We start from the raw sequence: 54,726 nt of genomic DNA on the forward strand, positions 1-54,726 counted from the left end.
CCGATTGGGTGATCGACATGGGTCCCGAGGGCGGCGACGGCGGCGGGCGGCTGGTGGCGCAGGGCACCCCCGAGGAGATCGCCCGCGCGAAGGCCAGCCATACCGGCCGGTTCCTGCACGAAGTACTGGAGCGGCGCCCCGCGGCGCCAGTCGCCGCCCGCGCGCCCCGCCGAAGCGCCGCCGAGTAGACGGCGCTGCGGTGCGGGCGCCGGTCCACGCCCGCCGGACGCGGCAGTTTTTGCCGGGTGCCGGCCCAGATCGGTCCCCGCGGATGGTGATTCGAGCCGTCACCCGGCGTTTCGCGCCCGGCGCGGGCCCGTCCGGACGCCGATCGGGGCCGGATCCGGACCGAAGCGCCCGAGCCCGCCCCCTGCGCGATCATCCGCCGGGGCTTGCCGGATTCTCCCGCGATCCGCGGCGACAACAGCTTGACCGTTCAACGATATTTTGCCGGAGACGGCCTCCCGAACCCGCCTTGTGGATAGTGTTGCGCCGCCGCAAATATGCGGCTTTTGGGCAACGGTTGGGCCGGTTTTGGCATTCGAGCGAGCATTCCACTGTCTTTCCGAGGGTCTCTGTAGAATAGTCGCAGACGTTGAGACGGGCAGGCTCCGTGGGGGCGCTCGGTAGGTCCGAAGCCGGCAGCCGCAATGAGCGAGCAGACCGGCAGGGAAGTGCCGAAAGCGGGACGGATGCCTTGGGACCTTGGGAAGGAATGAGACAATGATGAAGAACTGGCTCGCGGCCGGCACGGTCGCGCTCACGGTCGGCATGACCTCGACGATCGCGCAGGCGCAGACCACGACGGTTCCCGGTGAGCAGGTCGGCCTCGCTGTCGGCGCGCCGCTGCCGGAAGGCCTCTACGCCATCAACACGTTCACCTACCGCCGCACCGACGGCCGGAACGACGCCGACACGGCCGTCAACGTCCCGGTCCTGGTCTGGTCGACCCCGCTGGTTCCGCTCGGCGGCCGCGTCGAGCTGCTCGTCGCTCCCCCGACCGTGTTCGTCTTCACCCGCAACCCGGCGGGCCAGCGCAACAAGGACATCTCGATCAACGTCGGCACCTTCGTCGGCGGCATCTGGGCGTTCGACCTCGGCAGCAACTTCGGCGTCAGCTTGCTCGGCGGCGTGTACCTGAACGACCTCAACGGCGACCGCGGCTCGATCAACGGCGGTGTCGTCAATGGTCAGGTCGTCGGCACCCCGGTGCTGCCGCAGCTCTCCTCCAACACCTACCGCTTCGGCGTTGCCGGCAGCTACACCGGTGACGGCTGGAACATCACCGGCAACCTGACCGCCAACATCTACGATTCGCCCGGCCGCTTCCCGGGTCAGGTCGGCGCCGCCATCGGCCCGATCAACCTCTCGGACTCGCTGAACTTCGACATCACCGCGACGAAGAAGTTCGGCAACTTCGAGATCGGCCCGATCGCCTACGGCACGTATAACTTCGACATCAGCCAGTACAGCGCGGCGGCCGGCAACCGCGGCCGGTTCGCCGTCGGCGGCCTCATCGGCTACGACTTCAAGATCTTCACCGTCCAGGCCTACGTCGCCCGCGACGTCGTGACCGGCGCGACCCTCACCAACGCGTTCGGCCGCACCCGCAGCGACTACTCCACGGACGGCTGGATCCGCTTCATCGTCCCGCTGTACTCGCCGGTCGCCGCCGCCACGCCGGTCCCGGCGCCGCTGGTCCGCAAGTACTGAGACGCGCCAACCCGGGTCCCGCCGCGCGGCGGGACCCGGACGCTTTCGAAGGACCGCCCGGCCCCGGCCGGGCGGTCCTCTTCGTTTTCAGCCCTGCGGCAATGGTGTGCGGGGCGCCCGACATGGGTGTCGCGGGGCGCGCGGACATCCTATCTTGTCGTCTTTCGCGCACCCGGTTCCGGCCAGGGTGCGGATCTGCGAAGGACGCGCGAAGGACTCTCATGGCGACGCAGGGCGAGTGGAAGATCCCCGCGCAGGCCCAGCCGCGGCCTGCGGATTATGGTTACGACCTCGACCGGGCGCTCTCGGCGGTGCTGGCCCTGTCGACGCGGGTGCCGGAGGGCGCGTTCACGGCCGAGACGCTGGGGACCGAGCGGGCCGGCAACGGCGTGATGATCCGCGAGGACGGCCTCGTGCTGACCATCGGCTACCTCGTGACCGAGGCCGAGAGCGTCTGGCTCACCACCCGGGACGGCCGCTCGGTGCAAGGCCATGTCCTCGGCTTCGATGCCGCCACCGGCTTCGGCCTGGTTCAGGCCCTGGGCGACCTCGGCGTGCCGGCCCTGCCGCTCGGCCGCTCGGCCGGGCTGAAGACCGGGGACCGGGCGGTGCTGGCCGGGGCGGGCGGGCGCCAGCGCTGCGTCGCCGTCGAGGTGGTCGCCCGGCAGGAATTCGCCGGCTACTGGGAATACGTCCTGGACGAGGCCCTGTTCACATCCCCCGCCCACCCGCATTGGGGCGGCACGGCGCTGATCGGCCCCCAGGGCGAGCTGCTCGGCATCGGCTCGCTGCAATTGCAGCAGGGCGGCTCGGGAAGCGCGCGCCCGATCAACATGGTGGTGCCCATCGACCTGCTGCCGCCGATCCTCGACGACCTCGCGACGAGCGGGCGGGCGAACCGGCCACCGCGCCCCTGGCTGGGCCTCTACGCCACCGAGAGCGAGGAGGGCATCGTGGTGATGGGCCTCGCCGATGGCGGCCCGGCCGAGACCGGCGGCCTCCAGGCCGGCGACGTGATCGAGGCGGTGGCGGGCGAGCCGGTGGCGGATCTCGCCGCCCTGTTCCGCAGCGTCTGGGCACTCGGCGAGGCGGGCGTTCGGGTGCCGCTCACCATCCGCCGCGAGGGGCGGGGCGTGAAGCTCGCCCTCGTCTCCGCCGACCGGGAGCGGTTTTTGCGCACGCCCTCGCTGCACTGACCGCGCGAAAACCTCGGCCGTGAAACCGCGGCGGCCTGTACGGCGTTGCCCCGATGCCGCCGCGAGCCTGTCCCCGCTACAACCTCTGGCTCAGCGTCGGTTCAGGCGGCGGAGCCGAATCTCCCTCGACCGGCTGCCGATCCGCCGGAGGTAGTGAGGAGATCCCGTCATGACGTTTCTGAGCGCACCGCGCGCGAAGGCGCTCGTTGTGGCCGCCGTGATCGCCGGCGGCCTCGGGCTTGCTGGCTCGGCCCAGGCCGCCGGGGGCTGCGGCCCCGGCTTCCATCCCAATCCCTGGGGCATCTGCCGCCCGAACTGGGGGCCCCGCCCCGACGGCTACTGGCGCCGGCCGGTCTATTACGGCGGCTACGGCTATGGCCGGCCCCGGCCCTATGGCCGCCCCTATGGCTACTACGGCGCGCGCCCGTTCTACTGAGGCGGCCCCGCGCGATAGAGCGCTCTCCGCCAAAGTGGACACCGGTTCGGCACCGGAGAGTGCGTCACACTAGGGGTTGAGAGTCGTGCGCGATCGGGCGCACGGCTCTAGCCGCTCGATCCAACGCGAAGGGCGGTCCATTGGCCGATAGGGCGCCCTTCGTGCGTTCGGCGGACTCCGCATGCGCCTAAAGAATGACCATTCGGAAAGGTTGCCGAGATCTTAAGCGGGGCATGCGATAACCGCAGGGCTGATGCTTGACCTTTCGACTCCTGCTGCGCCGCAGCGGGCTTATATGTGCATTGCACCAACAAGAGGCACCGATGCGCATCGAAGCGCCATCGGATGCCCGAACAGAGGTCAAAGCATATCATGTCCGCCGCCCGTAGCGTCCTGAGCCGCGTCCGCGCCTATCTCCGGTACCGCGACACGGTCACCCAGCTCTCCCGCCTTTCGGATCGCGATCTGGCCGATCTCGGCATCAATCGCAGCGAGATCCGCGGCGTCGCCCGCGTCTGATCCCCGAGACTGCGTGGGCCTACGAAGGACCGCCGCCCGTTGATCCGGGCGGCGGTCCTTCGCTATTCTCGGGTATGACACAGACCATTCACATCGTCGGCGGCGGTCTCGCCGGTTCCGAGGCTGCCTGGCAGGTGGCCGAGGCCGGCCATCGCGCCGTCATTCACGAGATGCGCCCGGAGCGCCGCACCGAGGCCCATCAGACGGACGGGCTGGCCGAGCTCGTCTGCTCGAACTCCTTCCGGTCGGACGATCCCGAGAGCAACGCCGTCGGGCTGCTGCACCAGGAGATGCGTGCCTTGGGCTCGCTGATCATGCGGGCGGCGGACGCCAATCAAGTGCCGGCCGGCGGGGCGCTGGCGGTGGACCGCGAAGGCTTCTCCGTCGCGGTCACCCGGGCGCTGGAGCAGCACCCCAACGTCGCCATCGTCCGCGGGGAAGTCGCGGGCCTGCCGCCGGAGGATTGGGGCTCCTGCATCGTCGCCACCGGCCCGCTGACCGCCCCGGCGCTGGCCGAGGGCATCCGCGGGCTCACCGGGGCCGAGTCCCTCGCCTTCTTCGACGCGATCGCGCCGATCGTCCACCGCGACTCGATCGACATGGACGTGGCGTGGTTCCAGTCGCGCTACGACAAGCCGGGCCCCGGCGGCACGGGGGCCGACTACCTCAACTGCCCGATGGACCGCGCGCAGTACGAGGCCTTCGTGGCCGCCCTCGTGGCGGGCGACAAGATCGGGTTCAAGCAGTGGGAGGGCACGCCCTATTTCGACGGCTGCCTGCCCATCGAGGTGATGGCCGAGCGCGGGCCCGAGACCCTACGGCACGGCCCGATGAAGCCCGTGGGCCTGACCAACCCGCGCGACCCCCTGGTCAAGCCCTGCGCGATCGTCCAGCTGCGCCAGGACAACGCGCTCGGCACACTCTACAACTTGGTGGGCTTCCAGACGAAGCTGACCTACGCCGAGCAGGTGCGGATCTTCCGCACGATCCCCGGCCTGGAGCGGGCCGAGTTCGCCCGCCTCGGGGGTTTGCACCGGAACACCTATCTCGACAGCCCGCGCCTGCTCGACGCCACGCTCCGGCTGAAGGCCCGTCCGGCCTTGCGCTTCGCTGGCCAGATCACCGGCTGCGAGGGCTACGTGGAGAGCGCCGCGGTGGGACTGATGGCGGGCCGCTTCGCGGTGGCCGAGGTCGCAGGGCAACCCCTCGCTCCCCTGCCCCAGACCACGGCGCTGGGTGCATTGATCGCCCACATCACGGGCGGCCACGTGGAAGCGGATGGCGAGGCCAACGCGCCGCGCTCGTTCCAGCCGATGAACGTCAATTTCGGTCTGTTCCCACCCCTGGCGCAGGCGCCCCGCAACGAGACCGGCCGGCGCCTGCGCGGACCCGAGAAGGCGGCCCTCAAGAAGCGCGCGCTGACCGACCGCGCCCGGGCCGACCTCGCCACCTGGAGGGCGGAGCCGGCGGGCCGGACGCCCGTAGCAGCCGAGTAGCGCCAAGTCCCGGATTCAAAAGGGCGAGCCCTTTTGCGGGTGCAGGGTGGAACCCTGCTGGGGTTGGGCGAAGCCCAAATCGGGGCTCTGCCCCGACACCCCGCCAAAGGGCTGCAAGCCCTTTGGAAACCCAGGATGTGCGCATGGGCCTTGCACGGTCGGTACGTCCAGCCCCCGGGGATTGCATGACCGAGATCGCTACCCAAGCCTTCCTGGCCGACCTGTACGAACTGCGTGAGATCGGGCGGTTCCGCACCGGCGTCCACCGCCCGACCTTCTCGGCGGCCGACATGGAATCCCGCCGCTGGCTGATGGCCAAGCTGGAGGCCTGCGGGCTGGAGGCGTCCATTGACGGGATCGGCAACGTGCTCGGGCGCCATCGCGGCGCCGGCCCGCATCTGCTGGTCGGCAGCCACATCGAGACCCAGAACGAGGCCGGCTGGCTCGACGGGGCGCTCGGGGTCGTGGCCGGTGTGGCGCTGGCCCGGGCCGGGCTGCCGGTCGACGTCGTGGCTTTCGCGGACGAGGAGGGACATTTCTCCGGCGGCTTCCTGGGCAGCCGCTCGGCGATCGGCGACCTGACCGAGGCCGAGATCGACGAAGCCCGCAACCGCACCGACGGCACCCCCCTGCGCGCTGCGCTCGCGACCGCCGGCCTCGCCGGCCTGCCCCGGATGCGGCTCGACCCGAGCCGCTACCGCGGCTTCCTGGAGATGCATATCGAGCAGGGCACGCAACTCGAATCCGCCGGCCTGCATCTCGGCGTGGTGAGCGGCATCGTGGCGATCTGGCAGTTCCGGATCGTGTTCGAAGGCAACCAGGATCATGCGGGCGGCACCACCATGGCGGAGCGCCGGGACGCGGGCCTCGCGGCGGTGCGGCTACTCGCGGCGATCGACCGGGAGTTCCCGACGGTCTGCGGCCCGCGCAGCACCTGGACCACGGGGCGGATCACCCTGGACCCCGGCGGCTACAGCATCATCCCGGGCCGGGCCGAGGTGTTCTTCCAGTTCCGCGACGTGTCGATTCCGGTGCTGGAGCGGATGGAGGCCTGCCTGGAGGCGCTGGTGCGTGAATCGAACCGGCGCGAGCGTTGCCCCGCCACGCTGACGGCCCTCTCCAAGGCGATCCCCGCCCCCTGCGACCCGGATCTGATGCGCGCCCTCTCGGGGGCCGCCGAGCAGGTCTGCCCGGGCGGCTGGCAGGTGATGCCCTCCGGCGCCGGCCACGACGCCCAGAACGTCGCCCGGATCCTGCCGGCCGCGATGCTGTTCGTCCCCTCGATCGGCGGCATCAGCCACCATTGGGCGGAGGATACAAGCGATGCGGATCTGGCGCTGGGGGTGCGGGCGCTCGGTGAGGCGGCGGCGCGGGCGCTGTCGGTGTAAGCGGGATGCGCGCCCGAGGATGCGTCTTGCTCCCTGAAAAAGGGTATTCCACGCGTTGATCGAGGCGGCCGCTGCGTCGGCCCGCACCCCGCAATGGACCGGGGCGCCTTCGGTGCGGGGCCCTCCACCGAAATGCTCTTGGCTGAAGTGAAGGCGATCGTCTTGGATTCATCGGACAGGATACCGGCGGCGTTCGCCAGGGCCTATCGCCCACGGTGACGCCCCGCGCCGAGCCGCGTCCGAAATCCTTCCGGATCGAGGCTTGCAGGGGGCCGCGGCACGACGAGGGCTATAACATAGCCGAGCATCCTGGCGGTTCAGCGCGCTGTTCCCAGGAGCTGAATCCTCAACGGCGCGACTCGGAATATCCGCGTTTCATGCTCACGGAGATGGATCATGTAATCTACGGCAGGGTCTGTATTAATGAGACCATGTCTTCTCGACAGAAGAATTTTTTGATAAAATTGTTCGATGGTTTTGTGCCGTTACAATATCGTATAATAATGATATTCAGAAATAAATTGACAAAAAACGCGTCTCACAATAATTCGCACTGGTTCCGAGCCGAGATTTGTGGCTCACGCGTCGTATTTCTCTAAAGTTGGCACAAGATGCACAAAATTTCAGTCTAAGCTGTCTGATAAAGCCGGCCGCGTATGTGGATCAATGTTAAATTTCCTGTAGACACTGCACAGCTTGGCATTCGCATCGGCGTGCCTCAACGACTTTGCTGCGGCCTGGATTTGGCCGAATGAATGAACAGGATTGGGGTCGCGGATAATGGCGCGGATATTCTCGGTCGGGGTGATCGTGCCGTCCCGTCTACAACGAATCACCAATGGTGGCCGGACCGGCACGTACTTTGTCGAGCGGGCGATCGACAGCGCCCTGGCACAGACGGCGGTTGCGGAAGGGCGGGCCCATCTCACCTTCATCATCGGAATTGATGCGCATGCGGCGATTCCCTCCCACCTGGCGGAGCGGACCGAAATCATCTGGGCGCATAGCGATACCTGCTCGCAAGCTGGCGCATTGAATGCTGGGATCGACGCAGCGAATGGCCGCTTCGACTATGTCGCATTCTTGGAAGACGATGATTGCTGGGATTGTAATTATTTGACTTGGGGTTTGAATATTTTAAAGGAGAGCGATTTTGTCTCAACAACGCAGCTTGAAATCGATGAAGAAGGGAAAATTCTACGCATCAACGACTTCCCGACGCCGTCGGGCTGGATCATGCCTTCGGCGATCCTCCGGCGGGTGGGGCGCTTCGATCCGGCGATGCGTTGGCATCTCGATAACGAGTGGCTCGGTCGATTGAGTGAGGCCGGAGTCAAACGCTGCCATCTCCTCGATGCAATGGCGCCGGCAACCTTTGCCATGGCGGAACAGGTGCGGCCCTGGATCGCCAATGTCGTGCGCTTTGGCGGAAACAATTTGGAGTTGCAGCGCCATACGATGCTGGCTCCGCTGGTCATTCGGCTCGTGCATTCCCGGTCCGGTATGGCCCGTCTGGCCGCCGACCCCGTCCTCGCCGAGCAGAGCCGGGCAGAATACGCGCAGCTCATCGAGCGCTACGGGCGCATCCCCTGGTGAGACAAGCCCCGCACAAGGCTCTCGGCCAATGACACCTTGGCGGGAGTATAGGGGAACATTGGGTTATGTCGGATCAGCTTCATGTGGCAATCGATGCGCGTCTGTCCCTCGGGGCGGCCGGTGGCGTCGCGGAAGTCACACGCGGTCTGGTAACCCATCTCCACCACCTGCCGGCTGACAAATTCCGCTTTTCTATTCTCGTCGATTCGGAGGGGCGCGACGACCTGCGCGCCATCATGCCAGACCATTGCCGCTTGCTGCTGCTGAACACCGATGCGCTGCCGGTCCGCGGACGTGAATCCAAGATGGTCGGTACGCAGGTTGCCAAGCGGATCTTCAAATTCCAGGGCGATAGCGCCACCCTCCAGATCAATCTCCGGGATGCGACGGGACCCTTGCGGGCTGCGGGCGTCGATGTGGTTCACGCCCCATCGCAATTCGCGCCCGATTCCGATTTGCCGCTCCTCTATCATCCTCACGATCTGCAGCATCTTCATCTGCCGCAGTTCTTCTCCGACGAGGAACTCGAACAGCGTGAGGTTATATACCAGTACTTCTGCAATGCGGCGACCATCGTGCCGGTCGCCGCGCGCTGGATCGCCGAAGATGTCCAACGGCAATACCGTGTGGCGCCCCAGAAGCTGCCTGTCATCCCGTTCGCACCACCGGCGACCGACCGCACGCCTCCGACACCGGAAGAAGTGCGGGCCATCTGCGATCGTCTGCAGATCCAGCCGGATAATTTCCTGATCTACCCGGCGGCCGGCTGGGAGCACAAGAATCACATCGGCCTCCTAGAGGCTGCCGCAATCCTGCGCGCCCAAGGTCTTACACCGCCCCTCCTGGTCTTCACAGGGGCGATCACGCCCTTCTCCTTGCGCGTGCTGGAACGGGCGGCTGCCCTGAACGTGACCGATCGCATTCGGTGGGCCGGCTACATCGCTCAGCGTGACTTGGTGCTGCTCTACCACTTGGCGCGCGGCGTCATCGTGCCCACGAAGTTCGAAGCTGGTAGCTGCCCGATCTGGGAGGCTTTCACCCTCGGATGCCCCGTGGCCTCCTCCAATGTGACCTCTCTGCCGTCGCTGACCGGCGGCGGTGCGCTCCTGTTCGATCCCGACAACTATGGCGAGATCGCCGCTGCCATGTTCAGGCTGTGGTCGGAGGCACCCTTGCGCAACCAGCTCGTTGCGCGTGGGCGGGAGGTCGTCGCCCCGCATACATGGGAATCCGTGGTCCGGCGTTTCGGCGTGCTCTACTGGAAGGCCGCGGGCCGATCCTTGAGCAAGGCGGACGAGGCGCTGCTCGCCGCTGGGCCGGTCGTATGACCTGATTCGGCTTCGTCGTTCTGCCCGCAGTCGGACCTGCGCGACCAAGATGCAGGTAGGATCGCCCGAAGACAGGGTGGTACTGTCCGTCGTCCCGTGGACGACGAAGCCGGCGGAAAGAAAAACCGGGCTTGTTCTTCTCGCAACGCGCAGACGAGCGCCGATCCTCACCCCCCCGGCACCAGCGACCGGAGCGGGATCAGCTCCGGCCGGTATTCCTGCATCCCGCCGGCGATCCGCTTCTCCACGGCGTCGAGGAATTTTTCCGGGTCGGTGATCGAGCACTGGCGCAGGTCCCAGAAGGCGTAGCGCCACCATTGCACCTTCAGGTAGCGCTCGATCAGCGCGTCGGGGAAACGCATCTTCACGACCCGGGCGGGGCTGCCGGCTACGATCGCGTAGGGCGGCACGTCCTTGGTCACCACCGCCATGGCGCCGACCACCGCACCATCGCCGATCGTGATGTCGGGCATCAGGAAGGCGCCGTGGCCGATATAGACGTCGTTGCCGATGCGCACGCGCTTGGGCCACAGATAGGGCCCGCAGATCTCGTAATCCTCCGCCCGCGGATCGGCACGGTCGAACACCGCCGAATGGTGCGTGTAGAACAGCGGTGAGGTCGAGCCGCACTGGACCGGGTGGCTGCCGCGCCCGACCTGCACGCTCTCGCCGATCGAGCAGTAGCGGGCGATGTCGGCGCCGAAATAGTAGCCGCTGACCGCGTACGAGAACGCCCCCATGGTGAGGCAGTAATCGACGCCCATCCACTTGATGCTGCACGGCGGCTCGAAGGTGCAATCCTCCGGCAGGCCGAACGGCGCCGGGTGCAACACCGAGATGCCCCGCCGCAGCATCTCCTGCTTCATGTCCTCGTTGACGGAGATCATGCGGCGTCCTCGTCGATCGGGCGTTGGGCCCCGGACCTCCGCACGGACGCGTTCACCGCGTGCCGTCCCGGGGCGCTGTTGCCGTGCAGATCGCGGATCGGGTCACGGGCAATTGTCGGGCGGCGTCGGGGGTGAAGGGCAAGGCGCAGGCCGGTGGCATCGGTGAGCCGCCGCACTAACCGAACCGGCGGGGCCCGTAAACCGCAGGTGGCCCCCATGGCGCAGAAGCCTGCCTTGCGGTCGATAGGGTTTCGATATATCTTTTATTGCGACATATCGAAAGTGAGTCGATCTGCCATGCATCCCGATATCATGGACTCCTTCTACGGCGATCCCTTCGACGCCCACCGCGTCCGCGCCCATCGTGGCCCGATGGGGGGTGATCACAGGGGGCGGCACGGGCATCCCGGCCGCGGACCCGGCGACCGCCGGATGTTCGGCCGCGGCGGTCGCGGCGATCTCGCCCGATTCTTCGCCCATGGCGACCTCAGGCTCGTGATCCTCCACCTGATCGCCGAGAAGCCCCGGCACGGCTACGAGATCATCAAGGCCATCGAGGAGCGGGTCGGCGGTGCCTACAGCCCGAGCCCGGGCACGGTCTACCCGACGCTGACGCTGCTCGAGGAGCTCGGCCACGTCACGGTGACCCCCGGGGAGGGCACCAAGAGGCTGCACACGATCACACCGGAGGGCCAGGCCGTCCTCGACGGCAATCGCCCGACCCTGGAGGCCATCCTCGCCCGGATGGCCGAGGCCGAGGCCGCCCGGGGGGACGGGCCGCCACCCTCCCTGGTGCGCGCCAAGGAGGGTCTGAAGCTTGCCCTGCAGATGCGCCTCGCCCGCGGGCCGCTCAGCGCCGAGCAGACCGCCGCCATCACGGCGGCCCTGGAGGCGGCGACCGTCGCGGTGGAGCGGGCGTGACGCGCCGCGACCTGCGTCGGGGTCCGTCCGGTGCCTGATCCGCGTTCGGGCCTTCCCGCCCTCGGCATCACCCTGTTCCGGCCGAGCCCGGATCAGGTGGAGCGCGTCCTCGCCCAGGCTGCGGCCGGGGGCGCCACGGTGATTGCCTTCGACAATGGCGGTCTCGCCGCCGGTGACGCGGGACGCCTCGTCCACGCCGGCGTGATCCTGCTGTCGGAGGGGCACAATGTCGGCATCGCGGCGGCGCTCAACCGGATCGCCGCGTCCGCCCGGGACGCGGGGGCGGAGACCCTCCTGCTCCTCGATCAGGATGCCGAGCCGCCCGGGGATCTCGCCGCTGGGTTGCTCGCCGCTCTCGGAGAGCTGCGGCGTGCCGGGATCCGGGCCGCGGTGGTGGGTCCCGTCCCGGCGCCGGCGCCCGGCCACAAGGCGCCGGCCTATCCGCGCCGACCCGGCATTCCGGATCAGGGCGCCCCCGCCCCGGTGCAGTTCCTGGCGACCTCGGGCTCGCTGATCGACCTCGCCGCGTTCGACCGGATCGGCCCGTTCCGGGCGGACTTCTTCATCGACGGCGTCGAACTCGAATGGTGCTTCCGCGCCTGGAGCCTCGGCTACGGCTGCTATTGCGCCCGCGACGTCGGGATCCCCCACCGGGTCGGCGGCGGGGTGATCCGGGCCTTCGGGATCGCGATGCCGCGCCAGCCCCTGTTCCGCATGGCGACCTACCTGCGCAACGCGGTGTATGCGTGGCGGCTGCCGCACGTGCCGCTCCGCTGGAAGCTCGCCCAGGCCGCCTACCTGCCCCTCCAGGCCGGCCTGTACTGGGCGGATTCAGGCTGGCGGCCCTCCGTGCTGCTTCGGCTTCTCGCCGCGGCCCGCGACGGCGCCCTCGGCCGCCTCGGCGCACCCCGGGATCTGCCCAAGGATCTGCCGTGACCGAGCGCCCTGCCCTTCCCCCGGTCCTCGACGTGGTGATCGTCAACTGGAACGGCGGCGCGCTTCTCCGCGCGTGTCTCGCGAGCCTCGCGGCCGCGCGGGACGCCGCGTCCGTGCAGGTGATCGTGGTCGACAATGCCTCGACCGACGGCTCCGCCGAGGATCTGCCCCCCCTGCCCCACCCGCTCCGGCTGATCCGCAATGCGGACAATCTCGGCTTCGGCCGCGCCTGCGATCAGGGCGCTGCCGCGGGCGAAGCCCCCGCGATCCTGTTCCTCAACCCCGACACGCAGGTCGAACCCGACGCCCTGGACGTGGCCCGGGCCGCCCTGCTGGCCGATCCGCGGACCGGGATCGTCGGCGCCCGGCTGGTCGACCCCGACGGGCGGACTGCGCGCTCCTGCGCCCGGACGCCTTCGGCGCTCGGCCTCCTCGGACGCGCCCTGGCGCTGGACCGGCTGGGCCTCGTGCGCCCGCACTTCCTCCGCGAATGGGACCATGCGGAGGACCGCGCCGTCGATCAGGTGATGGGCGCCTTCCTGATGATCCGTCGCGACCTGTTCCAGTCGCTCGGCGGCTTCGATCCGCGCTTCTTCGTCTACTGGGAGGATGCCGATCTCTGCGCCCGCGCCCGGGCGGCGGGTTATTCCGTGCGGCACGTCGCCGGGGCGGTCGCGCGCCATCTCGGCCAGGGCACGACCCGGCAGGTGCGGGCGCGGCGGCTGTTCTACTTCCTGCGCAGCCAGATCCTCTACGCCGGCAAGCACCACGGCGTCGTAACGGCCCTGGCGGTGACGGCGGCGAGTTTTGGCGCGCAGGTGCCGCTCCGGCTTGCCCTGGCCCTCGTCCACCGCTCGCCCGCCGAGGCCGCCGAGGTTCTGCGCGCCGCCGCCCTCCTGGCCGGGGCGTTGCCGGAGCTCCTGGGGATGCTCATGCGGGCCGATCGAGGAAGTCCAGCAGGGTCCGGTTGAACGCCTCCGGACAGGTCACGCTATGGGCGTGGCCACCCTCGGGAGCGAGGGCGAGCCGGGCGTTGGGCAGGGCAGCCGCGAGGCGCTCGGAGCGCGTATAGGGCACCAGCACGTCGTCCCGGGCGGCCATCACCAGGGTCTCGTGCGGGATGCGCCCGAGCCGGTCGGCGATGGCGAAGCGCTCCAGGGCGCCGATGCGCGTGAGCACGGTCTCGGCCCCGGGGAAATGCGCGAGGGCGTGGGCCTCGTCGGCCGCGACCCGCGCGGCCTCGGACGACAACCAGGGCGCCGGGTACAGGAAGATCGCCTGCGCCCGCACGAAGGCCTCCGGGCCGCCCCCGGCCAGGATCGCCCGGCGGGCCGCGAAGCAGCGGCGTGTGGCCGGGTCCGGGGCGTCCCAGCCGTTGACGACCACGATCCGCCCGACGCGCCTGGGCGCGGCGAGCGCCATCTGCAGGGCGATCAGGCCGCCCAGCGCGTGGCCGACCACGTCGGCCCGGTCGATCCCGGCGGCGTCCAACACCGCGAGCGCGTCCCGGGCCATGGCGGGGATATCGTGGTCCGGCCCGAGCCGGTCGGGCGACCGACCGGTCCCGCGATGGTCGTAGGTCACCACCCGGAACTGCGCCGTGAGCGCCGCCATCTGCGGCGCGAAGTATCCGGCCCCGCCGCCGAGCCCCGGCGAGAGCAGCACCGGCCGCCCGTCCTCCGGACCCGCCACCGCGTGGTGGAGCGGGGCCGCGCCGACGCTCACCGGCTGCTCATCGGCCGACATGCGCCACGGAGGCGATCTCCACCAGTGCCTCCGGCTTCACGAGGCCGCACTGGATGCAATAGCGCGCCGGCTTCTCTCCCGGGAAATACTCCGCGTAGACGGCGTTGATCGCCGCGTAGTCCGCCCAGTCCTTCAGGAAGACGTGGTTGAAGGTGACGTCGTCCATCGTGCCGCCCGCGGCCTGGACCACGCCCTTGATGGTCTCCAGCACGTGGCGGGTCTGGGCGGCGGCGTCGCCGGCATGAACGACGTTGGCCTCTGCATCCAGCGGTAGCGTGCCCGAGACGTACAGCACGCCGTCGGCCAGCGTGCCCGGCACGTAGGGGGCGAGCGGCTTGCCGGTCCCCGGCGGAATGACGACCTGCTTCGGCATGCCCGTGTGCGCTCCCGTTCGACCTGTCGGCCGGGCCGGGCAGGCCGCGCGGGAGGCGCCGCGTCGGGCGGCGCTCGTGCACCCTGCCGGTGACCGGCCGGGTGCAGGATGCACTTATTCGGCCATATCGAGGCCGGCCGCATCAACCGCGGCGTGTGAAGCCGTCCTGAGGGCCGCCGCGAAGGCGGCGACGTCCGAGACCCAGCCGAAGAAGGTCTCGATATTGGCGAGCGCCCCGTGGTGCAGGCTCTCGGGCCCGGCCTGATGCGTGGCATCGGCCAGTACGATCCCGAAATACTCCCGGTGGAACCCGTCCCGCAGGGTCGATTCCACGCAGACGTTGGTGGCGATGCCGGTGAAGACCAGCGTGTTGATCCCCCGGGCGCGGAGCATGCTGTCGAGGGGCGTGTTGTAGAAGCCGCTGTAGCGCGGCTTGCCGATCGTCAGGTCGCCGGGCTCGGGCGTCAGGGCGTCCACCAGCGCGTAATCCCAGGAGCCCTTGGCGAGGAGCTGCGCGTTCATCTCCGGCTTCCGGCGCATGGTCTTGAGGGCGTTGGATTTGTGCCAGTTCGGCGAGCCCGGGCCGCCCGCCTCGGCATAGTCCGGGTCCCAGCCGTTCTGGAACCACAGGATCCGGATGCCCGCCGCCCGCGCCGCCGCGACCGCCCGGACGATCTGCGCGATCACCGGGCCGGTGCCCGACACGTCGAAGCCCGCGAGGTCGAGATAGCCGCCCGCGCTCGCATAGGCGTTCTGCACGTCCACCACGATCAGCACCGTGGCGGCGGGGTCGAAGGCGATCGGCTCGGGCCGGGCCGGCAGGACGACGCTGCCGTGGCGGCCGTTCGGATCGCGATATCCGGCGGGGGCGTCCATCAGGCGACCTCAGGAAGCGGCACCGCCGCCACGTGCCGGCGCGTGCGCATCAGCGGCTGGATCCGGGTGCCGAAGGCATCGAGACCCTTGAGGAAATCATCGAACACCAGCAGTACGCCCTCCACCCCGTCGATGGTCATGATGTCGTCGAGCATCCCCGCCACGGTGGCGTAGCTGCCGACCAGGGTACCCATGTTGAGGTTCACCGCCCCGGCCGGGGCGGCGAGCTGGCGCACATTGGTGTCGCCGCCGGACTTGGTGTCGGCCGCGCCCTGGAGGCCGAGCCACGCAATCGCCTCGGCATCGGCTCCCGCGTTGTAGTGGGCCCAGGTGGCCATCGCGGCGGCGTCGGTCTCGTCGGCGATGATCATGAACAAGGCGTAGCAGGTGACGTGACGCCCGGTCTCGGCGCGCGCCTCCGCCAGCTTCTCCACCACGGGGGCGAAGGCGGTCGGTGTGTTGAGCCCTTTCCCTAAGCAGAAATTGTAGTCGGCATAGCGGGCCGTGAAGGCCAGCCCTGCCCCGCTCTGGCCGGCGCAGATGATCTTCATCGGCGCCTGCGGCTGGGGGCTCAGCCGGCAATCGTTCATCTGGAAATACGTGCCCTTGAGATCGCTGGCGCCGGTCTCCCACAGCTCGCGGAGGATCTGAGCGTACTCCGCCAGATAGTCGTACCGATTGGCGAAATGCGCATCGCCGGGCCACAGGCCCATCTGGTCGTATTCCGGTTTCTGCCAGCCGGTGACGAGGTTCACGCCGAAGCGGCCGTCCGAAATCGAGTCGATGGTCGCGGCCATGCGGGCGACGATGGCCGGCGGCAGGCACAGGGTCGCCGCGGTGGCGAACAGCTTGATCCGGGTGGTGACGGCGGCGAGCCCCGCCATCAGGGTGAACGATTCGAGGTTGTGGTCCCAGAACTCGGTCTTGCCGCCGAAGCCGCGCAGCTTGATCATCGAGAGGGCGAAATCGAGCCCGTACCCTTCGGCCTTCAGGGTGATCGCCTTGTTGAGCGCGAAGCTCGGGCGGTACTGCGGGGCATTCTCCGAGATCAACCAGCCATTGTTGCCGATCGGGATGAACACCCCGACACTCATGGCCTGCGATCCGCCATGCACCACGCCGGCGGGAGGCGCTGGGGCCGAAAGTTCCGCACCGGCCTCGCTCTGACTCATCGATCTGCGCTCCACGCGACGCGACTTCCCGGCCTCAGGGCCCCGAGTCGGCCGGAGGTTTGCAAAACCGGATTGGAGGGTCAAACCCGCGGCACCTGTTCGGCGGAAAAATGCCCATCTTTCCAGCGTGTTGCACAATCTGGCCGCGATTTGTGCCCAGCCCATTCGCACTTGGAGCGATACCCGGCCGGATGCGTGCTCGGACGCCGCACCGAAGCTCGGCTCGGCCAAGAGCGATCCAGGGATGGGGCCTATCGCAGGGCCAATAACAGGTCTCACGCGGCAAATTTGGCAGCAAATATACTTGGAGGCCGCGTCCCGATTGTCGCTGACGATAAGAGGACCATTTTCAGTTGGTGAAAACGAGTAACGGATCCGCTCAGCTGGAGTGACATCGATGCGCGTGTTGCCCGCCCTTCTCCTCGTCCTCGGCCTTGCGGGACCGGCAGCGGCCGATGACGCCGCCCGCGCTGCCGCTCAGGCCACGATCACCCGGCAGGTCGAGGCCTTCGGGCGCGACGACGCGCCGGTGGCCTACGCTCAGGCGGCCCCGGCGATCCGCGAGCTCTTCCCGAACGCCGACCTGTTCATCGGCATGGTCCGCACCCAGTATCGCCCGGTCTACCGGCACCGCAGCTTCGTGTTCGGCGAGGCGCGGGACACGGATACGGCGGGCGTGGTCCAGTCGGTGGCGATCCAGGACGAGTACGGCGTCGACTGGACCGCCGAGTACAGCCTCGTCCGGGACGCGGATGGGCAGTGGCGCATCACCGGCTGCCGCCTGACCAAGGCGCCGGGCACGAACGCCTGAAGGGCCCGCCGCCTCCGCGGCGGCGGGCGTGGCGTCACCGGGCGTCCGGCTTCAGCGTCGTGAGCTTGTCGAGCAATTGCAGCGTGGTGTCGGCGCAGGCCTTGGTCGTGTCGTCGTCGGCGCACTTCACGTCGAGGCGGGCATCGCCGCGCTCGATGATGAAATGCGCGCCCTTCGGCGGCGGTGGCGGAGGAGGCGGTCCGCCGGCGTCGCGCTGCGGGCCTCCGGGCGGCGGCGGGGGCGGCCCGTCGGCCCCCGGGCCGCGGCGCGGTCCGCCCGGGGGCGGCGGAGGCGGTGCGCCGGCCTCGGGGCCGGGCCGCGGGCCTCCGGGGGGCGGAGGCGGCGTCTGCGCGAAGGCGACACTGCCGGACAGCAGGGCCGCGACGCCCGCGAGGGCGATGATTCGGGTCATGTCGGCTCTCTTCGAGGAGGGATCCGTCCCGGCGGCGCGATCGCCGCGGGGTGGGCCGAGTCATGGGCGACCACCACCGAACCGGCCCTGAACCGGCTCGTTCAGCTTCGATTAAACCGGCCGCCCCGCTCTGCGGGCAGACCGGCCGCGCGGCTTTAGACTTTCGACAGGCCCGCCGGCATCGTGTAGAGGGAGCGCCTTCCCTCGGAGGACCCCGTGCTCCACGTCTCGACCCGCGGCGAGGCCGCGCCGCTCTCGTTCTCGGATGCCCTGCTGGCGGGCCTTGCCCGCGACGGCGGGCTCTACGTGCCGCAGACCTGGCCGCAGATCGGCCGTTCGGAGATCGCCGCCCTGGCGGGCCGCCCCTACGCGGAGGCCGCCAAGCGGGTGCTGCACCCGCTGATCGACGGCGACATCGCCGGTCCGGATCTCGACCGGATGATCGACGCGTCCTACGCGACCTTCCGCCATCCGGCGGTCTGCCCGCTGACCCAGCTCGACGACAACCTGTTCCTACTGGAGCTTTTCCACGGGCCGACGCTCGCCTTCAAGGACGTGGCGATGCAGCTGCTCGGGCGGCTGATGGACCACGTGCTGACCCAGCGCGGCACCCGCGCCACCATCGTGGGCGCGACCTCGGGCGATACCGGCTCGGCCGCCGTCGAGGCCTTCGGCGGGCTCGACCGGGTCGACGTGTTCATCCTCTATCCCCACGGGCGGGTCTCGGAGGTGCAGCGCCGGCAGATGACGTCTGTGCCGGCGCAGAACGTCCACGCGCTCGCCGTCGACGGTACGTTCGACGATTGCCAGAATCTCGTCAAAGCCCTGTTCCAGCATGCGGATTTCGCCGACGCAGTCCGGCTGTCGGGGGTCAACTCGATCAACTGGGCCCGGGTGGCGGCGCAGGCCGTCTACTACTTCACCAGCGCGGTCGCGCTGGGCTCGCCCCACCGGCCGGTCTCCTTCGCGGTGCCGACCGGCAATTTCGGCGATGTGCTCGCCGGCTGGGTCGCCAAGCAGATGGGCCTGCCGATCGGGCGCCTGATGATCGGCACCAACGCCAACGACATCCTGGTGCGCACCCTCGAGCACGGCGCCTACGAGTTGCGCGGCGTGGTGCCCACCACCTCGCCCTCCATGGACATCCAGATTTCCTCGAACTTCGAGCGTCTGCTGTTCGAGGCGCTGGGGCGCGACGCCTCCTCCCTGTCGCGGCTGATGGCCGGGTTGAAGCAAGCCGGCGGCTTTTCGCTGAGCCCCGAGGTGCTGGCGACGGTCCGCTCGGACTTCGACGCCGTTGCGGTGCCGGAGCCCGACGTGATGGAAGAAATCGCCCTGACCCAGGCGGCCACCGGGGTGGTGCTCGATCCCCACAGCGCCATCGGCGTGCGGGCCGGGCGTCGCCTGCTGGAGCAGGACCCCGCGACCCCGGTCGTGGCGCTGGGCACCGCGCACCCGGCCAAATTCCCGGACGCGGTCGCCAAGGCCACCGGCGGCCTGCGCCCGCCCCTGCCCCCGCACCTCGCCGACCTGATGGACCGGCCCGAGCGCATGACCCGGGTCGGGAACGACCAAGCCGCCGTCGAGGCGCTGATCCGCGAGCGCGCCCGTATCACGAGGGGTGCGTGAGCTTGGAACTGGTGACGCGACGAGCCCCCTCTCCCGTGCGGGAGAGGGTTGGGGTGAGGGACCCGGTCTTTCCGGAGAGGTCGCATCCCTCACCCTGTCCCTCTCCCGCACGGGAGAGGGGACCCGCTCCCCATCCGGGCCCCCGCGCGACGAGCCGTTGATGAATCAGCATTTCTCCACCCATGCCGCCTCGCCGTCGCTGCGCACCACGCGGCTCAACAACGGCGTCACGGTGGTCACCGAGCCGATGCCGGGCGTCGCCACCGCGAGCCTCGGCGTCTGGGTCGGGGCGGGCTCGCGCAACGAGCGCGCCGACGAGGCCGGTCTGTCCCACCTCATCGAGCACATGGCGTTCAAGGGGACCCGCACCCGCTCGGCCCAGGCGATCGCCGAGGCGATCGAGAATGTCGGCGGCGAGATCAACGCCGCCACCTCCACCGAGGGCACGAGCTACACCGCCCGGGTGCTCGGCGAGGATACGGATCTCGCCCTCGACGTGATCGGCGACATCCTCACCGGTTCGGTGTTCGATGCGGGGGAGCTCGCCCGCGAGAAGGGCGTGATCCTGCAGGAATATGCCGCCGTCGAGGACACCCCCGACGACGTGGTGTACGACGCCTTCACGGAAGCCGCCTTCCCGGACCAGCCGGTCGGCAGGCCGATCCTGGGACGGCCCGAGACGATCCGGAGCTTCGACGAGGCCGGGATCCGCGCTTATCTCGATCGGGAATACACGCCGGACCGCATCGTGGTGGCGGGCGCCGGGGCGGTGACCCACGAGGCGATCGTGGCGGCGGCCGAGCGCCATTTCGGCGCCCTCCCCGCCAAGACCGCCTCGGAGGCGGTGCCGGGGGTCTATCGCGGCGGCGAGCGGCGGATGCCGCGCAAGCTCGAACAGGCCAACGTGGTGATCGGCCTGCCGGGCCTCTCCTTCCGGGACGAGGGCTATTACGCGCTGCACATGTTCGCTCAGGTGCTCGGCGGCGGCCTGACCTCGCGGCTCTGGCAGGAGGTGCGCGAGACCCGGGGCCTCGCCTACGAGATCCAGGCCTTCCACTGGCCGTTCTCGGATTGCGGCCTGTTCGGCATCGGCGCCGGCACCGCCGGGGCGGACCTGCCCGAACTGATCGACGTGACGCTCGCCGCCACCGCCCGTGCGGCCCGGGACCTCGACACCGTCGAGATCGCCCGCGCCAAGGCGCAGCTCAAGGTGTCGCTGCTCTCCGCGCTGGAGACGCCGGGCGGGCGCATCGAGCGCAACGCCCGCCAGATCCTGGCCTGGGGCCGGGTGATCCCCGCCGGGGAGGTGATCGCCAAGGTCGATGCCGTCACGGTCGAGGCCGTGCGCGCCGCCGCCGCCGCGATGCTGCAGGGTACGCCGACGCTGGCGGCGATCGGCCCGATCCGCAAGCTGCCGTCTCTCGACACGATCGCGGGTGCGCTTCGGGCGGCCTGAGAGCCTGTCCTGGTTTCGAAAGGTCGAGACCTTTCGCGGGTCCAGGGCAGAGCCCTGGAGACCATCTCAGGGCTCTGCCCTGAGCACCCGCCAAAGGGCTTCAGCCCTTTGGAAACCCGGGATTCGTCGGTCGAAGTGGCTCTGGATCGTGCCGCGAAACGGCCGCCGCAACTTGATTTGGCCGCAAAAGGGCGCGATCCGCTCGATTGAGGCCGCCGGGGCGGCCGACGCCGCTTCTCGCACGGCCGGACACCAAGACACCCTTGCGCATCCTCGCCCTCCTCCTGACCCTGGTCGGCGGTCTCGTCGGTGCCCTCGCCCTGAGTGGACCGGCCTGGGCCGTGGAAGCGGTGCGCGTCACCCTCGACGCGCCGGTGATCGACCTGACCTCGGCGATCGAGCGCTACCGCTCGGACGGCGACCTGATCCAGATCTCCACGGCGCCCGGCAAGGACGGCATCGTCCGCCGCATCGTCGTGAAGGCGCGCGACGCCGGCGCCCGGCCCGACTGGATCGTGTTCGCGCTCACCAACGACACCGACGAGCAGATCGACCGCATCCTGATCGCCCCGCATTTCCGGCTGGTCGATTCCGGGGTGATCTGGCCCGATCTCGGCGGCTCGCGGATCGCCGCCATCACGGCGAGCCAGGGCATCCGGCCCGAGCGCGACGAGAACCCGGAAGCCGACCAGTTCACGATCACGCTCGATCCCGGCACGACCGTCACCTACGTCGCCGAATTGCGCGGCGCCAACATTCCCCAGCTCCACCTCTGGGACCAGGACGCCTATCGCCGGAAGGCCGCCGGCCTGACCCTCTACAAGGGCATCATCATCGGGATCAGCGGCTTGCTGGCGCTGTTCCTGACCATCGTGTTCGTGGTCAAGGGCGCGATCATCTTCCCGGCCGCGGCGGCACTCGCGTGGTCGGTGCTGGCCTATGCCTGCATCGATTTCGGCTTCCTTCAGCGGGTCTTCCCGGTCACGGAACTCGCCGAGCGGGTCTATCGGGCCTCCGCCGAGGCGGTGCTCGGGGCGACGCTGCTGGTCTTCCTGTTCGCCTATCTCAACCTCGCCCGCTGGCACGTGCGCTACAGCCACGTGGCGTTCTTCTGGCTGGCCTTCCTGGCCGGCCTCGTCGGGCTCGCGGTGTTCGATCCGCCGGTGGCGGCGGGCGTGGCGCGCATCTCCATCGCGGCGGTGGCCGGCATCGGCCTGTTGCTGATCCTCTACCTCGCGGTCCATAACGGCTACGACCGGGCGATCCTGCTGGTGCCGACCTGGCTGATGCTCGTCGTCTGGGTGGCGGCGGCGGGCTTCGCGGTCACCGGCCAGATCGGCAGCGACCTCGTGCAGCCGGCCCTGATCGGCGGCCTCGTGCTGATCGTGATGCTGATCGGCTTCACGGTGCTCCAGCACGCCTTCGCGGGCGGCGGCCTCAGCCACACCCTGGTCTCCGACACCGAGCGCCGGGCGCTGGCGCTGACCGGTGCGGGCGACGTGGTGTTCGATTGGGACGTGCCCGCCGACCGGGTCTTCGTCGGCCCGGAGATCGAGGGCCAGCTCGGCCTCGCCCGGGGCACCCTGGAGGGCCCGGCGACCAACTGGCTGGGCGCCCTCCACCCGTTCGACGTGGAGCGCTACTCGGCGGCCCTCGACACGGTGATCGAGGAGCGGCGCGGCCGCATCGTCCACGATTTCCGCCTGCGTTCGGAGGCCGGCACGTTCTTCTGGTACCGGCTGAAGGCGCGCCCCGTGATCGGCGCCGACGGCGAGGTGATCCGCGTGGTCGGCACCATCGCGGACGTGACCGAGATCAAGACCGCCGAGGAGCGCCTGCTCCACGACGCCGTGCATGACAGCCTCACCGGCCTGCCGAACCGCGAATTGTTCGGTGACCGCCTGGATGCGGCCCTTGCCTTCGCCAGCCAGGACCCGCGCCTCAAGCCCACCGTGATCGTGCTCGATGTCGACCGGTTCAAGGGCATCAACGACGCGATCGGCCTCTCGGCGGGCGATTCGATCCTGCTGACCCTGTCGCGCCGGCTCGGCCGGCTTCTGCGCCCGCAGGATACCCTGGCCCGGGTGGCGGGCGACGAGTTCGCGGTGATCCTGCTGTCCGAGCGCGAGCCCGACCGGATCCTGGCCTTCGCCGAGATGATCCGCCGGGCGATCGCCACACCGATCACCTATGCCGACCGCGAGATCTTTTTGACGGTCTCGATCGGGTTGGCGCTCTACGAGTCCGGCGCCAACCTCAAGCGCGACGAGGTGTTCAAGAGCGCCGAGGTCGCCATGATCCAGGCCAAGCGCAACGGCGGCGACCGAATCGAGGTGTTCCGCGCCCATATGCGCACTGACCGCACCGACCGGTTGATGCTGGAGAGCGACCTGCGCAAGGCGATCGAGCGCAACGAGATGAAGGTGCTGTTCCTGCCGGTGGTGCGGCTCGAGGACCGCACCGTGGCGGGGTTCGAGACGGTCCTGCGCTGGGACCACCCGAAGCTCGGGCGCATTCCCCCCTCGACCTTCCTGCCGCTCGCCGAGGAGAGCGGCTTCATCGTCAATCTCGGCATCTTCGCCCTGGAGCGCACCGCGCTCGAACTCGCGGCCTGGCAGCGCTCCCTGGAGGTCGAGCCGCCGATCTTCGCGGCCTGCAACCTGTCCTCGCGTCAGCTCCTGCGCCACGACCTGCTGCACGACGTGAAGACCGTGATGGCCCGCTCCGGGGCGCTCCCCGGCTCACTCAAGCTGGAATTCAGCGAGAGCCTCGTGATGGAGAACCCGGAATACGCCGCCCAGATGCTGGCCCGCATCCACGACCTCGGGGCCGGCCTGTGCCTGTCGGATTTCGGCACCGGCTACTCGGCGCTCTCCTACCTCCAGCGCTTCCCGTTCGACACGATCAAGGTCGACGCGACCTTCGTGCGCCAGATCGGCACCGGCCAGACCGCGATCCTGCGCTCGATCGTGCGCATGGCGAGCGAGTTGAACCTCGCCATCGTGGCGGAGGGCTGCGAGTCGGAGGCCGACGCCCAGGCGCTCGCCAGCCTCGGCTGCGAATACGCGCTGGGCCCGGCCTTCGGCGAGCCCATGACCCTGCTGCAGGCCCGCCAGATCGTCGGGGCGGCGCCGGAAGCGGCCTGATTTTAGCCTGGGTTGGTTTCGGCGGGTTCGAACAGCGGTAAACTGCCAAGGACCGAATCCTTTGGCCGGTGATGCGATGACGTCCGAACAGATCAGGCTGGTGCAGGACAGCTTCGCGAAGGTGCGGCCGATCGCCGGGACGGCGGCCGACCTGTTCTACGGCTGCCTGTTCGAGATCGCCCCGCAGGTGCGCGACCTCTTCCCCGCCGACATGAGCGAGCAGAAGACGAAGCTGATGGCGATGCTGGGGCTCGCGGTGGCCAACCTGAACCACCCGGATACGGTGGTGCCGGCGCTGCAGGATCTCGGGCGCAAGCACATCGCCTACGGCACGCAGGCCGCTCATTACGCTCCGGTGGGCGAGGCCCTGCTCTGGACCCTGGAGCAGGGGCTGGGGCCGGATTTCACCCCGGAGGTCCGGGCGGCCTGGGTCGAGACCTACACGCTCGTCGCCGGTGTGATGAAGCAGGCGGCGGCGTAAGTCGCCGATTGGTTTAAGCCCCCCTTAACCATGCTCGCGCAAGCTCCTGTTGATGGATGGGCGCGCCGGCGCCCGGCATGGGGATGGGCGGATGGCCGAGGCGGCACGGCGTTATCAGCAGGCGGGCAGCTCTGATCTCTTGCGTCGCCTGATGGCCCGGCCGGTCCGGCTGGACCAGCAGGCCCGGATCCGGCTGCCACTGCCCGGCCAAGATCGGCACCACGCCGCCGCGCCGGTCGATGAGCACGCCGGCGAGCCCGACGAAGATCTCTTCGACGAGTCCGACGACGCCATCACCCGTCTCGAGACCGAGCTTCAGGTGATGAAGGCGGTGCTCCGGGCGCAGCGGCAGGAGGTCGAATCCCTGCGGGCGCAGCGCCAGGTCCTCACGGACTCCGCTCCGAGCGATGATGTCCGCGCGACCCGCGAGCGCTGGGCGGCGCTGGTCGATTCGCTCCTGCTCCGCGCCAAGTGATCCGTGCCCCTTGAACCCGCCCTCGCCCCTGAATCCACCTTCGATGAGCCCTCTCCAGACCACGCGGGGTAAGGCCATGGGTGCGCGCTGCTCGCTCGTCGTCAACGGCCGGTCGGTGCGCGTCTCGACCGGCGACACGCCCCTGGAGGCGGCCCTCGCTGAGGGCATGATCGCGCCGGTCCAGGCGCAGGCCGGCCAGAGCGCGACGCATCACGGATCGGCGCGCCCCATCCGCCGCCCGCCGGCTCATCGGACTCGACCCGAGGCTCTCCGGCCGGCCCTGCCGGCCGCCCCGATCCAGGGGCAGGAGGAAGCGCCGCCGATCCCGGTCGCGATCCGCAAGGGCACCGTCACCGAGATCCGCCGGCTCAGCCCCGGCATCGTCGAGGTCGTGGTCACCCTGACCAAGCGCCCGACCCTGGAGCCCGGCCATCAGGCGCTGGTGACCTTCGCGGGTCTGCCGGCGATGACCCTGTCCCCGACGCTCCGGGTCGACGGCGCGGCCGAGATCAACGAGGCGGTATTCCATATCGCCCGCGATCCCGAGGGTGGCCCCATCGATACGCTCCGGCTCGACCAGCCCGTGCGCCTCAAGGGCCCCGTGGGACGGGGGCAGTACCGCCCCGGGGGCGGGCGCCTCGTCCTGGTGGCGGCCGGCGCCGGCTTCGGGGCGATCTGGGCGATCGCCCGGGCGGCCCGCTACGTCGAGCCCGCCCGCGAGATGGCACTCGCCGTCGGGGCCCGGGACGCGCTGGACCTGTACATGCGCGAGAGCCTCGACTGGCTGCGCCGCACCGGCGTCGCCCGGATCGTGCTCTGCGCCGACCGCGGCGGTCCGCGTCCGCCGGACGTGCGCTCCGGCCCGCTCACCGCCCATCTGCCGAGCCTGCGCGCCACCGACGTGGTCCACGTGGCGGGCGACGTCTCGACGGTGGGCGCCGTGCAGGTACTCTCCGCCTCGGTGGGCGCGCGCTGCTACCCGATCGTGCTGGACTGAGCGCGGCAGCCAAGGCGTATCCTGCGCGACGATGCGATTCGGGCTTGCCGTTTCCGGTGCGCCCGGGACGCATCCCGACAGGCTCTTGGCTACGGCGACCGTCCGAGTCTGAAGGTCGGCCCGAAGACCTCATTTAAGGCAGAAATTAAAAGCGTGGACGTGTTCCCGCGTCGTCCGAAGATTCGCAGATAAACGGGTAGTATTTTCTGTGAGCTGATGAATGCATATCTATATTTGTTTGCAGTGTTATTTCTATAATGTTGAGTGCGTGGATATTTTTACACGAATTCTGTAGCATAAATCAAGAAAATTTCTGCTACACGGCTCCATCTGGCAAACAGGAGTCGGATACATGCGGCTGCTACAGGATACAAAGCTGATCATTAAGATATCTATTCCTATCTTGATCGTGATTTTATCCAGTGTGTTTATCGTATTATATTCGGTTCAATCGCTTGAAACCCTGGAACGTCGCAACACGTATCTCGTGGACTACTACTTCTCGCGTCTGGAGATGTTTGGGCAGGTCCGGGAGCAGTTTGTCGAAGCGGGCCTGATGAACCGCAACATCATCATCGGCCAGCCGGAAAGCGAGATCCCATCCTTCCGCGATCGCTACGATCAGGCGGTCAAAGCCGTGGCCGACAATGTCGAGACGCTGGCTGTGGGGTCGCGCCGGAAGGAGATCCAGGACATCCAGCGCAACATCGGCCGTCTCGCGCGTGCGTATTTCGATCTGCTCGATCGCTCAAACGCCCTCGCCCTCCGGGACGAACGGGACACGGCGATACAGGTCGGCCTCGTAGACAGCCGGGAGATCCGGACGCAGTTCAACAAGGCGTCGCAGGCTTACGAGGCGCAGGCGACGGCCCGTCTCAACGAGGCGAAGATCGCCTCGCAGCACGAGGCCGAGCAGGCCCGCACGATCCTGATCGGCGCCGCCCTGGCGGCCCTCCTCACCGCGCTCGGCCTCTCGGTGGTGATCGTCGTGCTCGGTGTCACGCGGCCCCTTCACCGCCTCGTCGCCGGCTTGCAGCGTATGGCGGAGGGCGATGTCGAGGCCGCGATCCCGGAGGCGCGGCGCGGCGACGAGATCGGGATGGTCGGGCGCGCGGTCGAGGCGATCGAGGCCATGGTCGCCCGCAACGCAGCCGCCGAGGTCGAGCGGAAGCGGCAGGCGGAGGCCGCCGCCTCCGTCGAGCGCAGGCGCAACAGGATGGAGCTGGCCCAGGTCTTCGAGCAGGCGGTGGCCACGATCGTCGATCGCGTCTCGTCGTCCGCGGGCGACCTTCAGACCACCGCCCGTCAGATGACCACGACCGCCCAGGAGGCTGCGAGCCAGTCCGGCACGGTGGCGCGCGCGGCCGAGGAGGCGACGGCCAACATCAACACCGTCGCGGCCTCGGCCGAGGAACTCGGCAGCTCGATCCAGGAGATCGGCCGCCAAGCGAGCGACTCCTCCGGATTGGCGCAACAGGCGGTCGACGAGGCCGATCAGGCCGCCGGCCTCGTATCCGAATTGCGGATGGCGGTCTCGGAGATCGACACGGTGGTGCGGCTGATCTCGTCCATCGCCGAGCAGACCAATCTGCTGGCGCTCAACGCCACCATCGAGGCCGCACGCGCGGGCGAGGCCGGCCGCGGCTTCGCGGTCGTGGCGGGCGAAGTGAAGGCGCTCGCGGAGAAGACGGCCCAGGCCACCGACGGCATCGCCGCACAGATCGGCCGGATCCAGGGGGTCACCGGTGCGACGGTGGGTGCGATCGGCACGATCATCGACCGGATCCGCGAGATCAACGGGATGGCGGTCGCGATCGCGGCGGCCGTGGACCAGCAGGGCGCGGCGACTCAGGAGATCGTGCGCAACATCACCCAGGCGACGCAGGGCGCCTCCGAGGTGACCGTCAACATCGCCGGCGTGGCCGAGGCCTCGGAGCAGACGGGAGGTGCGGCCGATCAGGTGCTCACGGGGGCTACGGCCCTGGCGGTCCAGTCGGAGCGCCTCTCGGCGGAGGTCGACCGCTTCCTGGTCGGCATCCGCGCGGCGTGATGATCCGGCCGGGCTCGATCGGGTCTGGCCCGGGTCACGTGCGCTGCGCGACGGCCCGGCCGGCCGGCTCCGTCATGTGGAGATAGGCGGAGTCGAAATGGGCGAGCCGGGCGAGGGCGGCCGGATCGTGGATGGTCAGGCGCCGGCTGCGCAGGGTGATCAGCCCCATGCCGCGCAGCTCCTGCAGCGTGCGGTTGATGTGCACGCTGGTCTGGCCCATCGCGTCGCCGAGATCGTTCTGGGTGACCGGCATCGGACAGGTGTCGGCCTCCGCGAGGCCCACCGCCGCCAGCCGCGCGTGGAGTTCGCAGAACAGATGGGCGAGCCGCTCGATGCCGGTGCGGCTGCCCAGGCTGATCGTCCATTCGCGCTGCACCGCCGCCGTGGCGAGCGCCTCACGGTGGAAGGCGAGATCGAGCTGCAGGCTGCGGGCCGTCATCGCCTGCAGCGTGGGGCCGGAGATCTGGCCGAGGGTGACGGGTGTGATCGCGCCGATCGTGTGATCCATCTCGTCGAGGAGGAAGACGTGCGGGTCGCACGGGTCGCCCGGCAGGAGGAACGAGACGATCTGGCGGCGCCCGTTGATGAACTGCCGGTAGCGGCAGGCCCAACCGTCGAGGATGATGCTGACGGCGCGCGGATCGTCGCCCTCGTGGATGATGTCCGTCCGCGCGGCGACCAAGCGCCCCGGGCCGGTGGCATCGATCAAGCACATCCGATCCGCCTCCGACAGCGGGACGTAGCATTCCAGCTTGCGCACGAGCGGATTTGACATGGTGTTCCTCCGCACCGGCTTGTGTCCACAAGCCTACAGAGGTTTCGTCGAATAAATACTTATGCAGATTAGTTTGCCGGGGCGTATCGACGATTGACGAACCTTGGCGGGCGCTGCGAGGCCGACAGGGCCACGATCTGCGCCCGCATCCGCTCAAGGCGCACGGTTGCTAGATCGCGATGCAGATCTTGCCGAAGTGGCGGTTGCTCTCCTGGTGGCGGAAGGCCGCGACGAGGTCGTCGAGCGGGAAGCGGCGATCGACCACCGGCCGCAGCCCACAGGCCTCGATGCCGCGGATCATCGCGATCTGGTGGCGCCGGCTGCCGACCAGCACGCCCTGCAGGCGGATCTGTTTCAGGAGCGCCGGGACCAGCGGCAGCTCCCCCGCCACGCCCGACAGGATGCCGATCACCGAGATATGGCCGGCCACCCGCACGGCGGCCATCGACTGCTCCAGCGTCCCCGGCCCGCCGACATCGAGGACGTGATCGACGCCGCGTCCGCCGGTCAGCCGCCGTGCGGTCTCGCCCCAGGCCGGATCGGCGCGGTAGTTGATGAGATGGTCGGCGCCGAGCTCGCGCAGGCGCTCGAGCTTCGCGTCGCTGGACGAGGTGGCGATCACCGTGGCGCCCGCGGCCTTCGCGAATTGCAGGGCGAACAGCGAGACGCCGCCGGTGCCCTGGACGAGGACGACGTCACCGCTCTTGAGGCCGGCATCGGCGTGGAGCGCGCGCCAGGCGGTCAGGCCGGCGGTGGTCAGCGTCGCCGCCTCGGCGTGGTCCCAGCCCGCGGGCGCACGGGTGAAGGCGGTGGACGGCGCCGTGACCCGCTCGCGGGCGTAGCCGTCGATCCCGTCGCCCGGCACGGTGGCAAAACCCTCGATCTGCGGCGTGCCCTCCAGCCAGGTCGGGAAGAACGTGCTGACCACGGAATCGCCCACGGCGAACTCGGCCGGGCCGGGCCCGACGGCCTCGACCGCGCCGGCCCCGTCGGACATCGGGATGCGGGGCTCGCTCGGTCCCCACATTCCGCTGACCACCGCGTAATCGTGGTAGTTGAGGGAGCTGGCCCGCAGGCGGACGGTGATCTCCCCGGGGCCGGGCTCCGGAACCGGCTGCGCGCCGAACCCGACCTTGTCGAAGCCGCCCCCCGGCTGGACGATTACGGCCCGCGAGAGTGATCCGGTCATGGCGCACCTGTCCCTGTCACGGGCTCGGTTGCCCGGGGCACGAAGGTGGCAGGCCGCGCACCCGGCGTCGAGACGCGAGGCGGAATGCCGGCTCCGCATCTTCTGCTCCCGAAAGCCGGTTCGGCGCATAGGCTCCGCTTCGAAGCAGCCGCAAATTGGCAGCCTTTTTCCGGCTCCGGCGGCTAGGTTGGCCGTGTCGATGCGACCGTCGATGCAGAGCCGAATGGAGGTTTGCCGTGATCGCCAGCGTGGATCGGATCGCCCCGACGATGTCGCCCTGTCCGTGGTGTTGCCGCATCCGAACCGAGGAGAGCGCACCCCACCCGACATGGAAGGCGAACAGCGATGCTGACTTATAACGTTGCCCCGACCCCCCATCCCGACCTGAGTGCCGCGGCGCTTGCCGACCTTCGCGCCGCGGCGTTCGGCAATCCCCTGGACCGGAGCGTCCGGTCCCATCCCTCGCATGAACGCGCCGCCCTCGCGAACGCCCTCGACGACGGGCTGATGCCCGACGAGGTGGCCCGGATCCTCGCCGGCCGCCGGATGGCGGAGGCCTTCCCGATCCGCTGGGGCGAGAGCCCCCAGGCCTACGCATCGCGGGCCGTGGCCGAGATGTTCGTCGCCTACCTCCAGTAGGCGTCCGCGTCCGACCCCGCCGGTCGCCCCTCTCCCGCCACGCCGATCCCACCCATTTGGAATGCCGCCATGACGGCCGCCACGCCGCACCTCACCCGCCGGTGGGGGCGCCGGACGGGGATGCGCGCGCGCATCCTCGCCCTGGCGCTCGCCACCTGTCCGATTCCCGCCTCGGCCGGCCCCGCCGGGCCGGGCCTCGGGGCCGCCTCCGGGGCGGACGACCCGGAGGTGCCCGCCCGGCTCACGGTCGGGCCGGGCGGCCGGGACCTGCACCTCGTGGGCGACCTCACCGAAGGCGTGGCCGCGCGGGTGTCCGGCCTCCTCGGCGCCCATCCGGGGATCGTACGCCTGCACCTGACCAGTGACGGCGGCCTGGTCGAGGAGGGGGCGGCGATCGGGGCCCTCGTGGCCGCCCGCGGGCTGGAGACCCGGGTGTCCGACGCCTGCGCGTCGGCCTGCACGCTGATCTTCGTCCGCGGGCGGCGGCGCGTCCTGGCGGAGGGCGGCCGGCTCGGCTTCCACGCCCCCTATGAGGTCGGGGCGCGGGGGCGGATGCGTCCGGTGGATTCCAAGCCTGAGCGGGCCGCCTATCGAGCGGCCGGCCTGCCCTCGGCCTTCGTGACGCGAGCCCTGGCGGTGTCCCCGGCCGCCATCTGGATCCCCGACGCGGCGCAACTCTGCGCGGCCGGCATCGTCACCGGGCTCGTCGGGCCGGACTCGGGCGCCGGTGAACACGAGCCCCGGCCGTGTGGCGGACGGCAGCCGTGAGGGCTCATCCTGTGCGGTTCCTGAGCGGAGGGGGCCGCCTTTTGCGGGTGCAGGGCAGTGCCCTGCTGTCGGGCCTTGCCCGAAAGTCGGACTTCGCCCGATGCGCCAAGGCTTCGCCCTGGCAACTCACCAAAGGGCACGGCTCCTTGGAAACGCCTGGGAGCCCTAGGCCCCGTCGACCACCGTGCTGACCGCGTGGGCGTTCGGATCCTGCGGCCCGGTCGCCACCGTGCGATGGGCTGCGTCCTGCTCCACGGGTGTGGGGGCCGGCTGTGGCCGCCCGTTCTCGCCGAGGCACTTCTGGCCTGCCCGCTCGGCCGCCGCCCGCTCCCGCGCCGGGTCGCCCACTCCGCCGCTCTGATCTCGAGCCATGGTGTCTCCCGCTGGTGGCAAGATCGCGCGATCACGAATTGAAAAGGCAGGCCGCCCTGTCCGCGGGGTCGCCCCCCGGACCGGCAGCCTGCCCTCGTTTCAACCCCTGGATCGCATCACGGTTCGGCGGGGCCGGGTCCCCCGCGCCCACTTCAGTCGCGGCAGACGCGCCGCGGCCCGTAGGGCGTGGGGCGGACGAAGCAGCGCGGGCCGTAGAAGCGCGGCCGACGGTAGATCGGACGGCAGCGGCCGTACGGGCCGGGCGCCCAGCCGGGGCCGCAGCCGAAGGCCACGGTGGTGACGGCAGCGGGGCCGGCGAGAGCGGCCGGCGTCAGGGGCGCCGCAAGGGCGGAGGCGGAGCCGAGGCCGGCGATGACGGCCGCGGCAGCCGCGAGCCTCTTCACGTGCATCATGATCAACCCTTCTGTTCGGTCTCGTGCCGGGCTGGCCGGGCGCGAGATCCGGGCAGATTGGTCATCAGGCCTGAATAGGCGCTGACCTCAGCCGAAATTGTCCGGAAACAAACAATTCGATGCCCTCTGTCGTGACGCGCTGGCGCGCACCGATTCCACGTCCGCTTCAGCGCCGGTTGGAGCGGGCGAGCAGCGAGGCCGCCGCCGCCGTGGCGCCCGCCAGCAGGATCCCGGTCAGGATCGGGGTGACCGAGGCCTGTGTGTAGACGCTGCGCATGACGTGATGCGGCGAGGCTCCCCGCACGGACCCATCCCGGCCGGCCGCGTAGAGGGCGCCGTCCCGGTTCCTGCCGGCCGCGCCGGCCTTCTGGGTCCGGGACATGACCCGGGCTCCCACCCAGTCCGTGACCGACGGCGCGCGCTTGCGCAGGGCACTCATCATCTTGCCGCCGCCGCCGACATAGAGGTCCCGCGGGCCGTGCTCGGCGGCGTACAGGATCGCCTTGGCCACGTCCGCCGGGTCGTAGACCGGCGGCGGCAGCTTCGGGGCCTGCGCCATGTAGTTCCTGGCGTGTTCCGGGAAGGGCGTGTCGATCGAGGCCGGCTTGATCAGCGTCACCGAGACCGGGACGCCCTCCGCCTGCAATTCCATGCGCAGGGCGTCGGTGAAGCCTTTGATCGCGTGCTTGGAGGCGCAGTACATGCCCTGGATCGGGAAGGCGAGGTCGGAGGCGATCGAGCCCAGGTTGACCAGCGCGCCGCCGGTCCTCCGCAGATGCTGCAGCGCCACCGTCGAGCCGTAGACGATCCCCCAGAAGTTCACGTCGAACAGCCGTCGATGGTCTTCGTCCGAGACCTCTTCGAGGCGGCCGAAGATCGAGAGTCCGGCGTTGTTGACCCAGGTGTCGAAGCCGCCATAGGCGCGCACGGCCTCGGCGGCGAGCGCCTCGACATCCGCGCGACTGGACACGTCGGTCACGACCGCCCGGGCCTCGCCGCCGCGCTCCCGGATGTCGTGGGCGATGTCGTCGAGGGCGGCACCGTTGCGCGCCGCCAGGACCACGCGGGCCCCGCGGCGGGCGGCCTCCCGCGCCGTGGCGAGGCCGATGCCGCTGGAGGCGCCGGTGATGACGATCACCTGCGCGTGCAGGGGCTTGTGCCGGATCTGCATGCTGCGTGTTCCCCTGTCTGCGGTCCGTGGCGCCGACGGGGTGAGACCGCCGGACTGGCTCATCGGCCGCCGGGCCGGTCCCGCTCGGCCCCGAGGCTGGTCCCGCCGCGGCGCGCCTCGTCCTTCTCGGTGCCGGCCCGCTCCATCGGTCCGTTCTGCGGCTTGACCGTGCCGGTGGCGGTGTCGAGGGGCGTGTTGGCGAGGCCCGCGCTCTCGGGCTTGCCGGCGGGCCTCCGCTGGGCCTGCGTGTCGTCCGGTGCGTCTGCCATGCCGTGTCCCGTCGTGCCGTACCCCTGGGGGCCAACCCGTCGGCGTCGCCGACGGATCCGGGATTCATCCCACGCGATTTTCGCCCGGGGCGGCGCGTCGTCGGAACGGAGCTGGAAGCGTGGTGTTGACTGCGAAATCTTGATTCGGAGACAGGACGATGGCCGGAACCGCGAAGAAGACTGATCCCAAGCTGTGGGAGAAGGTCAAGAAACAGGTCACGAAGTCGGAGAAGGGCGGCAAGCCGGGTCAGTGGTCGGCGCGCAAGGCCCAGATGGCCACCGCCGAATACAAGAAGGAGGGCGGCGGCTACGCCGGCAAGAAGGCGGACGACAACCACCTCAAGCAGTGGACCGACGAGGAGTGGGGCACGAAGTCGGGCCAGGAGAGCGGCAAGACTGGCGAGCGCTACCTGCCCAAGAAGGCCCGCGAAAAGCTGAGCGACAAGGAATACGCCGCCAGCACGGCCAAGAAGCGGGCCGATACCGCGAAGGGCAAGCAGTTCTCGAAGCAGCCGAAGGCGGCCGCCGAGAAATCCGCCGCCGCGCGCAAGACCGGCAAGGCTGCCAGCAAGAGCACCGGCGAGGCGAGCAGCAAGACTGAGAGCAAGTCCGGAACGACCAAGGCCGCGCTGATGCGCAAGGCCCAGGCGCAGAACGTGCCCGGCCGATCGAAGATGTCGAAGGCGCAGCTGGAGCACGCCGTCCACGCCTGAAGCAGGCGGCTCCAAGCCCTTGTTTTAACGTGCTCCCGGGCGCCGAACCGGTGCCGACTTCGGCGGAGAGCACTCGAACGACAAGAAACGCCCCGGGACAGGATCCCGGGGCGTTTCTCGTTCCGATACGGCGGGGCCGCATCGGGCATGGTCGATGACCGGGAGAACGCCCGCCGGGCCGTCAGGCCCGACGCGCGTCCCGCGGATGGGTCTTAGTACGAGCCGAACTTGTAGTTCAGGCCGGCGCGGATGACGGCGAACTCGTCGGAGCGACGGCCGACGGGGTTGTAGGCCACCGGGAAGTTGTTGGCGGCGTTGATGACCAGGGCACCCTGGTTGCGGGTGTTGCGGTCGAGGTTGACGTACAGGCCTTCGACCTTGAGCGTCACGGCCGAAGAGCGGAAGAAGTTCAGGAACGAGTCGACCGGGAGCGCGTACTCCATGCCGCCGCCGACCGCGTAGCCGGTGCGGAAGCTGTCGTTGCCGGCGTAGCCGCCGAACGAACGGTCAGCGCTGCCCGAGCCGTAGGCGAAGCCGCCGGTGCCGTACACGAGGACGCGGTCGAAGGCGTAGCCGAGGCGGCCGCGCACGGTGCCGAAGAAGTCGAGGCTCGACAGGCCGCGCGGGTCGGTGACGTAGTAGCCGGCGGCCAGCGGGCCGGTGACGATGGAGCGGTTCCGGTTGCGACCGAAGTCGAGGTACTGGGCGTCGGCCTCGATGCCGAACACCACGCCGTTACCCGGGGTCAGCTGGAAGTTGTAGCCGACCTGGGCGCCGCCGGAGAAGCCTTCCTGGTTGTTCTGGCCGAAATAGGCCGTCGTGCCGTTGCCGTACGGAGCCGGGACGGCGAAGCTCGAGGTGTTGCTGCTGCTGGCGTCGAACGCGTAGCCGGCGTTGATACCGAAGTAGGCACCCGACCAGGTGAACACCGGCACGGGGGTGAAGATCGGCGGCGGGGCGGCCCGACGCGGCAGGTCGGCGGCCGAAGCGGCGCCGGTCAGGAGGGCCGTAGCGGCGCTCGCGAGAAGAAGCTTCTTGATCATCTGGTCCTCTGTCTCCCGTTGGGCGGGATGTGTACCGGACCACAGAACGACAGGTTGATGCCGCGCGATAGTGCAACGCTGCAACAGCCGAGCTTGATGTTTTGAGGCGGCCAATAATCAAGTGCGCCGGAGCACATCCCCCATGAGATTGCTGTAGCGCGGAGGAAGGCCCATATCCGGGGGGGGGGCTTCCGCCAGCGTATCCGTTAGGCGGCCGGAACCGGGCCGACGCCCTAAATCATTGCGTGCGCATCGTTTCGTCCTGACGCGCGGAGGCTCGCCGTTGAGACCGATGCGCGAACAAAAAGCCCCGCCGCGCGAGGGCGGACGGGGCTTGAGTGCGATCGTGAATGTTCCCAGGACCAACCGGGAAGCTTCGCGATCCGTTAGAGCCTACCGGGCGCCGGCTCGCAAGGCTGCCGCCGGGGCAGCGCGCGGTTAACATTAATTAACGATCCGCCCCCGCGGCGCGTCGGTATTGGCTGGACACAATCTCCACCGGTCTCCCGCCGCGCTCCGGCCGGTCGTCACCGCCCGTCGCCAGATCATCGCGGCGCCTGGGGGCGGGCCTGGGCAGCGCCGCCGTAATATGTTCAGTGATCGTCGCCGGATGCCGAGGGCCGAAATCTGCGGATTGACCGATCTGCACTTGGCAAGCTTGTATTCCGCATCGTAATGTCGCTGCGATCTCATGAGTTTCTGGCTGAAAGGTTGCGCCTCATGCGATCTGCCGCCGGGTGCGGATCGCGGTCCGTCGGCGGACCGGCTTGTGGAGAAGCGGCTGATGTCCAGCGTGAGCGAGCGGACCGCGCGGCAGCAGCGGATCATGGCGCCGCTCCTCGTCACGGCCATCCTCCTCGGCCTCGCCGGCCTGCCGGTGGCGGTCTGGCTCGACCTGCGCGGCCTGTCCGAGCAGATGCTCCAGGCGCAGGCGGTGGAGACGGCCCGGATCATCGATCAGATGCGCAGCTTCTACGCCAGCGACGTCGTTCAGGCGGTCAATGGCGCCACGGGCCGGGTGATCACGACGCACGACTACAAGGGCGTGCCGAACGCCATCCCGATTCCCGCGACGCTCTCCCTGGAACTCGGCGAGCGGATCAGCGGCGCGGATGGGGCGGTGAAGTACCGCTTCATTTCCGACCTGCCGTTCAAGGATCGCAAACCACACGAGCTCGATGCCTTCGAGACCGGCGCCCTGGCGGAGCTGCGCGCCCACCCGCAATCGGGCACCGCCAGCGAGATCACCGGCTCGATCTTCGACCGGCAGGTCCGGATCGCCGCCCCGATCCGGATGGAATCCGCCTGCGTGCGCTGCCACAACGCGCATCCCCTAAGCCCGAAGACCGACTGGAAGGTCGGCGACGTGCGCGGCATCCAGGAGATCGTCCTGCATCAGTCGATCGCCGCCAACGTCCTCGCCTTCAAGTATCTGCTGGGCTACTTCATCCTGGCGGCGCTCGCCGGCAGCACGATCCTGCTCCTGCAGGCGCGCCAGTCTCGCCTGATCGACCGGATGAACCGCGAATTGACGGAGTCGAACGGCTTCCTGGCCGCGGTCTCGGTGCAGATCGCGAAATACATCTCGCCGCAGGTCTACAAGAGCATCTTCAGCGGCGAGCGCGACGTGTCGGTGACGACCGAGCGCAAGAAGCTGACGATCTTCTTCTCGGACATCAAGGATTTCACCGCCACCACCGAGCGGCTCCAGCCCGAGGAGCTGACCGCGCTGCTGAACGAGTACTTCACCGAGATGACCGCCATCGCGCTGAAGCATGGCGGCACGGTCGACAAGTACATCGGCGACGCGATGCTGGTCTTCTTCGGCGATCCCGAGACGAGGGGCGTGCGCGAGGACGCGCAGGCCTGCGTCCGGATGGCCATCGAGATGCAGCAGCGCCTCGGCCAACTGAGCGTCCGCTGGCGCCGCGCCGGCATCGAGCGCCCGTTCCAGGCCCGGATGGGCATCAACACCGGCTATTGCAACGTCGGCAATTTCGGCTCGGACGAGCGGATGGACTACACGATCATCGGCGCCGAGGCGAACCTCGCGGCCCGGCTGCAGGCTGCCGCGGCACCGGGCGGCATCACCCTGAGCTACGAGACCTACGCCCTGGTCAGCGATGGCGTCCGGGCGAGCCCGCAGGAGCCGATCCGCATGAAGGGCATCAGCCGCGACGTCGTCCCCTACGCCGTCGCGGACGATCTGACCGCCGGGGATCGGGGCGAGGCCCAGGATACGGTGTTCTCCGAGCACGCGCGGGGCATCGACTTCTACGTCGACGTCGACGCGCTGGAGGCGGATGGCGCGGCCCGGCTCCGGAAACGCCTGCTCGACACGCTGGCGGCCGTCGAGCGCCGCATGACCGGTGCGGAAAGGCCGGCCGGAGATCAGGAGCCGCATCCGGGGACGCTGCAGCGCGCGGCGGGCTGAGCCGGCGCGTCGATTGGCTTGCACCGGCGGGGCATCCTGTGGTGACCCTGCCGGCATGGTGCCGTCGCGATTCCCCCTCCGAGCCGGCCCCGGGTGCGACCCGGGTGCGATCCGCGTGCGGGCGTAGCATCGGATGTTCGGATTCTCGCTCAGCTCCACCGAGCCCGACAGCATCGCGCACATCATCCAGGTCGCGCTCGCGCCCGCCTTCCTGCTCTCGGCACTCGCGACGCTGCTCAACGTGTTCTCGACCCGCCTCGGCCGGATCGCCGACAAGGTCGACGCCCTCGCGGCGGAGGCCGCCAGGATGGAGCAGGCGCAGGGGACGGATGCTGAGGCGCGGCGCCTGACACGCCGGCTGACCTTCCTGCGGCGGCGCTCCTTCATGCTCGACGTGGCGGTCGCCCTCGCCTCGCTCGGGGGCTGCCTGATCGGATCGGCCGTGCTGACCCTGTTCGTCGGGGCACTGCGCGACGGCGCCGCCGCGTCGGTCCTGTTCGCCTGCTTCGGGGCGGCCCTGGTCTGCATCGTCGCGGCGATCGCCGCCTTCATGACCGAGATCCTGATGGCCGGCCGCGGCGTGCGCGACGAGGTCGACCGCCAGCAGGACGGGGTGCCCGAGCGGCGGTGAGGCTCCCCGGCCTCCGAGACGGGGTGCGCTTTGATTCCCTCCGCGACGGGGCGGATCGGAGCACGCTTGCATCGCTACGGGAACCGGGCCTTAATCCGGCCGGTGCCTGATGCCAACGCACGCCGCACCCCGGGAGTTCGTCATGACGGTTGCGATCCTGGTTGCCCTGTTGGCCGGCGCTCTCTCGCTCGGCGTCCTGTCGGCGGTCTCGTTCGGGCGCCGGGAGGAGATCGAACTCGGGGACGGATGTCCGTCCGACGAGGAGATCTTCGATCTGGGCGGTCGGGTGATCGATCTGGAACCGCAGCGCTGAGGCGAGGCGGCCTGCGCCGGAATCTCGGCTCTCGTCGACGTCGCTACGCCCCGGTTTCGGGCGCCCCTGGCCCGGAGGGGGTGTTCTGCCGCCTGGACCAGACGACCCGGCCGGCCGGATCCTTCAGGGCCGCCGAGCCCGAGCGGCCGGCGAGCAACTGCGCGAAACGGGCCGCCGCGTCGGTCTTGGCGGCGTCCTCCGAGGGCGCGAGGATCTGCTCGTCGTGGATGATGATGCCGCTCGCGCTCTCCCGATGCACGACGCATTGCAGGCGATAGGGAACCGGCGGTGGGTTCGCGGCCATGGCGTTCTCCGGCCCGGTGACGGCGTCAACGTGACCGGCGGGCCGGCGCCGTGAGCCCGGCTTCCGGGGACTCGCCGTCCCGGACAGCGAAGACACCGCCGAACATGCACGCCTCCCTGGGGCCATCCATCGAGACTGAGCCATACCAGAAATACGCGGCCCAAGAACCGTCCATCCGGTGTCTTGACCAGCAGGTGTATTGCCCAGGCAGTGGCCCGAATGGGAGCGGCCCCGCCTTCGCCGACGCGGCCTGCCCCGGGGCATCGGCTGGTCGGCGGCTTCCGTCCTGGATCGGCCCCTCCCCGGCCCGGGGGACACGGAATCGGGACGCCTCGACGGCAGCGGCCTCCGATCGTGCCACGATCGGAGGCCGCTCCTGGTTCGGGGGCTAGTTCATGTCAGGCCGGCCGAACGGCTTCGGCCCGTTACGGGATCAGGCCGCCTCGCCCTCCGCGTCGTCGGCATCCAGGATGGTCTCCAGATCGCCCACCAGGGCATCCAGCTGGTCGGCGGTCGCCTTGAGCTTCAGCTTGGTGCCGTCCTGCGCCTCGATCGCGATCTCGATGTGATCCGCGACCTTGGCGGCCAGCGCCTGCTTCACCGTGTAGGTCGTCACGTCAGCCTTGTCCGCCATGCTGTCTCCTCGGTTGGCTTCCGGCAACGCGGGGCGGCCCGCATCGATACTGCGGCAGAAGCTCGCGAGGGATCGGGAGGAGGGCTGCGCTACCGGCGCCGGCGTGCGACCGCCCGCGGCCGCTGCGTCGGCACATCGAGCAGGCGGGGGGCGGGTACCGGAACGGCGGGGCGCGGAGCGGGCAGCAACGCCAGCGGCGCCCGGGGCGTCTCGACGATGACGGCCTCCAGCATCATCGGCCGCGCCGGCCTCGGGGGGGGCCGCGTGGGCCGTACCGCGAGGGTTCCGAGGGCCCAGAGGCCGAGACACAGCAGGCCGATCAGGATCCCGTCCCAGGACGGCTCCGTGCGGCACATCAGGATCGCGGTGCCGGTCAGGGCGGCCAGGGCCGCCAAGAGCCGTGGTGTCGGATCGCCGGACGTCATGCCGCAGGATCCGCGCTCCACGCTGAGAACCCCTGAACGAAACCGCGACACTTGTCGGCAACCGGGCCTTTCGGGTCGGTCAATCGGCCAGACTGGAGGGCATCTGCCACGCGACGCCCGGATGCTCGCGGATGTCGCCGGCCCGGGATCCGGTATCGGCATCGCTCGTCCAGTCGCTGGGCTCCGCGATGGCGGCGATCTCCGCGTCCGGATAGGCGGCCGTCAGGAACAGGCGCGCCTCCCCCTCGGCCTCCGCCCGGACGGTGACCAGGGGTTTCTCCCCTTCCGCGTCGCGCACCTGCGCGATGAACAGCTTGGTCATGATCAGGCCTCCCCTTCCGCGACGCGAGGACCGCGACGTGAGGGCCGCCGGCCCGGTGCCACGTCGGACAAGCTTGAAAGCCGCGCGGCTGTTCCCGGTCGAACAGGGCGCGATGGGCGGATTCCGTCGGGGCACCCCGGATCGGGACGCGTCGGAACAGGCTCCGGGGCCGGCGGTTATCTGGCGCGGGCCGGTATCGCGCCGGCACGTCGAAGACTCATAGAATTCGGGAGCGTCATGACCAGCCGCACCATCCAATCCGCCCTGCTCGCCCTCGCCCTCGCCGCCGGCACCGCCGGAATGGCCGCCGCGCAGAGCACGCCCAACGGCAACACCTCCTCTGCCGGCGCCCCGGCGGGCGACAACAGCACCGGCAACGGTGCCACGGGCAGCGGCGCGGCGCCGAGCGGAAAGTGACGCAGCGTTAACCACAAGCGACATCGCCGGTCTCACGATCGTGCACCGTCCCGTCCCGCGGCCGCCCGGCCCGCGGGACGTGTCGTATCGGGCCCGCGCTCCTGAACGCAGCATTGCACTGCGGAATCCGTCATCCGGCTGACCGGCCCAGAGTGGCGCGTCCCCGGGGCGAGCGAGGGTCGATCAGGTCGGCACCGGTGCGCCGTTTCTTGGGAGCCCGATATCCTGTAAGATGATCGCCCGGGTGACTACTCCGGCGGGGAACTGAATAGTACGAGTGATGCGGCCGAACTCAGTACTGCAACTTCAAGACGAACGCCCAGGTCTTCATCAGGCCACGGCCTGGCGCGATGCCGTCGCACCGTTCTGGAGCTTCGCGGTCCGCAAGGAGGATCTGGCGGAGTTCCGCGGGCGCTCGCAGGTCCAGCATCTCGGGAACGCGATCCTCTGCCGGGCCAGCGCCTCGGGCCTGCAGTTCACCCGCGACCGCGCCCTCGTGGCCCGCATGGGCATCGATCATGTCCTGGCGCATGTGCGCCTGGCCGGCCGGTCCCAGGTCGCGGCCGGGGGCAGCGAGCAGGCTTGCGATCCGGGCGACATCTGCCTGCTCGACCTGTCGCGGCCCCTCTCCGCCCGGTCCACGGACTATCAGGCCCTGACGGTGGTGCTGCCGCGCGGGCTCTTCGGCGCGAATCAGGGCGTGCTCGACGCGCTCCACGGCCGAATCATCCGCGGCGCGACCCCGTTCGGCCGGATGCTGAACGATCATCTGCGGGCCCTCGACGCGCACGCCCCCGGCTTCTCGGATCGGGAGGCCGCGGCGGCCGCGCAGGCGACGGCCATGCTCCTCGGCGCGGCAGTCTCCAGCCTGCCCGCGGAGGAACGGCCCGGTCGCGCCCCGGACGGCGCCCCGATCCTGCTCGCCCTGCGCCGGTTCATCGAGGCCGAACTGGCCACCCCCGACCTGAACGCCGAGGCGCTCGGCCAATCCTTCGGGATCTCGCGCAGCGCCCTGTACCGCCTGTTCGTCCCGCTCGGGGGCGTGTCCGGCTACATCCGTCAGCGCCGGCTCGCCCGCGCCTATCAGGATCTCGCCAGCGACGGGCGCGGCGCCCGCGTCTCGGAGGTGGCGTATCGCTGGGGCTTCGAGAGCCCCGCGCATTTCGCCCAGGCCTTCCGCGCCGCCTTCGGCCACGCGCCCCGGGATGTCCGGACCCGGGGCCCGGCCCGGAGCGTGACGCCGACCCCGGCGGAGGCCGCCGCGGCTTCGGATCGCGCGGAGAACTGGCCTGATTTCTACGACTGGGTCCTCCGGCTGGCCGCCTGATCGGGGCCATCGGCGCGCGTGTGACTTCGGCTCCTTGTGTTCCTGACCCCGCATCGACCATAAGACCCGCGATGGGCTTCGGGGTTCGGCATAGGCGCTCCGTGCGGGCGCGCGGCTGGTGGGCGATCGCCGTCCGCATGCTCGCGCTCGTCCTGACGCTGTCGGTCGCCGGGCTGGGCGTCGGCCATGCGGCGGATCTCGCCTTCCATGCGGGCAGCCAGCATGCCCGGAGCGAGGGCGCTGTCCTCGACGCGCCGGCCTCGTCCACCGCCGTCGATCCCGGCCTTGCCGCGCATGTTCATTGTGGCTGTCATCTGGCGGCCCGCCTGGAGGGCGGCATGATGGTGCCGCCGCCCGTGCCGGGCCGGGCCCTGCGGGCTCGCCTCGTCCAGGGCCGCCCCTCCGTCGATCCCGACCGGCTGCCGCGGCCCCCGCGCGCGTGAGCTGACGCCGCCCACCGGCGCGCGTCCCGTCCGGAGGCCTGAACCGGCCCCGGGCCCACCCTCACGCGAAACCTGAACGGGACATCCGGGGCCGCCACGCGGCATCCCGCCGTCCCGGCCGCTTCTATGGCCGATCCATGCGCATCCTCCTGTCCGCCGCTGTCTGTGCGCTCTTTCTGGCCGCGGGCATCGCCCTCGGCGCCGCCGTGCCCGCCCTCCCCGCCCTCCTCCGGCAGGCCCTCGACGGCACCGGGCTCGGCCCGGACGGCCGCGATCGCGCCGTGGCAACGGACCGGCCGAGGACCGGCGCCGACAGCCAACCGCACGATGACCCGTCGCACGACGACCATCCCCACGGAGCGGAACACGCGGCCGATCACGCGCAGGACGTGATTCGGATGCGGGCCGACCAGATCACCGGCCAGGACATCGCGACACAGCGGGTCGGCGGCGGCACGCTGGCGCGCCACCTTCTGGTCCCTGGTACCATCACCCCCGACACCGACCGGATCGCCCGCGTCCCCGCCCGGGTGGTCGGCACCGTGGCGGAGATGCGCAAGCGCCTCGGCGACGCCGTGCAGGCGAACGAGGTCGTGGCGATCCTCGACAGCCGGGAGGTCGCCGACGCCAAGAGCGAGTTCCTGACCGCCCAGGTCCAGGCCGAATTGCAGACGATCAACTTCGAGCGCCAGCAGAAGCTGCTTGCCTCGCGCAGCGCCTCGGAGGCCGCCTTCGAGACCGCCCGGGCCGCCTATCTGGAGACCCGGCTGCGGGTCGATCTCGCCCGCCAGAAGCTGTCGGCGCTCGGCCTCGATGCCGCCGAGGTGGCGGCCGCCCAGAAGCGCGACGAGGCCACGCCCAACCAGTCGAGCCTGCGCCGCTATCCCCTGCGGGCGCCGCTCGCCGGCCGGATCGTCGAGCGCAAGGTCGATGTCGGCACCGCGGTCGGCAAGGAGGGCGACCCGGCCGACCTCTACACGGTGGCGGACCTCTCGACGGTCTGGATCGAGCTGTCGGTGCCCACCCTCGATCTCGCTCAGGTGCGGGAGGGCGCCCGCGTCGCCGTCACCCCGGGCCGGGCCGGCGCGGCGGAGAAGCGAGCCGAGGGCCGCGTGATCTTCGTGAGCCCCTTCCTCAACGCCGATACCCGCTCGGCCCGGGTGGTGGTGACGCTGCCGAACCCCGATGGCGCGTGGCGGCCTGGCACCTTCGTAACCGCCGAGGTCGAGATCGCCCGGGACACGGTCCCGGTCCGGATCCCCAAGGCGGCCGTCCAGACGATCGAGGGCAAGAGCGTGGTGTTCGTGCGCAACGCCGACGGCTTCGAGAAGCGGCCGGTCGAACTCGGGCCCTCCGACGACGAGGCCTACGCGGTCACCGCCGGGCTCGAGCCCGGTGCCGAGATCGCGACCGGCAACACCTTCCTGCTGAAGGCCGAGCTCGGCAAGGCCGATGCCGACCACGACCATTGAGGACCGCGCCATGATCAGCCGCATCCTCGCCGTCTCGGTCCGCCAGCACTGGCTGGTGCTGCTCCTCGTGCTGCTGGCATCGGGCTTCGGCGCCGTCGCCCTGTCGAAGCTGCCGATCGACGCGGTGCCCGACATCACCAACAACCAGGTGCAGATCAACACCCTGGCGCCCTCGCTCTCGCCGGTCGATGTCGAGCGGCAGGTCACCTACCCGGTCGAGACCGCGCTCGCCGGCATCAAGGGCCTCGAGTACACCCGCTCGCTCTCGCGCAACGGCTTCTCGCAGGTCACCGCGGTCTTCGCCGAGAGCCTCGACATCTACTTCGCCCGCCAGCAGGTCGCCGAGCGCCTCGCCCAGGTGCGGGAGGATCTGCCCTCCGGGGTCGAGCCGCGGATGGGGCCGATCTCCACCGGCCTCGGGGAGGTCACCATGTGGTCGGTCCGCTACGCGCCGCCGGACGCACGCGCGACCGTGCCGGCGGGGAAGCCGGGCTGGCAGCCGGACGGCAGCTACCGGACCCTGGAGGGCCAGGATCTCAAGACGGAGCTGGAGCAGGTCGCCTACCTGCGCACGGTCGAGGACTGGATCATCCGGCCGCAGATCAAGGCGGTGCCGGGCGTCGCCGGCGTCGATGGGATCGGCGGCTTCGAGAAGCAGTACCACGTCCAGCCGGACCCGACGAAGCTCACCGCTCTCGACCTGTCCTTCGCGGACGTCGCCCGGGCGCTCCAGGCCAACAATGCCAACCAGGGCGCCCGCTACCTGGAGGACAATGGCGAGAGCTACGTGGTGCGCGCGGCCGGGCGCCTGGAAAGCCCGGAGGCGATCGCCGACGTGGTGGTGGCGAGCCGCGGCGGCGTCCCGGTGCGGATCCGCGATGTCGCCACGGTGCGGATCGGGCGCGACCTGCGCACCGGCTCGGCCAGCGAGAACGGGCAGGAGACCGTGATCGGCACCGCCCTGATGCGGATCGGCGAGAACAGCCGCACGGTGGCGGCCGCCGTCGGCACCCGCCTGGACCAGATCCAGCGTGCCCTGCCCCCCGGCATCGTGGTCGAGACTGTGCTCGACCGGACGCAGCTCGTCGAGGCGACGATCCGCACGGTGGCAAAGAACCTCGCGGAGGGCGCGGCCCTCGTGATCGTCGTGCTGTTCCTGCTGCTTGGCAACATCCGGGCGGCGCTGATTGCGGCCTTGGTCATCCCGGTCGCCATGCTGATGACCGTGACCGGCATGGTCGAAGGAAAGATCTCGGCCAACCTGATGAGCCTCGGGGCGCTCGATTTCGGGCTGATCGTCGACGGGGCGGTGATCATCACCGAGAACGCGCTGCGCCATCTCGCCGAGCGGCAGCACGCCATCGGGCGTGCCCTCACGGTGGAGGAGCGCCTGGAGACCGTGCGGGACTCCGCCGAGGAGATGATCAAGCCGTCCCTCTATGGGCAGGCCATCATCATCCTGGTCTACGTGCCGCTCCTGACCTTCTCGGGGGTCGAGGGCAAGATGTTCCAGCCGATGGCGCTCACCGTCATCCTGGCGCTGGCGGCGGCCTTCGTGCTGTCGCTGACCTTCGTGCCGGCCCTGATCGCCATCGCGCTCACCGGCCGGGTCACCGAGGCGGAGAGCCCGATCCTCCGGGGCCTGAAGGCGCTGTACCGGCCGGTGCTGGCCGCGGCGATCCGGGCGCCCGCAACCTTCGTCGGGGCGGCTTTGCTGCTGCTCGTCGGCGCCGGGCTGCTGGCCGCCCGGCTCGGCACCGAGTTCATCCCGTTGCTCGACGAGAAGAGCATCGCGCTCAACGCCACCCGGATCCCCTCGACATCGCTGACGCAGTCGCAGGCGATGCAGCTCAAGGTCGAGCGGGCCATCGCCAAATTTCCGCAGGTCGCCACGGTGTTCTCCAAGACCGGCACCGCCGAGGTCGCCACCGACCCGATGCCGCCGAATTCCTCCGACACGTTCGTGATGCTCAAGCCTCAGGCGGACTGGCCCGATCCGGGCCTCACGAAGGCCGAACTGCAGGAGCGGATCGAGGCGGCTTTGGGGGACCTCGCCGGCAACGTCTACGAGTTCTCCCAGCCGATCCAGCTGCGCTTCAACGAGCTGCTCGCCGGCACCCGGGGCGACCTCGCCGTCAAGGTGTTCGGCGAGGCCTTCGCGCCGATGCTGGAGACCGCCAACCGGATCGCCGCGATCCTGCGCGGGATCCCGGGCGCCGACGACGTGAAGGTCGAGCAGATTGCCGGCCTGCCGGTGTTCGAGATCACGATCGACCGGGAGGAGGCGGCGCGGCTGGGCCTCAGCACCGGGGCGATCCAGGAGGTGATCGGCGCGGCCATGGGCGGGCGGGACGCGGGCATCGTGTTCGAAGGCGACCGGCGCGTGCCGATCGTGGTGCGGCTGACCGATCAGGTGCGCGAGGACCGGGAGGCCCTGGAGAACCTGCCGGTGCCGCTTCCTCCGGGTCCGAACGGCCGGGCCGCCTCCGTGCTGCTGCGGCAGGTGGCGCGCTTCTCGGTGAGCGAGGGGCCGAACCAGATCAGCCGCGAGAACGGCCGGCGGCGCGTCGTCGTCACCGCCAATGTCCGCGGGCGCGACATCGGCTCTCTGGTGGCGGAGGCGCAGGCGAAGGTCGCCGAACAGGTGGCTCTGCCGGCGGGTGCATCCCTCACCTGGGGCGGACAATTCGAAAACCTCGCCTCGGCGCGGGCGCGCCTCGCCGTGGTGGTGCCGGTCTGCTTCGGGCTGATTTTCCTGCTGCTCACCGCGGCGCTCGGCCGGGCGCGCGACGCGCTCCTGGTATTCAGCGCCGTGCCCCTGGCGCTGACCGGTGGGATCGCGGCCCTGTGGCTGAGGGGGATGCCGCTCTCGGTGCCGGCGGCGGTGGGCTTCATCGCGCTCTCGGGCGTGGCGGTGCTGAACGGCCTCGTGATGCTGACCTTCATCAAGCAGCTGGTCACCGAAGGACGGCCGCTGCCGGCGGCGATCCGCGAGGGCGCCCTCACCCGGCTGCGCCCCGTGGCGATGACCGCGCTGGTCGCCTCCCTGGGCTTCGTGCCGATGGCGCTGGCCACCGGTACCGGCGCGGAGGTGCAGCGCCCGCTCGCCACCGTGGTGATCGGCGGCCTGATCAGCGCCACGCTGCTGACCCTGGTGGTGCTGCCGGCGCTCTACGCGCGCTTCGGGCGCGCGGGTGTTGCGGTGTCCCCCCACTGATCCGCGCGGGGCCACGCCGCCGGCACCGCTCCGGGACCACGACACTCCGGGCGCCTCCGTCGGATGGATGGCGCCGCGTCGCGGATCGGCCGGCACGGTCTCATCGTGTCGCGATGGAGATTTCGGAGAGCGGGCGTGGATTAAAAGTCTATGGCAAGATCGCCCCGCGCCCCGATTCGGCGAATCACTACGGGTTATACGATGAATATTGGTATAAGATCACGTCTTTATGCTGGTTTTGGTATAGTTATGGCGTTTGTGGCCAGCGTAAATATATATATGATTTACCAGCAAGGGCTCATCAACGAACAATACGATAAGCGAATCCAGTTCGAATCGGGGGTGCGGAGCGCCATCCAGCTCGCCGGCCTCGCCGAACGTCTGATCGGCGAGGCCGGCCTTTACCGGTTCGCGCCGAAGCCGGAGCGGATCGCCGGGATCGAGCAGGCGCGGCAGGCGATCGAGGAACTCGCCGAGGCGCGCCGTGCGGTCACCCAGTCCGACCAGCGGCGCGCGCTTTACGCGAGGACCCGCGACGATGCGAGAAGCGTGCGGCCGGCGCTGGAGCGCCTCGCGACAGCCGGTGCGGGCCTGAACGCGGCCAAGGACTTATTGTTCACGGGCGGCGACGCGCTGACCCACGCGACGAGCGCCTTGGTGGAGGCGGTGCGCGCCCGAGCCGATCGAAATATTCTCAGCCGCGCCCAGGATGTCGAGAGCGCCGTGTTGCTGGTTCGCGTCGCCAACTGGCGCTTCCTGGCGACCGGCGACCCGAAGGGGCCGGCCACGTTCGCCGCCAATGCCGCGAAGGCTCAGCGCGCCGTGGAGACCCTCGTGGAGGCCGCCAGCACCGAATCCCTGGCGGCCCCGATCGAGGCGGTCAACGCCGCACTGGCCGGCTACGTCGACAAGTTCGGGGCTTATGTCGCGGCGATGGAGCTGGCGAACACGGCCTACGAGTCGGGCATCGCGGCGCCTGCGGTGACGATCAATCAATCCGCCCAGGCCCTGCGCGCCGACATCGAGCGCTCCCTCAAGGACAGTGAAGCCGCCACGGCTGCCTACGTGGCGGCAGCCCGTCAGATTCAGATCGGTTCGGCGGTCCTGGTCCTGGTGATCGGCGGAGCGCTGGCCTTCCTCATCGCCCGCAGCATCGTCCGGCCGGTCGGCGGCATGACCGAGGCGATGGCACGGCTGGCGGCGGGCGACACCGCCGTCGCGGTGCCCTCGCAGGATGCGGCCGGGGAACTGGGCGCCATGGCCGAGGCCGTGGAGGTGTTCCGGCAGAACGCCATCACCCGGGCGGAGCTGGAGGCCGCGCAGGCCACCGAGCAGGAGGCGCGGCTGCGCCGGGTCGAGCGGGTCGATCAGCTCGTCCGCACCTTTGAGCAGAGGGTCGCCCAATCGCTCGACGTCGTCACGGCGAGCGCCACCGAACTCGACGCCACGGCGCGCTCCATGACCCGGGTCGCCGACGACACCAACACGCAGGCGGTCGCCTCCAGCGCCGCCGCTGAGCAGACGGCCACCAACGTCCAGACCGTGGCGGCCGCCGCCGAGGAGATGGTGTCCTCGCTCCAGGAGGTCGAGCGGCAGGTGGTGCGTTCCAACGAGGTCGCGGGCTTTGCCGCCCACGAAGCGGAGGCGAGCAACGCCGCCATGGCGAGCCTGCGCGCGGCCGCCGAGCAGATCGGCGCGGCCGTGACGACGATCTCCGGCATCGCGGGCCAGACCAACCTGCTCGCGCTCAACGCCACGATCGAGGCGGCGCGCGCCGGCGAGGCGGGTCGGGGCTTCGCCGTGGTCGCCGCCGAGGTGAAGGAACTGGCCGGCCAGACCGCGAAGGCGACCGACGAGATCGGCGGCCAGATCGCCGCGATCCAGGCGGCCACCGCCCAGGCCGCGGAGGCGATGCAGCAGATCGCGCGTACGATCGCGAGCGTGAGCGAGATCAGCGGCTCGATCGCCTCGACGGTGGTGGAGCAGACGGCGGCGACCAGCGAGATCTCGCGCAATGCCAGTCAGGCCGCGCGGGGGACGCAGGACGTGTCGTCCAACGTGACCCGGGTGCTGGCAGCCGCCGGCGAGACCGGCAGCGCGGCCGCGCAGGTGCTGAACGCGGCGACCGAGCTGGCCAAGCAGTCGCTGGCTGTCAAACAGGAGGTGGACGGCTTCCTGCGCGAGATCCGGGCCGCCTGACCGGGGTCCTGCGCCCGGACTCCGCTGCGGCCTTGCACCGCGCCGGAGCCGGGCCGCGCGGAGCTTGGCGGCCTGTCGCCGTCAGGCCGGGAGGAGGTGCAGCACCCCGCCGAGCACCCCGACGCCGAGCAGCCCGGCGATGATGTACAGCCGCATGCGGCTCGCGTCGGGCTCGGACGACAGGGGGGCGTCCTCGGGCAGGTCAAACCAGTCCATCGGATGATCGCGTCGGGGTGGAACAGCGGGGAGAGCCCCCTTAACCCCGCCCGATGACGCTTGAGCGACCGGTTCGGTCCCGCGCCGTCACGGCTTCACGAGCAGCACGTTCACCGCCTTCGCGAGCACGTGCACGGTGTCGCCCTCCTTGAGGCCGAGTTCCTCAAGCGAATCGACGGTCATCACCGAGGCCATGCGGTAGGTGGTGCCGACGAGTTCCACCTCGACCTGAGCCATCACGCCCCCGCGCTTGATCGCCGTCACCGTGGCGGGGATGTCGTTGCGCGCGCCATGCTTCATGGACCGTCCTCGTGTCGCTGCCGTCATGTCGGCTGCGGCCCAACACGTGGGCGAGGGCGGGGGTTCAACGGGTGAGGCCAGGATCCGCCGCAGCCGGTGCCGCTCCGCCGGCCGGACCTAGATTGCCCCGCGGAAAGCCGACCGCATCGGTCACCGCCTGGCAGACGCGCTGCGCTGCAGTATCCGCAATCCGGATCTACCTGCGCGGCGGTGGCATTGACGACGTGTGCTGTTGTCTGTCCGACTCTGTTGAAATCTACGATTGCCATTTGGGCAAAAATATGATCGAATACTTATAAGCGTAATATCATCGCGTTGACTGAAACTGCTTGCGGAGCTGGGAGCTCCGCGGGGAGGTTGCCCGTGTACGCTGTCACCAAAATCGGCAAGACAGCGAATTGGGAGCTGATTGTTGTATTCGGCGGATGGATCGCGTTCGAGGTTCTGATCCTTCTCGTCTGCACGATATCGATGTCATAGGGCCATCGGCATCGTGGATGCGGAGGTTCTTCTGCTGGATGCTTGGATGCGCGGCGATCGTTGCGATCGGCGACATCGGGCCGATCCAAGACCAGCCTGCGGGCCAAGACCAGCCTGCGGGACGAGCAAACCGGGCTGGCGCGTGGTCTAAGCTGGTGGGCCCGGCAGGACTCGAACCTGCAACCAGACCGTTATGAGCGGTCGGCTCTAACCATTGAGCTACAGGCCCGGTGGAGGAAATCCCCCCGCAAACCGATACCCGAATGGCCCGGCTTCGTCACCCCGTCCGGCTCCGGAAGAGTGCACCAAGTCTGCCGACAAAGTCCGTCCTCGGCTTTCGGCAGCCCGTCAATCCTGCAGAGTGGCGCAGCCTGCGCGGGTCGTGAGCTTGCGCACATCGTCGTTTGCTGAAGGTCTCGCCGCCGAGTCCGGCCCAGCTATCTGTAACGGTTCCAGCCTTCGCAAAGCCGGGACCGCCATGACCATTCCCCTCAGGCTCACCCTGAATGGGCAGCCGCGCGAGATCGCCCTCGACGATCCGCGGGTGACCCTCCTCGACCTCCTGCGCGAGCGCCTCGGCCTGACCGGCGCCAAGAAGGGCTGCGACCGTGGCCAGTGCGGCGCCTGCACGGTGCTGGTGGACGGGCGGCGGATCAATGCCTGCCTGACCCTCGCCGCGAGCCTCGACGGAGCCGAGATCCTGACCATCGAGGGGCTCGCCGAGGGCGACACGCTCCACCCGGTCCAGGCCGCCTTCATCGCCCATGACGGCTTCCAGTGCGGCTTCTGCACCCCCGGCCAGATCATGAGCGCGGTCGGACTGATCCGCGAGGGCCAGGCCGGCACCGATCCCGAGCGCATCCGTGAGGGCATGAGCGGCAATCTCTGCCGCTGCGGTGCCTATGCCGGCATCCTCGATGCGGTTCAGGACGCGGCGGCCCGGACGACCGAGCAGCGGGAGGACGCGGCGTGAAAACCTTCGACTACATCCGCCCCGCGAGCGTGCCCGAGGCCGTGGCGGCCGGGCAGGTACCGGGCACCGCCTTCCTGGCCGCCGGCACCAACCTGGTCGACCTGATGAAGGGCGGCGTCGCGACCCCCGAGCGGATCGTCGACATCACCCGCCTGCCCGGCCTGTCGTCGATCGAGCGTCTGCCGGACGGCGCCACTCGGATCGGCGCGCTGGTGCGCAACAGCGACCTCGCCTACGACCCGATGTTCGAAAAAACCTACCCGATGGTGGCTGAGGCCCTGCTGGCCGGCGCCTCGGCGCAGCTGCGCAACGCCGCGACCGTCGGCGGCAACCTGATGCAGCGCACCCGCTGCCAATACTTCACCGATGCGGTCTCGCCCTGCAACAAGCGCGCCCCCGGCTCCGGCTGCGCGGCGCTCGGGCATGCCACCCGCATCCACGCGGTCCAGGGCTGGACCGAGCACTGCATCGCCACCCACCCGTCCGATTTCTGCGTGCCGCTCGCCGCCCTCGACGCGGTGGTGGAGATCTCCGGGCCGGACGGCACGCGCGAGGTGCCCCTCACCGCGTTCCACCTGCTGCCCGGCGACCATCCGGAGCGGGAGACCGAGTTGCGGCCCGGCGAACTGATCACCGCCCTGCGCCTGCCCCCCGAGGCGGCATCTTTCCGGGGCCACGCCCGCTATCTCAAGGTCCGCGACCGCACCTCCTACGCCTTCGCGGTGGTCTCGGCGGCGGCCGCCCTCACCCTGGAGGCCGGCGGCCGAATCGCCCAGGCCCGGCTGGCCCTCGGCGGGCTGGCGCTGAAGCCCTGGCGGGTGGCGGAGGCCGAAGCCGTGCTGGCCGGACAGGCACCCTCCCCCGAGGCCTACGCCAAGGCCGCCGACGCGGCGCTCGCCGGGGCCAAGCCCACCGGCGAGGCCAACGCCTTCAAGATCGAACTCGCCCGCCGGGTGGCGATCCGCGCCCTCACCCAGGCCGCCGCGGGCACGCCCGCCCGCATCCCGGCGCTCCCCGCCTCCCCGTTCGGCATCGTCTGAGGAGACCCGCATGACCGCGACCGCCTCGCCTTCGACCCTCCCCGCCGGCGGTGTCCGCCACGGCTCCAGCATCGGCCAGCCGCTCACCCGGCGCGACGGCCCCCTGAAGGTGACGGGCCAGGCCCGCTTCTCCGCCGACAACCTGCCCCCCGGCACGCTCCATGCCGCGCTCTGCGTCGCCCGGATCGCGAAGGGCCGCGTCACCGGCCTCGACGTGGCGGCCGCCGCGGCGCATCCCGGAATCGTCGCGGTGATGACGCCGGAGAACGCGCCGAAGCTCGCCAAGGACCCGGACGCCAAGGACGGCCCGTTCACCTTCCGCCTCGATCTCTTGCAGAACGATCGGGTCCGCTACGCCAACCAGCCGATCGCCGTGGTGATCGCCGAGACCCTGGAGGCGGCGACCGAGGGTGCCCGGCTGCTCGCCCCGACCTACGCGGCCGAGACGCCGCGGATCGGGCTCGATGCCGGCGAGGTCTTCACTCCGCCCTCCGTGGGCGTCGGTGCGCCCGCGGCCGAGTCCGATGGCGACGTCGAGGCCGGGCTTGCCGCCGCGTCCAAGACGATCGCGGCCACCTACGAGACCCCGGCCCAGTATCACAACGCCATGGAGCCGCACGCGGCCGTGGCCAGCTGGGAGGGGAATCGGCTGACGCTCCTGATGCCGACCCAGGCGCTGGCCATGTCGCAGGGCCGGCTCGCCGGGCTGTTCGGCATCACCCCCGACGACATCCACATCGAGAGCCCCTACCTCGGCGGCGGCTTCGGCTCGAAGGGCGTGCCCGCCGGGCCGCAGGTGCTGGCCTGCATGGCGGCGAAGCTCGTGGGCAAGCCGGTGAAGCTCGTGCCGACCCGGACCCAGATGTACGGCCCGATGGGCCATCGCGGCCCGACCCGGCAGACCCTGCGCCTCGGCACCGATGCGGCCGGCAAGCTTACGGCGCTCGACCACCACATCCTCACCGCCTCGTCGAGCTTCGACGACTTCTTCGAGCCGGCGGGCCGGGCGACCAGCACCCTCTACGCGAGCCCGGCCCTCGCGATCCGGCACGAAGCCGTGCGCCTCGATACCGGGACGCCGCTGTTCATGCGCGCGCCCGGCGAGGCCACCGGCAGCGTCGCCCTGGAGAGCGCGCTGGACGAGATGGCGCACGAACTCGGCATGGACCCGCTGGAGTTCCGGCTGGCCAACTACGCCGAGGTCGAGCCGATCACCGGAAAGCCGTTCTCCTCGAAGGCCCTGCAGGAATGCTACCGCCGCGGCGCCGAGGCGTTCGGCTGGGCCGGGCGCCCGCTCCAGCCCCGCCAGACGCGCGACAAGGACGGGTTCCTGGTCGGCACCGGCATGGGCACCGCGACCTTCCCGGCCCTGATCTTCGAAGGCATGGCCCGGGCCGAGATCCGCGCCGACGGCACCGGCACGGTGGAACTCGGGGCGATCGACATGGGCCAGGGGGCCTGGACGGCGCTCGCCCAGATCGCCGCCGACGGGCTCGGGATCGGGATGGACGCCCTCACCTTCCGGATGGGGTCTTCCGATCTGCCGAATGCCGGCATCGCGGGCGGCTCCGGCCACACCGCCACGGCGGGCGGCGCGATCCATGCGGCGGCGGCCGACGTGATCCGGCAACTCGCGGATCTCGCCACCAACGACCCCGCCTCGCCGCTCTACGGCGCGGGCAATGCCGGCGTGACCGCCGCCGACGGGCGCCTGACCCGGCGCGACGACCCGAGCCGGGGCGAATCCGTCACCGACATCCTCGCCCGGGCCGGCCGGGCCAGCATCGAGGGCCAGGGCAAGGCCGGGGCCGATCCGGCCGCGCAGGCCTCTTACGCCATGCACGCCCACGGAGCGGTCTTCGCCGAGGTCAAGGTCGATCCCGATCTCGGCCAGATTCGGGTGAGCCGCCTCGTCGGCGCCTTCGCGGCGGGCCGGGTGATCAACCCGCGGCTGGTCCAGAGCCAGTATTACGGCGGGATGATCTGGGGCCTGTCCTTCGCCCTGCACGAGCGGGCCGAGATGGACCCGCGCACAGGCCGCTTCCTCAACGACAACCTCGCCGAATACCATGTGCCGGTGAACGCCGACGTGCCCGCCATGGAGGCGATCCTGGTCCACGAGGACGACGCGGTGGTGAACAACCTGGGCGTGAAGGGCGTCGGCGAGATCGGTATCACCGGCACGGT

General features: G+C 70.0%; 54 protein-coding genes and 1 tRNA gene (2 of these 55 only partly in view). 35 read left to right on the top strand and 20 right to left on the bottom strand.

Features of this window, described 5'->3' with window-relative positions; translation table 11 throughout:
• From uvrA to OXS27_RS14140, 9 genes are all read left to right on the top strand, one after another.
• On the top strand, positions 1-188 hold the end of the coding sequence (gene uvrA, locus OXS27_RS14100; RefSeq protein ID WP_267356778.1) for an excinuclease ABC subunit UvrA. The gene continues 2,962 nt to the left of window position 1, outside the view; only the last 188 of its 3,150 coding nucleotides appear in the window; its start codon lies off the left edge, out of view; the stop codon is at positions 186-188.
• Between the two features lie 535 nt (positions 189-723).
• Positions 724-1,713, top strand: a complete 990-nt coding sequence (locus tag OXS27_RS14105; protein WP_243916269.1) for a transporter — start codon at positions 724-726, stop codon at positions 1,711-1,713.
• 221 nt (positions 1,714-1,934) lie between these two features.
• Positions 1,935-2,909 (top strand): S1C family serine protease, encoded by a 975-nt coding sequence (locus OXS27_RS14110; protein ID WP_243916268.1) that lies wholly within the window; start codon positions 1,935-1,937, stop codon positions 2,907-2,909.
• Between the two features lie 169 nt (positions 2,910-3,078).
• On the top strand, positions 3,079-3,345 hold the full coding sequence (locus tag OXS27_RS14115) for a hypothetical protein (RefSeq protein ID WP_243916267.1): 267 nt from the start codon (positions 3,079-3,081) through the stop codon (positions 3,343-3,345).
• A gap of 372 nt (positions 3,346-3,717) precedes the next feature.
• The gene (locus OXS27_RS14120) at positions 3,718-3,864 is read left to right on the top strand and encodes a DUF1127 domain-containing protein (RefSeq protein ID WP_020095497.1); all 147 of its coding nucleotides are present in this window, start codon (positions 3,718-3,720) and stop codon (positions 3,862-3,864) included.
• Between the two features lie 74 nt (positions 3,865-3,938).
• Complete coding sequence (trmFO, locus tag OXS27_RS14125) at positions 3,939-5,360, top strand: methylenetetrahydrofolate--tRNA-(uracil(54)-C(5))-methyltransferase (FADH(2)-oxidizing) TrmFO (protein ID WP_267356788.1); 1,422 nt, start codon at positions 3,939-3,941, stop codon at positions 5,358-5,360.
• 185 nt (positions 5,361-5,545) lie between these two features.
• Positions 5,546-6,748 carry a Zn-dependent hydrolase gene (locus tag OXS27_RS14130; RefSeq protein WP_267356790.1) on the top strand — a complete coding sequence of 401 codons (1,203 nt, stop codon included), beginning with the start codon at positions 5,546-5,548 and terminating at the stop codon, positions 6,746-6,748.
• 780 nt (positions 6,749-7,528) lie between these two features.
• The gene (locus OXS27_RS14135; protein ID WP_267356792.1) at positions 7,529-8,344 is read left to right on the top strand and encodes a glycosyltransferase family 2 protein; all 816 of its coding nucleotides are present in this window, start codon (positions 7,529-7,531) and stop codon (positions 8,342-8,344) included.
• Between the two features lie 65 nt (positions 8,345-8,409).
• Entirely contained in the window at positions 8,410-9,672 is a 1,263-nt protein-coding gene (locus tag OXS27_RS14140) for a glycosyltransferase family 1 protein (protein ID WP_267356794.1), read from the top strand.
• Positions 9,673-9,839: 167 nt separating this feature from the next.
• Here the strand turns inward: OXS27_RS14140 and OXS27_RS32570 are convergent, their stop codons facing one another.
• Positions 9,840-10,559: a CatB-related O-acetyltransferase gene (locus OXS27_RS32570; RefSeq protein ID WP_276592786.1), complete on the bottom strand. Its 720-nt coding sequence runs from the start codon at positions 10,557-10,559 to the stop codon at positions 9,840-9,842.
• A 297-nt stretch (positions 10,560-10,856) separates the two neighbouring features.
• Between OXS27_RS32570 and OXS27_RS14150 the strand changes: the two genes are divergently transcribed.
• Genes OXS27_RS14150 through OXS27_RS14160 form a run of 3 tightly spaced genes read left to right on the top strand, consistent with a single transcriptional unit; the run spans position 10,857 to position 13,387 of the window.
• On the top strand, positions 10,857-11,480 hold the full coding sequence (locus OXS27_RS14150; RefSeq protein WP_243916262.1) for a PadR family transcriptional regulator: 624 nt from the start codon (positions 10,857-10,859) through the stop codon (positions 11,478-11,480).
• A gap of 30 nt (positions 11,481-11,510) precedes the next feature.
• Positions 11,511-12,416 (top strand): glycosyltransferase family 2 protein, encoded by a 906-nt coding sequence (locus OXS27_RS14155; RefSeq protein WP_243916261.1) that lies wholly within the window; start codon positions 11,511-11,513, stop codon positions 12,414-12,416.
• Positions 12,413-13,387, top strand: a complete 975-nt coding sequence (locus OXS27_RS14160; RefSeq protein ID WP_243916260.1) for a glycosyltransferase family 2 protein — start codon at positions 12,413-12,415, stop codon at positions 13,385-13,387. The genes OXS27_RS14155 and OXS27_RS14160 overlap by 4 nt, the downstream gene beginning before the upstream one ends.
• On the opposite strand, the gene rutD is transcribed toward OXS27_RS14160, so the two are convergent.
• The 4 genes from rutD to rutA all read right to left on the bottom strand — a co-directional run bounded on the left by rutD (position 13,347) and on the right by rutA (position 16,505).
• Positions 13,347-14,162, bottom strand: a complete 816-nt coding sequence (gene rutD, locus OXS27_RS14165; RefSeq protein WP_267356797.1) for a pyrimidine utilization protein D — start codon at positions 14,160-14,162, stop codon at positions 13,347-13,349. The genes OXS27_RS14160 and rutD overlap by 41 nt on opposite strands.
• Positions 14,149-14,535, bottom strand: coding sequence for a pyrimidine utilization protein C (rutC, locus tag OXS27_RS14170; RefSeq protein WP_243916258.1), 387 nt, complete (start codon positions 14,533-14,535; stop codon positions 14,149-14,151). Before rutC ends, rutD begins: the two co-directional genes overlap by 14 nt.
• A gap of 114 nt (positions 14,536-14,649) precedes the next feature.
• On the bottom strand, positions 14,650-15,411 hold the full coding sequence (rutB, locus tag OXS27_RS14175) for a pyrimidine utilization protein B (RefSeq protein WP_267356799.1): 762 nt from the start codon (positions 15,409-15,411) through the stop codon (positions 14,650-14,652).
• Positions 15,411-16,505, bottom strand: a complete 1,095-nt coding sequence (gene rutA, locus OXS27_RS14180) for a pyrimidine utilization protein A (RefSeq protein WP_267356870.1) — start codon at positions 16,503-16,505, stop codon at positions 15,411-15,413. Before rutA ends, rutB begins: the two co-directional genes overlap by 1 nt.
• Positions 16,506-16,980: 475 nt before the next feature.
• Here rutA and OXS27_RS14185 point away from each other — a divergent pair, with 475 nt between their 5' ends.
• Positions 16,981-17,394 (top strand): DUF4864 domain-containing protein, encoded by a 414-nt coding sequence (locus OXS27_RS14185; RefSeq protein ID WP_243916256.1) that lies wholly within the window; start codon positions 16,981-16,983, stop codon positions 17,392-17,394.
• 34 nt (positions 17,395-17,428) lie between these two features.
• On the opposite strand, the gene OXS27_RS14190 is transcribed toward OXS27_RS14185, so the two are convergent.
• Positions 17,429-17,806: a hypothetical protein gene (locus tag OXS27_RS14190; RefSeq protein WP_243916255.1), complete on the bottom strand. Its 378-nt coding sequence runs from the start codon at positions 17,804-17,806 to the stop codon at positions 17,429-17,431.
• 216 nt (positions 17,807-18,022) lie between these two features.
• On the opposite strand from OXS27_RS14190, the gene thrC reads away from it, so the two are divergent.
• The 7 genes from thrC (at position 18,023) to OXS27_RS14225 (ending at position 28,040) form a co-directional block, all read left to right on the top strand.
• Entirely contained in the window at positions 18,023-19,435 is a 1,413-nt protein-coding gene (thrC, locus tag OXS27_RS14195) for a threonine synthase (RefSeq protein WP_267356802.1), read from the top strand.
• Between the two features lie 160 nt (positions 19,436-19,595).
• Positions 19,596-20,891: a pitrilysin family protein gene (locus tag OXS27_RS14200; RefSeq protein ID WP_267356804.1), complete on the top strand. Its 1,296-nt coding sequence runs from the start codon at positions 19,596-19,598 to the stop codon at positions 20,889-20,891.
• A 263-nt stretch (positions 20,892-21,154) separates the two neighbouring features.
• Positions 21,155-24,037: an EAL domain-containing protein gene (locus OXS27_RS14205; RefSeq protein WP_243916252.1), complete on the top strand. Its 2,883-nt coding sequence runs from the start codon at positions 21,155-21,157 to the stop codon at positions 24,035-24,037.
• A gap of 76 nt (positions 24,038-24,113) precedes the next feature.
• Positions 24,114-24,518: a globin family protein gene (locus OXS27_RS14210; RefSeq protein ID WP_267356806.1), complete on the top strand. Its 405-nt coding sequence runs from the start codon at positions 24,114-24,116 to the stop codon at positions 24,516-24,518.
• Between the two features lie 91 nt (positions 24,519-24,609).
• Positions 24,610-24,993 carry a hypothetical protein gene (locus tag OXS27_RS14215; RefSeq protein ID WP_243916250.1) on the top strand — a complete coding sequence of 128 codons (384 nt, stop codon included), beginning with the start codon at positions 24,610-24,612 and terminating at the stop codon, positions 24,991-24,993.
• Between the two features lie 76 nt (positions 24,994-25,069).
• Positions 25,070-25,990 (top strand): ferredoxin--NAD(+) reductase, encoded by a 921-nt coding sequence (locus OXS27_RS14220; protein ID WP_267356872.1) that lies wholly within the window; start codon positions 25,070-25,072, stop codon positions 25,988-25,990.
• A 424-nt stretch (positions 25,991-26,414) separates the two neighbouring features.
• Positions 26,415-28,040: a HAMP domain-containing methyl-accepting chemotaxis protein gene (locus OXS27_RS14225; RefSeq protein ID WP_346733020.1), complete on the top strand. Its 1,626-nt coding sequence runs from the start codon at positions 26,415-26,417 to the stop codon at positions 28,038-28,040.
• Between the two features lie 34 nt (positions 28,041-28,074).
• On the opposite strand, the gene OXS27_RS14230 is transcribed toward OXS27_RS14225, so the two are convergent.
• Together OXS27_RS14230 and OXS27_RS14235 are read right to left on the bottom strand one after the other, a co-directional pair.
• Positions 28,075-28,815: a Crp/Fnr family transcriptional regulator gene (locus OXS27_RS14230; RefSeq protein ID WP_267356810.1), complete on the bottom strand. Its 741-nt coding sequence runs from the start codon at positions 28,813-28,815 to the stop codon at positions 28,075-28,077.
• A gap of 169 nt (positions 28,816-28,984) precedes the next feature.
• Positions 28,985-30,004 carry an NAD(P)-dependent alcohol dehydrogenase gene (locus OXS27_RS14235; RefSeq protein ID WP_267356812.1) on the bottom strand — a complete coding sequence of 340 codons (1,020 nt, stop codon included), beginning with the start codon at positions 30,002-30,004 and terminating at the stop codon, positions 28,985-28,987.
• A 345-nt stretch (positions 30,005-30,349) separates the two neighbouring features.
• Between OXS27_RS14235 and OXS27_RS14240 the strand changes: the two genes are divergently transcribed.
• Complete coding sequence (locus tag OXS27_RS14240; protein ID WP_243916246.1) at positions 30,350-30,643, top strand: hypothetical protein; 294 nt, start codon at positions 30,350-30,352, stop codon at positions 30,641-30,643.
• 69 nt (positions 30,644-30,712) lie between these two features.
• A complete protein-coding gene (locus tag OXS27_RS14245) occupies positions 30,713-31,411 on the top strand; it encodes a hypothetical protein (protein WP_267356813.1) in 699 nt (232 codons plus the stop codon).
• A gap of 165 nt (positions 31,412-31,576) precedes the next feature.
• On the opposite strand, the gene OXS27_RS14250 is transcribed toward OXS27_RS14245, so the two are convergent.
• The 4 genes from OXS27_RS14250 to OXS27_RS14265 all read right to left on the bottom strand — a co-directional run bounded on the left by OXS27_RS14250 (position 31,577) and on the right by OXS27_RS14265 (position 33,636).
• A complete protein-coding gene (locus tag OXS27_RS14250; protein ID WP_267356814.1) occupies positions 31,577-31,783 on the bottom strand; it encodes a hypothetical protein in 207 nt (68 codons plus the stop codon).
• A 152-nt stretch (positions 31,784-31,935) separates the two neighbouring features.
• Positions 31,936-32,196 carry a hypothetical protein gene (locus OXS27_RS14255; protein WP_243916243.1) on the bottom strand — a complete coding sequence of 87 codons (261 nt, stop codon included), beginning with the start codon at positions 32,194-32,196 and terminating at the stop codon, positions 31,936-31,938.
• Between the two features lie 166 nt (positions 32,197-32,362).
• On the bottom strand, positions 32,363-33,367 hold the full coding sequence (locus OXS27_RS14260; protein ID WP_267356815.1) for an SDR family oxidoreductase: 1,005 nt from the start codon (positions 33,365-33,367) through the stop codon (positions 32,363-32,365).
• 59 nt (positions 33,368-33,426) lie between these two features.
• The gene (locus OXS27_RS14265; protein WP_267356816.1) at positions 33,427-33,636 is read right to left on the bottom strand and encodes a hypothetical protein; all 210 of its coding nucleotides are present in this window, start codon (positions 33,634-33,636) and stop codon (positions 33,427-33,429) included.
• Positions 33,637-33,794: 158 nt separating this feature from the next.
• On the opposite strand from OXS27_RS14265, the gene OXS27_RS14270 reads away from it, so the two are divergent.
• Positions 33,795-34,349: a hypothetical protein gene (locus OXS27_RS14270; RefSeq protein ID WP_267356817.1), complete on the top strand. Its 555-nt coding sequence runs from the start codon at positions 33,795-33,797 to the stop codon at positions 34,347-34,349.
• Positions 34,350-34,561: 212 nt separating this feature from the next.
• On the opposite strand, the gene OXS27_RS14275 is transcribed toward OXS27_RS14270, so the two are convergent.
• Positions 34,562-35,392 carry a porin family protein gene (locus tag OXS27_RS14275; protein WP_267356818.1) on the bottom strand — a complete coding sequence of 277 codons (831 nt, stop codon included), beginning with the start codon at positions 35,390-35,392 and terminating at the stop codon, positions 34,562-34,564.
• A gap of 784 nt (positions 35,393-36,176) precedes the next feature.
• On the opposite strand from OXS27_RS14275, the gene OXS27_RS14280 reads away from it, so the two are divergent.
• From OXS27_RS14280 to OXS27_RS14290, 3 genes are all read left to right on the top strand, one after another.
• Positions 36,177-37,826 carry an adenylate/guanylate cyclase domain-containing protein gene (locus tag OXS27_RS14280; RefSeq protein ID WP_267356819.1) on the top strand — a complete coding sequence of 550 codons (1,650 nt, stop codon included), beginning with the start codon at positions 36,177-36,179 and terminating at the stop codon, positions 37,824-37,826.
• Positions 37,827-37,959: 133 nt separating this feature from the next.
• On the top strand, positions 37,960-38,457 hold the full coding sequence (locus OXS27_RS14285; RefSeq protein WP_267356820.1) for a DUF2721 domain-containing protein: 498 nt from the start codon (positions 37,960-37,962) through the stop codon (positions 38,455-38,457).
• A 142-nt stretch (positions 38,458-38,599) separates the two neighbouring features.
• Complete coding sequence (locus OXS27_RS14290; protein ID WP_243923982.1) at positions 38,600-38,770, top strand: hypothetical protein; 171 nt, start codon at positions 38,600-38,602, stop codon at positions 38,768-38,770.
• A gap of 43 nt (positions 38,771-38,813) precedes the next feature.
• Here OXS27_RS14290 and OXS27_RS14295 read toward each other — a convergent pair whose 3' ends face one another.
• The 4 genes from OXS27_RS14295 to OXS27_RS14310 all read right to left on the bottom strand — a co-directional run bounded on the left by OXS27_RS14295 (position 38,814) and on the right by OXS27_RS14310 (position 40,455).
• On the bottom strand, positions 38,814-39,074 hold the full coding sequence (locus OXS27_RS14295; protein ID WP_267356821.1) for a hypothetical protein: 261 nt from the start codon (positions 39,072-39,074) through the stop codon (positions 38,814-38,816).
• 433 nt (positions 39,075-39,507) lie between these two features.
• Complete coding sequence (locus OXS27_RS14300) at positions 39,508-39,708, bottom strand: hypothetical protein (protein ID WP_243923978.1); 201 nt, start codon at positions 39,706-39,708, stop codon at positions 39,508-39,510.
• A gap of 89 nt (positions 39,709-39,797) precedes the next feature.
• On the bottom strand, positions 39,798-40,133 hold the full coding sequence (locus tag OXS27_RS14305; protein WP_267356822.1) for an energy transducer TonB: 336 nt from the start codon (positions 40,131-40,133) through the stop codon (positions 39,798-39,800).
• A 79-nt stretch (positions 40,134-40,212) separates the two neighbouring features.
• Positions 40,213-40,455 (bottom strand): hypothetical protein, encoded by a 243-nt coding sequence (locus OXS27_RS14310; RefSeq protein WP_243923975.1) that lies wholly within the window; start codon positions 40,453-40,455, stop codon positions 40,213-40,215.
• A 237-nt stretch (positions 40,456-40,692) separates the two neighbouring features.
• Between OXS27_RS14310 and OXS27_RS14315 the strand changes: the two genes are divergently transcribed.
• From OXS27_RS14315 to OXS27_RS14340, 6 genes are all read left to right on the top strand, one after another.
• A complete protein-coding gene (locus OXS27_RS14315; RefSeq protein WP_267356825.1) occupies positions 40,693-40,872 on the top strand; it encodes a hypothetical protein in 180 nt (59 codons plus the stop codon).
• Between the two features lie 280 nt (positions 40,873-41,152).
• Positions 41,153-42,199 carry a helix-turn-helix domain-containing protein gene (locus tag OXS27_RS14320; protein WP_267356827.1) on the top strand — a complete coding sequence of 349 codons (1,047 nt, stop codon included), beginning with the start codon at positions 41,153-41,155 and terminating at the stop codon, positions 42,197-42,199.
• 137 nt (positions 42,200-42,336) lie between these two features.
• On the top strand, positions 42,337-42,642 hold the full coding sequence (locus OXS27_RS14325; protein ID WP_243923969.1) for a hypothetical protein: 306 nt from the start codon (positions 42,337-42,339) through the stop codon (positions 42,640-42,642).
• A gap of 137 nt (positions 42,643-42,779) precedes the next feature.
• The gene (locus tag OXS27_RS14330) at positions 42,780-44,114 is read left to right on the top strand and encodes an efflux RND transporter periplasmic adaptor subunit (protein WP_267356829.1); all 1,335 of its coding nucleotides are present in this window, start codon (positions 42,780-42,782) and stop codon (positions 44,112-44,114) included.
• A 10-nt stretch (positions 44,115-44,124) separates the two neighbouring features.
• Positions 44,125-47,331, top strand: coding sequence for a CusA/CzcA family heavy metal efflux RND transporter (locus OXS27_RS14335; protein WP_267356831.1), 3,207 nt, complete (start codon positions 44,125-44,127; stop codon positions 47,329-47,331).
• 201 nt (positions 47,332-47,532) lie between these two features.
• Complete coding sequence (locus OXS27_RS14340) at positions 47,533-49,530, top strand: HAMP domain-containing methyl-accepting chemotaxis protein (protein WP_267356833.1); 1,998 nt, start codon at positions 47,533-47,535, stop codon at positions 49,528-49,530.
• An 81-nt stretch (positions 49,531-49,611) separates the two neighbouring features.
• Here OXS27_RS14340 and OXS27_RS14345 read toward each other — a convergent pair whose 3' ends face one another.
• The 3 genes from OXS27_RS14345 to OXS27_RS14355 all read right to left on the bottom strand — a co-directional run bounded on the left by OXS27_RS14345 (position 49,612) and on the right by OXS27_RS14355 (position 50,755).
• Entirely contained in the window at positions 49,612-49,746 is a 135-nt protein-coding gene (locus tag OXS27_RS14345; RefSeq protein WP_267356835.1) for a hypothetical protein, read from the bottom strand.
• 87 nt (positions 49,747-49,833) lie between these two features.
• The gene (locus OXS27_RS14350) at positions 49,834-50,046 is read right to left on the bottom strand and encodes a TOBE-like domain-containing protein (RefSeq protein WP_160532927.1); all 213 of its coding nucleotides are present in this window, start codon (positions 50,044-50,046) and stop codon (positions 49,834-49,836) included.
• A 633-nt stretch (positions 50,047-50,679) separates the two neighbouring features.
• Positions 50,680-50,755: transfer RNA gene (locus OXS27_RS14355), tRNA-Ile, on the bottom strand.
• 249 nt (positions 50,756-51,004) lie between these two features.
• Here OXS27_RS14355 and OXS27_RS14360 point away from each other — a divergent pair.
• The 3 genes in view from OXS27_RS14360 to OXS27_RS14370 are tightly spaced (at most 10 nt apart) and all read left to right on the top strand, a layout consistent with a single transcriptional unit that may run on beyond the window.
• Positions 51,005-51,499, top strand: coding sequence for a (2Fe-2S)-binding protein (locus OXS27_RS14360; RefSeq protein ID WP_243923962.1), 495 nt, complete (start codon positions 51,005-51,007; stop codon positions 51,497-51,499).
• Entirely contained in the window at positions 51,496-52,539 is a 1,044-nt protein-coding gene (locus OXS27_RS14365; RefSeq protein ID WP_267356838.1) for a xanthine dehydrogenase family protein subunit M, read from the top strand. The genes OXS27_RS14360 and OXS27_RS14365 overlap by 4 nt, the downstream gene beginning before the upstream one ends.
• 10 nt (positions 52,540-52,549) lie before the next feature.
• Positions 52,550-54,726 carry the 5' portion of a xanthine dehydrogenase family protein molybdopterin-binding subunit gene (locus OXS27_RS14370; RefSeq protein WP_267356840.1) on the top strand. Its footprint extends 85 nt past the window's final position, so only the first 2,177 of its 2,262 coding nucleotides appear in the window; it begins with the start codon at positions 52,550-52,552; its stop codon lies beyond the right edge, outside the window.

The organism is Methylobacterium sp. GC_Met_3 (assembly GCF_026540775.1).
Taxonomy (GTDB): Bacteria; Pseudomonadota; Alphaproteobacteria; order Rhizobiales; family Beijerinckiaceae; genus Methylobacterium.

What these genes read in the sequence shown, in the direction of transcription:
- OXS27_RS14105 (WP_243916269.1), top strand. Translation starts at nt 724, where the DNA reads ATGATGAAGAACTGGCTCGCGGCCGGCACGGTCGCGCTCACGGTCGGC.
- OXS27_RS14110 (WP_243916268.1), top strand. Translation starts at nt 1,935, where the DNA reads ATGGCGACGCAGGGCGAGTGGAAGATCCCCGCGCAGGCCCAGCCGCGG.
- OXS27_RS14115 (WP_243916267.1), top strand. Translation starts at nt 3,079, where the DNA reads ATGACGTTTCTGAGCGCACCGCGCGCGAAGGCGCTCGTTGTGGCCGCC.
- OXS27_RS14120 (WP_020095497.1), top strand. Translation starts at nt 3,718, where the DNA reads ATGTCCGCCGCCCGTAGCGTCCTGAGCCGCGTCCGCGCCTATCTCCGG.
- trmFO (WP_267356788.1), top strand. Translation starts at nt 3,939, where the DNA reads ATGACACAGACCATTCACATCGTCGGCGGCGGTCTCGCCGGTTCCGAG.
- OXS27_RS14130 (WP_267356790.1), top strand. Translation starts at nt 5,546, where the DNA reads ATGACCGAGATCGCTACCCAAGCCTTCCTGGCCGACCTGTACGAACTG.
- OXS27_RS14135 (WP_267356792.1), top strand. Translation starts at nt 7,529, where the DNA reads ATGGCGCGGATATTCTCGGTCGGGGTGATCGTGCCGTCCCGTCTACAA.
- OXS27_RS14140 (WP_267356794.1), top strand. Translation starts at nt 8,410, where the DNA reads ATGTCGGATCAGCTTCATGTGGCAATCGATGCGCGTCTGTCCCTCGGG.
- OXS27_RS32570 (WP_276592786.1), bottom strand. Translation starts at nt 10,559, where the DNA reads ATGATCTCCGTCAACGAGGACATGAAGCAGGAGATGCTGCGGCGGGGC.
- OXS27_RS14150 (WP_243916262.1), top strand. Translation starts at nt 10,857, where the DNA reads ATGCATCCCGATATCATGGACTCCTTCTACGGCGATCCCTTCGACGCC.
- rutD (WP_267356797.1), bottom strand. Translation starts at nt 14,162, where the DNA reads ATGTCGGCCGATGAGCAGCCGGTGAGCGTCGGCGCGGCCCCGCTCCAC.
- rutC (WP_243916258.1), bottom strand. Translation starts at nt 14,535, where the DNA reads ATGCCGAAGCAGGTCGTCATTCCGCCGGGGACCGGCAAGCCGCTCGCC.
- rutB (WP_267356799.1), bottom strand. Translation starts at nt 15,411, where the DNA reads ATGGACGCCCCCGCCGGATATCGCGATCCGAACGGCCGCCACGGCAGC.
- rutA (WP_267356870.1), bottom strand. Translation starts at nt 16,505, where the DNA reads ATGAGTGTCGGGGTGTTCATCCCGATCGGCAACAATGGCTGGTTGATC.
- OXS27_RS14185 (WP_243916256.1), top strand. Translation starts at nt 16,981, where the DNA reads ATGCGCGTGTTGCCCGCCCTTCTCCTCGTCCTCGGCCTTGCGGGACCG.
- OXS27_RS14190 (WP_243916255.1), bottom strand. Translation starts at nt 17,806, where the DNA reads ATGACCCGAATCATCGCCCTCGCGGGCGTCGCGGCCCTGCTGTCCGGC.
- OXS27_RS14200 (WP_267356804.1), top strand. Translation starts at nt 19,596, where the DNA reads ATGAATCAGCATTTCTCCACCCATGCCGCCTCGCCGTCGCTGCGCACC.
- OXS27_RS14210 (WP_267356806.1), top strand. Translation starts at nt 24,114, where the DNA reads ATGACGTCCGAACAGATCAGGCTGGTGCAGGACAGCTTCGCGAAGGTG.
- OXS27_RS14215 (WP_243916250.1), top strand. Translation starts at nt 24,610, where the DNA reads ATGGCCGAGGCGGCACGGCGTTATCAGCAGGCGGGCAGCTCTGATCTC.
- OXS27_RS14220 (WP_267356872.1), top strand. Translation starts at nt 25,070, where the DNA reads ATGGGTGCGCGCTGCTCGCTCGTCGTCAACGGCCGGTCGGTGCGCGTC.
- OXS27_RS14230 (WP_267356810.1), bottom strand. Translation starts at nt 28,815, where the DNA reads ATGTCAAATCCGCTCGTGCGCAAGCTGGAATGCTACGTCCCGCTGTCG.
- OXS27_RS14235 (WP_267356812.1), bottom strand. Translation starts at nt 30,004, where the DNA reads ATGACCGGATCACTCTCGCGGGCCGTAATCGTCCAGCCGGGGGGCGGC.
- OXS27_RS14240 (WP_243916246.1), top strand. Translation starts at nt 30,350, where the DNA reads ATGCTGACTTATAACGTTGCCCCGACCCCCCATCCCGACCTGAGTGCC.
- OXS27_RS14245 (WP_267356813.1), top strand. Translation starts at nt 30,713, where the DNA reads ATGACGGCCGCCACGCCGCACCTCACCCGCCGGTGGGGGCGCCGGACG.
- OXS27_RS14250 (WP_267356814.1), bottom strand. Translation starts at nt 31,783, where the DNA reads ATGGCTCGAGATCAGAGCGGCGGAGTGGGCGACCCGGCGCGGGAGCGG.
- OXS27_RS14255 (WP_243916243.1), bottom strand. Translation starts at nt 32,196, where the DNA reads ATGATGCACGTGAAGAGGCTCGCGGCTGCCGCGGCCGTCATCGCCGGC.
- OXS27_RS14260 (WP_267356815.1), bottom strand. Translation starts at nt 33,367, where the DNA reads ATGCAGATCCGGCACAAGCCCCTGCACGCGCAGGTGATCGTCATCACC.
- OXS27_RS14265 (WP_267356816.1), bottom strand. Translation starts at nt 33,636, where the DNA reads ATGGCAGACGCACCGGACGACACGCAGGCCCAGCGGAGGCCCGCCGGC.
- OXS27_RS14270 (WP_267356817.1), top strand. Translation starts at nt 33,795, where the DNA reads ATGGCCGGAACCGCGAAGAAGACTGATCCCAAGCTGTGGGAGAAGGTC.
- OXS27_RS14275 (WP_267356818.1), bottom strand. Translation starts at nt 35,392, where the DNA reads ATGATCAAGAAGCTTCTTCTCGCGAGCGCCGCTACGGCCCTCCTGACC.
- OXS27_RS14280 (WP_267356819.1), top strand. Translation starts at nt 36,177, where the DNA reads ATGTCCAGCGTGAGCGAGCGGACCGCGCGGCAGCAGCGGATCATGGCG.
- OXS27_RS14285 (WP_267356820.1), top strand. Translation starts at nt 37,960, where the DNA reads ATGTTCGGATTCTCGCTCAGCTCCACCGAGCCCGACAGCATCGCGCAC.
- OXS27_RS14290 (WP_243923982.1), top strand. Translation starts at nt 38,600, where the DNA reads ATGACGGTTGCGATCCTGGTTGCCCTGTTGGCCGGCGCTCTCTCGCTC.
- OXS27_RS14295 (WP_267356821.1), bottom strand. Translation starts at nt 39,074, where the DNA reads ATGGCCGCGAACCCACCGCCGGTTCCCTATCGCCTGCAATGCGTCGTG.
- OXS27_RS14300 (WP_243923978.1), bottom strand. Translation starts at nt 39,708, where the DNA reads ATGGCGGACAAGGCTGACGTGACGACCTACACGGTGAAGCAGGCGCTG.
- OXS27_RS14305 (WP_267356822.1), bottom strand. Translation starts at nt 40,133, where the DNA reads ATGACGTCCGGCGATCCGACACCACGGCTCTTGGCGGCCCTGGCCGCC.
- OXS27_RS14310 (WP_243923975.1), bottom strand. Translation starts at nt 40,455, where the DNA reads ATGACCAAGCTGTTCATCGCGCAGGTGCGCGACGCGGAAGGGGAGAAA.
- OXS27_RS14315 (WP_267356825.1), top strand. Translation starts at nt 40,693, where the DNA reads ATGACCAGCCGCACCATCCAATCCGCCCTGCTCGCCCTCGCCCTCGCC.
- OXS27_RS14320 (WP_267356827.1), top strand. Translation starts at nt 41,153, where the DNA reads ATGCGGCCGAACTCAGTACTGCAACTTCAAGACGAACGCCCAGGTCTT.
- OXS27_RS14325 (WP_243923969.1), top strand. Translation starts at nt 42,337, where the DNA reads ATGCTCGCGCTCGTCCTGACGCTGTCGGTCGCCGGGCTGGGCGTCGGC.
- OXS27_RS14330 (WP_267356829.1), top strand. Translation starts at nt 42,780, where the DNA reads ATGCGCATCCTCCTGTCCGCCGCTGTCTGTGCGCTCTTTCTGGCCGCG.
- OXS27_RS14335 (WP_267356831.1), top strand. Translation starts at nt 44,125, where the DNA reads ATGATCAGCCGCATCCTCGCCGTCTCGGTCCGCCAGCACTGGCTGGTG.
- OXS27_RS14340 (WP_267356833.1), top strand. Translation starts at nt 47,533, where the DNA reads ATGAATATTGGTATAAGATCACGTCTTTATGCTGGTTTTGGTATAGTT.
- OXS27_RS14345 (WP_267356835.1), bottom strand. Translation starts at nt 49,746, where the DNA reads ATGGACTGGTTTGACCTGCCCGAGGACGCCCCCCTGTCGTCCGAGCCC.
- OXS27_RS14350 (WP_160532927.1), bottom strand. Translation starts at nt 50,046, where the DNA reads ATGAAGCATGGCGCGCGCAACGACATCCCCGCCACGGTGACGGCGATC.
- OXS27_RS14360 (WP_243923962.1), top strand. Translation starts at nt 51,005, where the DNA reads ATGACCATTCCCCTCAGGCTCACCCTGAATGGGCAGCCGCGCGAGATC.